This is a genomic window from Sphingopyxis sp. (assembly GCF_040216815.1).
GTDB lineage: Bacteria > Pseudomonadota > Alphaproteobacteria > Sphingomonadales > Sphingomonadaceae > Sphingopyxis.
Window position 1 is genome coordinate 627,704 of record NZ_JAVJOJ010000009.1, and the last position, 56,944, is coordinate 684,647.

General features: G+C 65.9%; 54 protein-coding genes (2 of these 54 cut by a window edge). 15 read left to right on the plus strand and 39 right to left on the minus strand.

Going from position 1 to position 56,944, the window contains the following annotated elements; all coding sequences use genetic code 11:
* On the plus strand, nt 1-404 hold the end of the coding sequence (locus RIA72_RS13515) for a S9 family peptidase (RefSeq protein ID WP_350032579.1). It extends 1,759 nt beyond the left edge of the window; 404 of the gene's 2,163 nt are visible here — the last part of the coding sequence; its start codon lies beyond the left edge, outside the window; its stop codon occupies nt 402-404.
* Nucleotides 405-424: 20 nt separating this feature from the next.
* Here the strand turns inward: RIA72_RS13515 and RIA72_RS13520 are convergent, their stop codons facing one another.
* From RIA72_RS13520 to secB, 6 genes are all read right to left on the minus strand, one after another.
* Nucleotides 425-1,465: a rod shape-determining protein gene (locus RIA72_RS13520; protein ID WP_350032580.1), complete on the minus strand. Its 1,041-nt coding sequence runs from the start codon at nt 1,463-1,465 to the stop codon at nt 425-427.
* Nucleotides 1,466-1,635: 170 nt separating this feature from the next.
* Nucleotides 1,636-2,124, minus strand: a complete 489-nt coding sequence (locus RIA72_RS13525; RefSeq protein WP_350032581.1) for a hypothetical protein — start codon at nt 2,122-2,124, stop codon at nt 1,636-1,638.
* A gap of 129 nt (nt 2,125-2,253) precedes the next feature.
* Nucleotides 2,254-2,940, minus strand: a complete 687-nt coding sequence (locus RIA72_RS13530; RefSeq protein ID WP_350032582.1) for a DUF4136 domain-containing protein — start codon at nt 2,938-2,940, stop codon at nt 2,254-2,256.
* 155 nt (nt 2,941-3,095) lie between these two features.
* Nucleotides 3,096-4,103 (minus strand): tryptophan--tRNA ligase, encoded by a 1,008-nt coding sequence (trpS, locus tag RIA72_RS13535; protein WP_350032583.1) that lies wholly within the window; start codon nt 4,101-4,103, stop codon nt 3,096-3,098.
* A gap of 14 nt (nt 4,104-4,117) precedes the next feature.
* The gene (murJ, locus tag RIA72_RS13540) at nt 4,118-5,695 is read right to left on the minus strand and encodes a murein biosynthesis integral membrane protein MurJ (protein WP_350032584.1); all 1,578 of its coding nucleotides are present in this window, start codon (nt 5,693-5,695) and stop codon (nt 4,118-4,120) included.
* A gap of 27 nt (nt 5,696-5,722) precedes the next feature.
* Nucleotides 5,723-6,241, minus strand: a complete 519-nt coding sequence (gene secB, locus RIA72_RS13545; RefSeq protein ID WP_350032585.1) for a protein-export chaperone SecB — start codon at nt 6,239-6,241, stop codon at nt 5,723-5,725.
* A 249-nt stretch (nt 6,242-6,490) separates the two neighbouring features.
* Between secB and RIA72_RS13550 the strand changes: the two genes are divergently transcribed.
* Genes RIA72_RS13550 through RIA72_RS13560 form a run of 3 tightly spaced genes read left to right on the plus strand, consistent with a single transcriptional unit; the run spans nt 6,491 to nt 9,065 of the window.
* Entirely contained in the window at nt 6,491-7,156 is a 666-nt protein-coding gene (locus RIA72_RS13550; RefSeq protein WP_350032586.1) for a Tim44/TimA family putative adaptor protein, read from the plus strand.
* A 4-nt stretch (nt 7,157-7,160) separates the two neighbouring features.
* Entirely contained in the window at nt 7,161-8,483 is a 1,323-nt protein-coding gene (mltA, locus tag RIA72_RS13555) for a murein transglycosylase A (protein ID WP_350032587.1), read from the plus strand.
* Between the two features lie 6 nt (nt 8,484-8,489).
* Nucleotides 8,490-9,065, plus strand: a complete 576-nt coding sequence (locus RIA72_RS13560; protein ID WP_350032588.1) for a Smr/MutS family protein — start codon at nt 8,490-8,492, stop codon at nt 9,063-9,065.
* Here the strand turns inward: RIA72_RS13560 and dapE are convergent.
* Nucleotides 9,062-10,195: a succinyl-diaminopimelate desuccinylase gene (dapE, locus tag RIA72_RS13565; protein WP_350032589.1), complete on the minus strand. Its 1,134-nt coding sequence runs from the start codon at nt 10,193-10,195 to the stop codon at nt 9,062-9,064. The genes RIA72_RS13560 and dapE overlap by 4 nt on opposite strands.
* A gap of 97 nt (nt 10,196-10,292) precedes the next feature.
* On the opposite strand from dapE, the gene RIA72_RS13570 reads away from it, so the two are divergent.
* A complete protein-coding gene (locus RIA72_RS13570; RefSeq protein ID WP_350032590.1) occupies nt 10,293-10,760 on the plus strand; it encodes a cupin domain-containing protein in 468 nt (155 codons plus the stop codon).
* 21 nt (nt 10,761-10,781) lie between these two features.
* Here RIA72_RS13570 and RIA72_RS13575 read toward each other — a convergent pair whose 3' ends face one another.
* The 7 genes from RIA72_RS13575 to hisG all read right to left on the minus strand — a co-directional run bounded on the left by RIA72_RS13575 (nt 10,782) and on the right by hisG (nt 19,752).
* Nucleotides 10,782-12,068 (minus strand): cytochrome P450, encoded by a 1,287-nt coding sequence (locus RIA72_RS13575; protein ID WP_350032591.1) that lies wholly within the window; start codon nt 12,066-12,068, stop codon nt 10,782-10,784.
* 73 nt (nt 12,069-12,141) lie between these two features.
* Nucleotides 12,142-13,737: a helicase HerA-like domain-containing protein gene (locus RIA72_RS13580; RefSeq protein ID WP_502957957.1), complete on the minus strand. Its 1,596-nt coding sequence runs from the start codon at nt 13,735-13,737 to the stop codon at nt 12,142-12,144.
* A 142-nt stretch (nt 13,738-13,879) separates the two neighbouring features.
* Nucleotides 13,880-16,009 carry a sodium-translocating pyrophosphatase gene (locus RIA72_RS13585; protein WP_350032592.1) on the minus strand — a complete coding sequence of 710 codons (2,130 nt, stop codon included), beginning with the start codon at nt 16,007-16,009 and terminating at the stop codon, nt 13,880-13,882.
* 180 nt (nt 16,010-16,189) lie between these two features.
* Complete coding sequence (thiL, locus tag RIA72_RS13590; protein WP_350032593.1) at nt 16,190-17,119, minus strand: thiamine-phosphate kinase; 930 nt, start codon at nt 17,117-17,119, stop codon at nt 16,190-16,192.
* A 119-nt stretch (nt 17,120-17,238) separates the two neighbouring features.
* Nucleotides 17,239-17,694 carry a transcription antitermination factor NusB gene (gene nusB / locus RIA72_RS13595; protein WP_350032594.1) on the minus strand — a complete coding sequence of 152 codons (456 nt, stop codon included), beginning with the start codon at nt 17,692-17,694 and terminating at the stop codon, nt 17,239-17,241.
* A gap of 110 nt (nt 17,695-17,804) precedes the next feature.
* Complete coding sequence (gene hisD, locus RIA72_RS13600; protein WP_350032595.1) at nt 17,805-19,109, minus strand: histidinol dehydrogenase; 1,305 nt, start codon at nt 19,107-19,109, stop codon at nt 17,805-17,807.
* Nucleotides 19,096-19,752 carry an ATP phosphoribosyltransferase gene (hisG, locus tag RIA72_RS13605; RefSeq protein WP_350032596.1) on the minus strand — a complete coding sequence of 219 codons (657 nt, stop codon included), beginning with the start codon at nt 19,750-19,752 and terminating at the stop codon, nt 19,096-19,098. Before hisG ends, hisD begins: the two co-directional genes overlap by 14 nt.
* A 39-nt stretch (nt 19,753-19,791) precedes the next feature.
* Between hisG and RIA72_RS13610 the strand changes: the two genes are divergently transcribed.
* On the plus strand, nt 19,792-20,871 hold the full coding sequence (locus RIA72_RS13610) for a DUF2332 domain-containing protein (RefSeq protein ID WP_350032597.1): 1,080 nt from the start codon (nt 19,792-19,794) through the stop codon (nt 20,869-20,871).
* Between the two features lie 21 nt (nt 20,872-20,892).
* Here RIA72_RS13610 and RIA72_RS13615 read toward each other — a convergent pair whose 3' ends face one another.
* A complete protein-coding gene (locus RIA72_RS13615; protein WP_350032598.1) occupies nt 20,893-21,315 on the minus strand; it encodes a hypothetical protein in 423 nt (140 codons plus the stop codon).
* Between the two features lie 54 nt (nt 21,316-21,369).
* Complete coding sequence (gene mnmA, locus RIA72_RS13620) at nt 21,370-22,521, minus strand: tRNA 2-thiouridine(34) synthase MnmA (protein WP_350032599.1); 1,152 nt, start codon at nt 22,519-22,521, stop codon at nt 21,370-21,372.
* 144 nt (nt 22,522-22,665) lie between these two features.
* On the opposite strand from mnmA, the gene RIA72_RS13625 reads away from it, so the two are divergent.
* The 3 genes from RIA72_RS13625 (at nt 22,666) to RIA72_RS13635 (ending at nt 23,808) form a co-directional block, all read left to right on the plus strand.
* Nucleotides 22,666-23,046 (plus strand): hypothetical protein, encoded by a 381-nt coding sequence (locus RIA72_RS13625; protein ID WP_350032600.1) that lies wholly within the window; start codon nt 22,666-22,668, stop codon nt 23,044-23,046.
* 2 nt (nt 23,047-23,048) lie between these two features.
* On the plus strand, nt 23,049-23,348 hold the full coding sequence (gene sciP / locus RIA72_RS13630; RefSeq protein ID WP_350032601.1) for a CtrA inhibitor SciP: 300 nt from the start codon (nt 23,049-23,051) through the stop codon (nt 23,346-23,348).
* 184 nt (nt 23,349-23,532) lie between these two features.
* Nucleotides 23,533-23,808, plus strand: coding sequence for a hypothetical protein (locus RIA72_RS13635; RefSeq protein ID WP_350032602.1), 276 nt, complete (start codon nt 23,533-23,535; stop codon nt 23,806-23,808).
* Nucleotides 23,809-24,015: 207 nt separating this feature from the next.
* Here the strand turns inward: RIA72_RS13635 and RIA72_RS13640 are convergent, their stop codons facing one another.
* Nucleotides 24,016-24,735 (minus strand): GNAT family N-acetyltransferase, encoded by a 720-nt coding sequence (locus RIA72_RS13640; RefSeq protein WP_350032603.1) that lies wholly within the window; start codon nt 24,733-24,735, stop codon nt 24,016-24,018.
* Between the two features lie 91 nt (nt 24,736-24,826).
* On the opposite strand from RIA72_RS13640, the gene RIA72_RS13645 reads away from it, so the two are divergent.
* Nucleotides 24,827-25,168 (plus strand): helix-turn-helix domain-containing protein, encoded by a 342-nt coding sequence (locus tag RIA72_RS13645; RefSeq protein ID WP_350032604.1) that lies wholly within the window; start codon nt 24,827-24,829, stop codon nt 25,166-25,168.
* Between the two features lie 13 nt (nt 25,169-25,181).
* Here RIA72_RS13645 and lepA read toward each other — a convergent pair whose 3' ends face one another.
* The 5 genes from lepA to RIA72_RS13675 form a co-directional block, all read right to left on the minus strand.
* Nucleotides 25,182-27,005 (minus strand): translation elongation factor 4, encoded by a 1,824-nt coding sequence (gene lepA / locus RIA72_RS13650; protein WP_350032605.1) that lies wholly within the window; start codon nt 27,003-27,005, stop codon nt 25,182-25,184.
* A gap of 294 nt (nt 27,006-27,299) precedes the next feature.
* Entirely contained in the window at nt 27,300-30,095 is a 2,796-nt protein-coding gene (locus RIA72_RS13655) for a DNA methyltransferase (RefSeq protein ID WP_502957958.1), read from the minus strand.
* A gap of 127 nt (nt 30,096-30,222) precedes the next feature.
* The gene (locus tag RIA72_RS13665) at nt 30,223-31,107 is read right to left on the minus strand and encodes a transposase (RefSeq protein ID WP_350032606.1); all 885 of its coding nucleotides are present in this window, start codon (nt 31,105-31,107) and stop codon (nt 30,223-30,225) included.
* A 10-nt stretch (nt 31,108-31,117) separates the two neighbouring features.
* On the minus strand, nt 31,118-32,113 hold the full coding sequence (locus tag RIA72_RS13670) for a hypothetical protein (protein ID WP_350032607.1): 996 nt from the start codon (nt 32,111-32,113) through the stop codon (nt 31,118-31,120).
* Nucleotides 32,110-32,256, minus strand: coding sequence for a hypothetical protein (locus RIA72_RS13675; protein ID WP_350032608.1), 147 nt, complete (start codon nt 32,254-32,256; stop codon nt 32,110-32,112). Before RIA72_RS13675 ends, RIA72_RS13670 begins: the two co-directional genes overlap by 4 nt.
* 175 nt (nt 32,257-32,431) lie before the next feature.
* Here RIA72_RS13675 and RIA72_RS13680 point away from each other — a divergent pair, with 175 nt between their 5' ends.
* Nucleotides 32,432-32,575 (plus strand): YncE family protein, encoded by a 144-nt coding sequence (locus RIA72_RS13680; protein WP_350032609.1) that lies wholly within the window; start codon nt 32,432-32,434, stop codon nt 32,573-32,575.
* Between the two features lie 38 nt (nt 32,576-32,613).
* Here the strand turns inward: RIA72_RS13680 and RIA72_RS13685 are convergent, their stop codons facing one another.
* From RIA72_RS13685 to argH, 4 genes are all read right to left on the minus strand, one after another.
* A complete protein-coding gene (locus RIA72_RS13685; protein ID WP_350032610.1) occupies nt 32,614-33,393 on the minus strand; it encodes a precorrin-2 dehydrogenase/sirohydrochlorin ferrochelatase family protein in 780 nt (259 codons plus the stop codon).
* Nucleotides 33,394-33,549: 156 nt separating this feature from the next.
* The gene (gene lysA, locus RIA72_RS13690; protein WP_350032611.1) at nt 33,550-34,809 is read right to left on the minus strand and encodes a diaminopimelate decarboxylase; all 1,260 of its coding nucleotides are present in this window, start codon (nt 34,807-34,809) and stop codon (nt 33,550-33,552) included.
* A gap of 128 nt (nt 34,810-34,937) precedes the next feature.
* Nucleotides 34,938-35,189: a hypothetical protein gene (locus RIA72_RS13695; RefSeq protein ID WP_350032612.1), complete on the minus strand. Its 252-nt coding sequence runs from the start codon at nt 35,187-35,189 to the stop codon at nt 34,938-34,940.
* Nucleotides 35,189-36,592 carry an argininosuccinate lyase gene (gene argH / locus RIA72_RS13700; protein WP_350032613.1) on the minus strand — a complete coding sequence of 468 codons (1,404 nt, stop codon included), beginning with the start codon at nt 36,590-36,592 and terminating at the stop codon, nt 35,189-35,191. The genes RIA72_RS13695 and argH overlap by 1 nt, the downstream gene beginning before the upstream one ends.
* Between argH and RIA72_RS13705 the strand changes: the two genes are divergently transcribed.
* The gene (locus tag RIA72_RS13705) at nt 36,564-37,187 is read left to right on the plus strand and encodes a TlpA family protein disulfide reductase (RefSeq protein ID WP_350032614.1); all 624 of its coding nucleotides are present in this window, start codon (nt 36,564-36,566) and stop codon (nt 37,185-37,187) included. The genes argH and RIA72_RS13705 overlap by 29 nt on opposite strands.
* 171 nt (nt 37,188-37,358) lie before the next feature.
* Here the strand turns inward: RIA72_RS13705 and RIA72_RS13710 are convergent, their stop codons facing one another.
* The 11 genes from RIA72_RS13710 to zwf form a co-directional block, all read right to left on the minus strand.
* Entirely contained in the window at nt 37,359-37,697 is a 339-nt protein-coding gene (locus RIA72_RS13710) for a hypothetical protein (protein WP_350032615.1), read from the minus strand.
* Between the two features lie 116 nt (nt 37,698-37,813).
* The gene (locus RIA72_RS13715) at nt 37,814-38,815 is read right to left on the minus strand and encodes an NAD(P)H-dependent glycerol-3-phosphate dehydrogenase (RefSeq protein ID WP_350032616.1); all 1,002 of its coding nucleotides are present in this window, start codon (nt 38,813-38,815) and stop codon (nt 37,814-37,816) included.
* A 101-nt stretch (nt 38,816-38,916) separates the two neighbouring features.
* Entirely contained in the window at nt 38,917-39,852 is a 936-nt protein-coding gene (locus RIA72_RS13720) for an alpha/beta fold hydrolase (protein ID WP_350032617.1), read from the minus strand.
* Between the two features lie 148 nt (nt 39,853-40,000).
* Nucleotides 40,001-40,855 carry an alpha/beta hydrolase gene (locus RIA72_RS13725; RefSeq protein ID WP_350032618.1) on the minus strand — a complete coding sequence of 285 codons (855 nt, stop codon included), beginning with the start codon at nt 40,853-40,855 and terminating at the stop codon, nt 40,001-40,003.
* 2 nt (nt 40,856-40,857) lie between these two features.
* Entirely contained in the window at nt 40,858-42,306 is a 1,449-nt protein-coding gene (locus RIA72_RS13730) for a DUF3336 domain-containing protein (RefSeq protein ID WP_350032619.1), read from the minus strand.
* A gap of 23 nt (nt 42,307-42,329) precedes the next feature.
* Nucleotides 42,330-44,012 carry a wax ester/triacylglycerol synthase family O-acyltransferase gene (locus RIA72_RS13735; RefSeq protein WP_350032620.1) on the minus strand — a complete coding sequence of 561 codons (1,683 nt, stop codon included), beginning with the start codon at nt 44,010-44,012 and terminating at the stop codon, nt 42,330-42,332.
* A 123-nt stretch (nt 44,013-44,135) separates the two neighbouring features.
* Entirely contained in the window at nt 44,136-46,475 is a 2,340-nt protein-coding gene (locus RIA72_RS13740; RefSeq protein WP_350032621.1) for a glycerol-3-phosphate 1-O-acyltransferase, read from the minus strand.
* Nucleotides 46,476-46,583: 108 nt separating this feature from the next.
* A complete protein-coding gene (locus tag RIA72_RS13745) occupies nt 46,584-48,149 on the minus strand; it encodes an HAD-IB family hydrolase (protein WP_350032622.1) in 1,566 nt (521 codons plus the stop codon).
* A 134-nt stretch (nt 48,150-48,283) separates the two neighbouring features.
* Entirely contained in the window at nt 48,284-48,910 is a 627-nt protein-coding gene (eda, locus tag RIA72_RS13750; RefSeq protein ID WP_350032623.1) for a bifunctional 4-hydroxy-2-oxoglutarate aldolase/2-dehydro-3-deoxy-phosphogluconate aldolase, read from the minus strand.
* A 90-nt stretch (nt 48,911-49,000) separates the two neighbouring features.
* A complete protein-coding gene (gene edd, locus RIA72_RS13755) occupies nt 49,001-50,842 on the minus strand; it encodes a phosphogluconate dehydratase (protein ID WP_350032624.1) in 1,842 nt (613 codons plus the stop codon).
* Between the two features lie 111 nt (nt 50,843-50,953).
* Nucleotides 50,954-52,417, minus strand: coding sequence for a glucose-6-phosphate dehydrogenase (gene zwf / locus RIA72_RS13760; protein ID WP_350032625.1), 1,464 nt, complete (start codon nt 52,415-52,417; stop codon nt 50,954-50,956).
* Nucleotides 52,418-52,630: 213 nt separating this feature from the next.
* On the opposite strand from zwf, the gene glpD reads away from it, so the two are divergent.
* Nucleotides 52,631-54,130, plus strand: coding sequence for a glycerol-3-phosphate dehydrogenase (gene glpD / locus RIA72_RS13765; protein WP_350032626.1), 1,500 nt, complete (start codon nt 52,631-52,633; stop codon nt 54,128-54,130).
* Here the strand turns inward: glpD and RIA72_RS13770 are convergent.
* On the minus strand, nt 54,127-54,786 hold the full coding sequence (locus RIA72_RS13770) for an MOSC domain-containing protein (RefSeq protein ID WP_350032627.1): 660 nt from the start codon (nt 54,784-54,786) through the stop codon (nt 54,127-54,129). The genes glpD and RIA72_RS13770 overlap by 4 nt on opposite strands.
* Before the next feature lie 83 nt (nt 54,787-54,869).
* Between RIA72_RS13770 and fdhD the strand changes: the two genes are divergently transcribed.
* Nucleotides 54,870-55,673, plus strand: a complete 804-nt coding sequence (gene fdhD / locus RIA72_RS13775; RefSeq protein WP_350032628.1) for a formate dehydrogenase accessory sulfurtransferase FdhD — start codon at nt 54,870-54,872, stop codon at nt 55,671-55,673.
* Nucleotides 55,670-56,182 carry a molybdenum cofactor guanylyltransferase gene (mobA, locus tag RIA72_RS13780; RefSeq protein ID WP_350032629.1) on the plus strand — a complete coding sequence of 171 codons (513 nt, stop codon included), beginning with the start codon at nt 55,670-55,672 and terminating at the stop codon, nt 56,180-56,182. Before fdhD ends, mobA begins: the two co-directional genes overlap by 4 nt.
* A 128-nt stretch (nt 56,183-56,310) precedes the next feature.
* Here the strand turns inward: mobA and RIA72_RS13785 are convergent, their stop codons facing one another.
* Nucleotides 56,311-56,944, minus strand: partial view of an FdhF/YdeP family oxidoreductase gene (locus RIA72_RS13785; RefSeq protein ID WP_350032630.1) — the final stretch only. Its footprint extends 1,637 nt past the window's final position; only the last 634 of its 2,271 coding nucleotides appear in the window; its start codon lies off the right edge, out of view — the gene reads right to left on this strand; the stop codon is at nt 56,311-56,313.

Below are 56,944 nucleotides of genomic sequence, written 5' to 3' on the forward strand. Positions count from 1 at the left end.
AGGCCGCGGCGACGCAGAAACCCGTGATCAACTGGCAGACGCAGGCGCTCACTGCCGACGGCCCCGCCTTTTTCGGCCCCTATTGGCTGGGCGCGCAGCCCTGGGAAAAACCCGAACTCTACTGGTCGCTCTCACCCCTGTCGCTCGTCGGCAATGTCGAAACCCCGACGCTCGTGGTTGTGGGGGGCGAGGATTACCGCACCCCGGTCAGCGAATCCGAACAATATTACACCGCGCTCCGCCTCCGCGGCGTGCCCACCATGCTCGTCAAGGTGCCCGGCGCCAGCCACGGCAGCATCGCCGCGCGCCCGTCGCAATCGGCCGCAAAGGCCGCCGCGATCCTCGCCTGGTTCGACAAATATAGGAAAGGCTGGACGCGCCCCGCGGCGGCCGACGCCGACTAGGGCTGCGACCGCATCGCGCGTCACGCGGCGATCAGCACCCCATGATAGGTGCGGTCCTCGAACGCGCGCCCGGCCCCCATCGCGACGCAGATCAGCGCGTCGTCGGCGACCGCCACCGGCAGTCCCGTCGCGCGCGCGATCGCATCGTCCATCCGGCGCAGCAATGCTCCGCCGCCCGTCAGGGTGATCCCTTCGTCGATGATGTCGGCCGACAGTTCGGGTGGTGTCTGCTCCAGTGCGGCGCGCACCGCGCCCACAATCTGTCCGACGGGCTCCGCGAGCGCCTCGGCGATTTCGGCTTCGGTGACTTGCACTTCCGAAGGGCGGCCCGTCACCAGGTCGCGGCCCTTCACGCCCATCACCATGCCGTCGCCCTCCGGCGCCGTCGCACAACCGATCGTCAGCTTGACGCGCTCGGCCGTCATTTCACCCACCATCAGATTATGCTTGCGACGGATGAAGGACGAAATCATCTCGTCCATCTTGTCGCCGCCGACGCGCACCGAATTGCTGTACGCGATGCCGCTCAGCGACAGCACCGCCACTTCGGTCGTGCCGCCGCCGATGTCGACAACCATCGCGCCACGCGGTTCGGCGACCTGCAAACCCGCGCCGATGGCCGCGGCCAGCGATTCCTCGATCAGTTGCACCGACGCGGCGCCGGCGTTGCTCGCCGCGTCGCGGATCGCGCGCCGTTCGACCATCGTGGACCCCGATGGAACGCAGATGACGACATGGCTGCGCTGCGCGAAACGACTCGCGCCGCCCTGTGCCTTGTCCATAAAATGCTTCAGCATCTGTTCGGCGACGTCGATGTCGGCGATGACGCCGTCGCGCAACGGGCGAATCGCCTCGATGTTGCTGGGGGTCTTGCCCATCATCAGCTTCGCTTCGTCGCCGACGACCTTGACCCGGCGCACCCCGTCTCGCGTTTCCAGCGCAACGACCGACGGCTCGTTCAGCACGATGCCGCGGTCCCGCGCATAGACCACGGTATTCACGGTCCCCAGATCGATGGCCATATTGTGCGCGGCCGACGCAAAGCGATTGAGAAAATTCATATAGGGGGCAAAAGCCTTCGGAACCAAGCGGAAGATCAGGCGCAGCCGGGCCTTCGGCGCCCGCAACGTCTGTCGCAAATTCGACTGCGTAAAAGGTGCGCGCGCGTCAACGAAACGCCTCGCCAATACTGCCAGAACGGTGGTTTCTCAGGTTCGACCGTGGATGCCGTTCAAATTTCGCGATCGGCCGCGCCGGGGACGAGGAATTTCAGCCCCTGCAACCGCACCACCCGATCGTCCTCGCAAACGGGCGCGGCGATCAGCCGCATCCAGCGGCGCGGTGCCTGCGCGGGGCAGATTTCGACGTCGATGGTAAAGCCGCGCCGGTGACGGATCGCATGGCGGCGCAGGGCTTCCATCGCCGCACGCGACCTTTCGACATACAGCGCGACCGCTTCATCGCGGCGCACCTCTGCCCCGCGCGGAATGCCGAAAATGTCGTGGACCTCGTCCGACCAGCGCAGCCGGTTGTTATCGGTGAGATCGCATTCCCATTCGCCGACGCGAACGCGCACATCGGCAAGGTGCGCCGCCACATCGGCAGCGTCCGGAATCGGATCGATCGCCCCGATCCCGTGCAATTGCCCAAGCTCGAAAAAGCGGTCGCGCTCATAAAGCGGCCAGCTATGATGAACGGGTAAGGGGTAGGTCGGCTTCAACTGGCATCTTCCGCTGTTCGCGACGATAGCCGTTGGCGCTTAACGATGGATGATCCAGCTTTCCAGCCAATTAAAAATGGGCCCGCCTTCCCCTGGAAAGGCAGGCCCCTGTTCCGTCAGCGGGTGCGATCAGCCCTTTTCGGGCGGAGCGACCGTGATCCGCACCCGCTCGCCCGAATTTCCTGGAAAGCCCGTGAACATCGCCTCGACCAGATTCGGCACGAGCGTCTGAAGGTTGCTGTCGCGCGACTGCGCCTCGGCGCGGCCCTCGAACAGCCGCGAACCATCGGACGCGCGATTGATCTGCAGGGTCAGCCCGCTCGTATAGACGGTATAGCTGCTGACATCATTATAGCCCCAGCCAGGTCCGAAACCGCCCCACAGAAAGGGGTCGCGGTATCCATAGACATAGCGGCGACCGCCCGGCCCGCGCACGATGACGGGACGATAATAGCCCGGTCCCCAGCCGCGATACCAGGGATCGCCGAACCCGGGGCTCGACACAACCTTTTCGCGGCCCTTGTCGACGCCATAGTCCATCCGCACCAGCAAATCTGGGCTCTCGCCCGGCGAAACCGGGCGATAACCGAAACGGGTCAGCTCGCCGGCGACGAGATTGGCATATTGGCCAAATTCGATTCCGCCCTCAAGCGCGGGGTTGCTCGCCTCGACCGCAAAGGTCTGGCCCTGCGGCGCGGGAAGCTGCGACTGGAAGCGCGCGACGTCGGCCTTGAACGGGGTTGCACAGCCGGCAAGCGCCAGCGCCGCGCCCGTCATCGCGGCCAAGCTTAAACGCCGGATATTGATCTTGCTCATCGTCTTGGCTCCGTAATTCGGATGCGCGATCAACTCGCGCACTCATAGCATAGACTATGCCGATGCGACTTAACCTTGGTTGAACCCGGTTCGTCGCATCTTTGTTCCCCGACGATATGGCGCGCAGGCTCCGATCCGCAAGCCCGCCCGGCCGGTCAGCGGCAGAGCCCCAGCGCGGCATAGGCCGCATCGAGCGTTGGCTTCGCAAGCGCCCGCGCCTTTTCGGCGCCCTTGTCGAGAATCGCATCGAGCGCGGCTTCATCGTCCTTCAGCGCGATGTAACGCGCGTTGATCGGCCCCAGCTTTTCGATCAGCAATTCGCCGAGCGCGGGTTTGAACGCCCCGAAACCCTGCCCCGCATGGTCGCGGAGCACCGCCTCGACGCTCGTGTCGGCGAGAGCGGCATAGATGCCCACAAGGTTGCGCGCCTCGGGGCGGTTCTCCAGCCCCTCCACGTCGGACGGCAGCACCTCGGGATCGGTCTTTGCCTTGCGCACCTTCTGCATCATTGTGTCGGCATCGTCGGTCAGGTTGATGCGGCTCATGTCCGACGGGTCGGATTTCGACATTTTGGCGCTGCCGTCGCGCAGACTCATGATCCGCGCCAGTCCGGCCGGAATGATCGGCTCGGGCAAGGTGAAGACCGGCGCCTCCTCGCTCGCATAATCATTGTTGAATTTCTGCGCCACGTCGCGCGCAAGCTCCAGATGCTGCTTCTGATCCTCGCCCACGGGAACGTGCGTGGTCTGGTACAAAAGCACGTCAGCGGCCTGCAGCACCGGATATGTGTAGAGCGCAGCCGACGCGCTTTCGCGGTTCTTGCCCGACTTGTCCTTGAATTGCGTCATGCGGTTGAGCCAGCCGAGCCGCGCGGTGCCGTTCAACAGCCATTGCAGCTCGGCGTGCGCGGGAACGCGGGCCTGGTTGAACAGAATCGAACGATCGGTGTCGATCCCGCACGCGACCAGCGCCGCGGTCATCGCGCGCGTATTGGCGGTCAGTTCGGCGGGAACATGCGGCATCGAGATCGCATGGAGGTCGGCAAGGAAATAGAGCTTCTCACCCGCCATTTCGTCCTGCATCCGCACCCAGTTGCGGATCGCGCCCAGATAATTGCCAAGGTGCAAATTTCCGGTGGGCTGAATGCCCGAAAGCGTCCGCATGTTCGTCGTCCTGTTCAGAGTGTGCGCCGGCGCAACTGGCCGAGCGTGTCGCGATTGACCACGCCGAGGAGGAAGGCGCAACCAAAGAATGTCACTGCGCCCGCAGCGACGAGCGCGGCAAGCGCGGCGATGCGCTCGAACACCCCCGCAGTAAAGGCTCCGCCCGCGAGCGGCAGCGTGAAATGGAGGACCATCGCCATGGCCGCGGCGGCCAGAAGGATCCGCACGATCCGTCCCGCGACGCGGCCGGTCAGGCGGAACAGCCCCTTGTTGTGCAGGATCGTATAGAGCAGCGCGACGTTGCACCACGCCGCGATCGACCCCGCAACCGCGAGCCCGACGATGCCGAAGCGCGGGATCAGCAGCAGGTTGAGCGCGACGTTGATCAGCAACGACCCCGCGGCCGTCCACACCGGGGTGCGCGTATCCTTGCGCGCAAAGAAATTGGGAACGAGCACCTTGACGAGCACATAGGCGGGCAGCCCGACGACGAGGCCGGCGACGACCGCCCCGGTCGCCAGCCCATCGGCGACGCTATACTGTCCCCCGACATAAAAGGCGCTCGTGATCGCCGGACCGGCGACGAACAGCGCGACCGCCGCGGGGACGGTCAGCAGCATCGCAAGCTCGATCGCATTGCTCTGGAGCCGGGCGGCGCCATCGCGGTCTTCCTGCGCGACGAAGCGCGACAGCGCGGGCAGGATCGCGGTGCCGAGCGCAATGCCGATGATGCCGAGCGGCAGCTGGTTCAGCCGGTCGGCCATCGCCAGATAGGTGATGCTCTTGTCGGGCAGGGTCGCGATAAAGAACAGGTCGATGAAGCGACTGATCTGATAGACGCCGGCCCCGAACACTGCGGGCAGGATCAGCACCCCCATCTCGCGCACATCGGCCGAAAGGCGCGGGCGGCGCAGCGTCGGCCGGAACCCCGAACGCCGCACCCAGAAAAACAGCCAGCCCAGCTGGAACAGCCCCGAAAGCGACACCGCGATGGCAAGATAGAGCCCCGTCGCGGCCTTCGCTGCCTCGCCGCCGTCGCCGGTGAACAGGCCGAGCAGCAGCGCGCCGATCAGACAGAGGTTGAGGAGGATCGGCGCCGCCGCCGCCGCCGCGAAACGCGACAGGCTGTTGAGGATCGCCGCAAACAGCGTCGCGACGCTCATGAACGCCAGATAGGGAAAGGCGATGCGCGCCATCGTCACTGCCAGATCGAAACGCGCGCGGTCGGCTTGCAGCGCATCGCTTGCGAACAGCCCCATCACCCACGGCATCACGACCAGCATCAGGCCCGAAAAGACGATAAGGATTGGGATCAGCACCGACAGGACCGCGTCGGCAAAGGCGCGCGCTTCGCTTGTCCCGCCGTCCTTGGCCATCCGCTGGTTGAACAGCGGCACAAAGGCGGCGGCGAAGGCGCCCTCGGCGAACAGGCGGCGAAAGATGTTGGGAAGCTGAAAGGCGAGCTGCCACGCATCGGCGACGCCGCCCGCGCCGAGGATACGGCTGAGCAGCATATCGCGCGCGAAGCCGAAGATGCGGCTCACCATCGTCAGCCCGCCGATCGTCCCGACGCTTTTGACGAGGCTGCTCAAGCCCTCAGCTCGCCCCCGTTATGGCTCTCAGGCCTGGCCGACGGGCGCGGCCTGCCCGGCCGCTTCGGCCTGCGCCGCCTGGGCCTGCTGCATGAACAGGCCGTGAAAATCGATCGGTTCGAGCAGCAGCGGCGGAAAACCGCCATCCTGGACGGCATCGGCAACGACGCGGCGCGCGAAGGGAAACAGGATGCGCGGCGCTTCGGCGAGGAAAAAGGGCTGAAGCTGGTCGTCGGGGACGTTGCGCACGCCGAACAGTCCCGCATATTTCAGCTCGATCACAAAGCTGGTACCGCTGTCGCTTTTCGACGTGATGTCGATCTTCAGCGTCACTTCGTACAGATTCTCGCCGACACTATCGGCGGCAATGTTGAACTGGACATCGACGTTCGGGGCTTCCTGCCACTGATAGACGGCGGGGGCGTTCGGATTTTCGAACGACATGTCCTTCACATATTGCGAAATCAGGCCGATCGCCGGGCTTGTGTCTTCGCCATTGGGTTGCAGGGCGGGGTTGTTGATATCGGCGCTCGTCTCGTCGGCCATGATAGGATGCTTTCGCTTAAAAAATGAACGATATGTCGGGGCCGCGGGTCGTGTCGGAACCGCGGCGGACGGTTGCCGCGGCGCTTAGCAGCGGCAGGCCGCCAGCACAATGGGGCGCCATGTCGATGTGTCCGCGCCGCCGAATCGTTGACGCGCCGCGCGCCAGCGACCATGGCGATTTGAAACCTGGCCGCGTATCGCCTATATATTCCGGGATATGTTGCCTTTGCTCGCATTGGACCCTTGACCGTGACTGCTTTTTCGATCGTCCTGCTCGCCATGATCGCCGCCTTCCTTGGGATGCGGCTCTATTCGGTGCTCGGCAAGCGCACGGGTCACGAACAGGAACCCGTCCTGCCACGCCGCGACGACCGCGCCGCACCGACGCCGATCCGCGTCGACGATGGCGACACGCCTGCGCTCGCCGCGCCGGCATCGGATACGACGGGCCTCGTCTATGAACCCGCTGCCGAGGCGGGTCTGCGCCAGCTGCTCGCGACCGACCGCAATTTCGACGCGGGCCGCTTCATGGAGGGGGCCGAGGCGGCGTATCGAATGATCCTCGAAGCCTATTGGAAAGGCGATCGGGACACGCTCCGCGACCTGTGCGACGACGACAGCTACGAAGCCTTTGCGGAGGCGATCGCAGCACGCGAGGCGCGCGGCGAAACGCTCGACAACCGTTTGATCGGGATCGATTCGGCCAAGATTACCGCGGTCGAACTCAATCGCGGCGAAGCGCGCATCAGCGTGCGTTACCACGCCGATATCAGCGCGGTGACGCGCGATGCCGATGGCAAGTTGATCGCCGGTTCGATGAGCGACGCGGCGCAGACCGACGATCTTTGGACCTTCCGCCGTCAGATCGGCAGCAATGACCCCAATTGGGTGCTCGACGAAGCCGAATCGGCCTGATCCCATGCGTCGGACGGCCGGGGCGCCGCGCGCGTGTCTTTTCGGATTCGCGCTGCTGGCTGTCCTGCCGCTGATTTCAGGCTGCGCATCGGTTGTTCCTGTCGCAGACAGCCGCCCCGCCACGGCGACCACGCCCGCTCGCCCGATGGGCGTTCCCCGCCCCTATGTGCCGCGCCCGTCGGAGCGGCCCGGTGCCGCCGCGCAGCCGATTCCCGCGACACCGCGCGCGCCGATACCAGCCGCTGCCTCCGCTGACGCGACGACGGCCGCCGCCAGCGGCGTGGTCGCCGGTCCCGACTTTGCAACGCTCGCCATCCCCGCCGAGCAGGCGGCGCGCGCGCTCGCGGCCTTCCGCATCAGCTGCCCCTCGGTGCAGCGGCGCGCCGATACAAGCGGCCTGACGCAAGGCGCCGACTGGAACGAAAGTTGCAATGCCGCAAAAAGCTGGGCGGACAGCGACGCGCTGACCTTCTTCGCCCGCCATTTCGCGACGGTACAGATCGGGACGGGCTCGGCTTTTGTCACCGGCTATTACGAACCCGAAATCGCCGCATCGCGGACAAAACAGCCGGGCTATGACGTTCCCATTTACCGCCGCCCCGACGACCTGGTTGACGTCGACCTCGGCCAGTTCGCCGACGACCTCAAGGGCCGCAAGATCCGCGGGCGCGTCGAGAACGGCAATTTTGTTCGCTATTATGACCGCTTGGCAATCGAAAGCGGCGCGCTGGAGGGGCGCGGTCTCGAAATCGCCTGGGCCGCCGACGCCGCCGAATTTTTCTTCCTCCAGGTGCAGGGGTCGGGACGCCTACGCCTGCCCGACGGCGGCGTGATGCGCATCGGTTACGACGCGCAGAATGGCCGCGGCTATGTCGGCATCGGCAAATTGCTGCTCGATCGCGGCGAACTCCAACGCGGACAGGCATCGATGCAGGGCATCCTCGACTATCTGCGCGCCGACCCCGTGCGCGGCGCGGCGGTGATGAACGAAAATCCCAGCTGGGTTTTTTTCCGCGAACTCACGGGCCCCGGCCCGCTCGGCGCGCTGGGCGTCCCCGTTACCGGCCGCGCGAGCGTTGCCGCCGATCCCAAATATGTGCCGCTTGGCGCCCCCGTCTTCCTTTCTCTCGACCGCGCCGAGCCCAATGGCCTGTGGGTGGCCCAGGACACCGGCGGCGCGATCAAGGGCGCCAACCGCTTCGACAGCTTCTGGGGGGCGGGCGACGACGCGCGCGCGATCGCCGGCGGCATGGCGGCGCGCGGATCCGCCCTGCTATTGCTTCCGCGTGCCAGCGTTGCGCGGTTGCTTCCTCCGTCCGCCGGTTGAACCTGTATGCCGCGGCGCCTCGATCCCGACGAAAGCGCGCTCTGGAAAAAGGTTGCGGCGACCGTAACCCCGCTCCCCAGAGGGTCGGCGCCGCTCGCGCCCACGGCGGCGCCGACGGTCAAGCCGCCGCAGCCCGGTCCGCGCAGCCTTGCCGCGTCGGCAGCTCCGCCGCGAACACCCACCAAATTACCCCCTCCGCGCCGTACGCACCAGACGGCGACGCTCGACGGCCATTGGGACCGCCGCCTGCGCAAGGGGCTGGTGCGGCCGGACATGAGCATTGACCTGCACGGCCATACGCTCGCGTCGGCGCAAGCGCTGCTCGATGACGCGATCGGCCGCGCGCTCCTCCGCGGCGCGCGCGTGCTGCTCGTCGTCGCGGGACGCCTTCGCCCCGGCGCCGACCGTCTGCCGCAGATGCAGGGATTACCGCGCCCGCGCGGCGCGATCCGCGCGGCCCTTCCCGACTGGCTCGCCTACTCGCCTAATGCAGATCAAATTGTGGCGCTTCGCCCCGCCCATATCAGCCATGGCGGCGCGGGCGCCGTCTATGTGATTCTACGGCGCAGCCGCGACGACTAAAGAAAAGCGCGCATCAAGATGCCGCGATAGATGGCGGCCAGCCGGTGCAAATCCTCGACCGCCACCGCTTCGTCCAGCTTGTGCATCGTCGCGTTGATCAGCCCGAATTCGACTACGGGGCATAGGGCATGGAGGAAGCGCGCGTCCGATGTCCCCCCGGTCGTCGACATTTCGGGGCAAAGATCGGTTTCGGCATGGATCGCCTCGGCGACCAGCTCGGACAATTCGCCGGGGGGGGTCAGAAAGGCCTCGCCCGAAATCTTGCCCAGCACCTTGGCGCCGGGCTCGACATCGTGCGCGATGCGCTCGATCATCGCGACCAGGTCGGCGCCCTTGTGCTGATCGTTGAAACGGATCGACAGCCGCGCGCGCGCTGAGGCCGGAATCACATTCGTCGCACCGTTGCCGACCTCGATGTCGGTGAACTCGATGTTCGACGGCTGGAACCAGTCGGTCCCCGCGTCGAGGCTCACCGATTCGATGGCCGCCAATATCTTCACCAGCTTGGGGATCGGATTGTCGGCAAGATGCGGGTAGGCGACATGCCCCTGCGTTCCCGGCACGTCGATCCAGATGTTGACCGATCCGCGCCGCCCGATCTTCACCATGTCGCCGAGCCTGTTCACCGATGTCGGTTCGCCGACGACGATCATGTCCGGCTTCACCCCCCGCGCGGCCATATGCTCCATCAGCGCGCGTGTGCCAAAGATCGCGGGGCCTTCCTCGTCGCCCGTGATGATCAGGCTGATCGTGCCGGCCTCTGGCGGAGTCGCCGCCGCCGCCGCGACGAACGCCGCGATCGCCCCCTTCATGTCGACCGCACCGCGCCCATAGAGCAGGTCGCCGCGGATTTCGGGCGCAAAGGCGTCGCCCGTCCACCCCACCCCCGGCGGCACGACGTCGAGGTGCCCGGCAAATCCGAAATGCACCGGCCCCCTGCCCGCGCGCACCGCGAGCAGATTTTCAACCGGGCCGTCGGGTTCAATGCCGTCGATGAAGCGTTCGACGGTGAAGCCCAGCGGTACGAGTGCCGCCTCGAGCGCGTCGAATACGGCGCCCGTGGCAGGGGTGACGCTCGGCGCGGCGATCAGTGCCTTGGCCAGTTCGACGGGATCGACATGCTGGGTCATGCCCGCCCTTTACGCTTTCGTACCCTGCGAAGTCGAGGCTTTGCATCGCGGCCCCTCTATGCGAAACAAAGGTGGAACAAAGTGCACGAGGACTGCCATGCCCAAGCTCGATCTCGATTCGATTCCCCAGACCAACGCCACCGGCTACCCCGCGCCCTTCGACGCGCCTGTGCAGGGCCGCTGGTACCGCCGCCTCGCGCCCCCGACGGGGCTCAGCGACTTTTCCGCGAGCCATGTCGTGCTCAAGCCCGGCGCCTGGTCCTCCCAGCGCCACTGGCACGACGGCGAGGACGAGATGCTGGTGATGATTGCCGGCGAGGCGGTGCTGATCGAGGATGACGGGCGCCAGCCGATGCGGCCGGGCGACATCGCGGTGTGGCCGAAGGGCAATACCAACGGCCACCACCTGATCAACGAATCGGATGCCGACTGCGTCTTCGTCGCGCTCGGCGGCGGCAAGGCCCGCGACACCGGCGGCGGCTATTCGGACATCGACATGATTTTCACGCCCGACGGCTATTTCCACAAGGACGGCACGCCCTATCCGACGAAACGGATTCCCTGAACGGAGCCGTCAGACCGGCCGCTATGCCGCCGCAAACCGGATCGGCAACCGCTTCAGCCCGCCGACGAACACCGATTCGACACGCGCGGGTTCGCCCGCCAGCTCGATACGGCTCAGCCGCGGCAGCAGTTCTTCCAGCAATATGCGCATCTCCAGCCGCGCCAGATGCTGTCCCAGGCACACATGCGCGCCAAAACCGAATGCGATCTGTTCATTCTTCGCGCGGTCGGGATCAAAGACAAAGGCATCGGCGAACACCGCCTCGTCGCGGTTCGCCGACACATAATTGAGCATCAGCCAGTCGCCCGCGCGGATCACCTGCCCGCCGATCTCGACATCCTCCCTGGCGCTGCGCATGAAATGCTGCACGGGCGTGGTCCAGCGGATTGCTTCCTCGATCACTCCCGCCTTGTCGGCATCCCAATCGCGAAAGCGCGCGAACAGCGCCGGGTTCTTCGCAAGCTCCATCACCGCGCCCGCAGTCGATGCGCTCGTCGTGTCGTGCCCTGCGGTCGCGATGATCATATAATATCCCGCCATCTCGCGGTCGGGGATAGGCTCGCCGCCGATGGTGGCATTGGCGATCACCGTCGCAATATCCTGCCGCGGATTGGCGCGGCGGTCGGCGGTTAGCGCGCCGAAATAATTTTCGAAATCGGCGATGACATAATTGATCATCGCGATCGCCTGTTCGCTGGAGGTGATCGCTTCCTTGCTGCGGTTGAGCTCGGGGTCGGTCGGCCCGAACAATTGCTGCGTCAGCATCAGCATCCGGGGCTCGTCCTCGGGCGGCACCCCCAATATGTCCATGATGACGCGCAGCGGATAATGCGCCGCGACGTCGCGCGCAAAATCGCATTCATTCCCCAAATCCAGCATCCGGTCGACGGTGTCGCGCGCGATCTGGCGAATGCGATCCTCGATCGTCTTCAGGTTCCTGGGCATGAACCAGCTCTGCGTCAGCAACCGGTATTTCATATGATCGGGCGCATCCATCTGGACCAGCGAGCGGATCAAATGCCCATCGTTCCCCGGCGTTGCCGCGCGCGCCAGCGCCTCACCCGCACGGTCGGTCAGCACCGTGGGGCGAATGCCGTTGGCAAAGCGCTGGGGGTCGCGGCTGATCGCCATCACATCGGCGTGGCGCGTGACGAGCCAGAAGGGATCGTGGTTCGGATTCTCCGCAACGCCAAGCGGCATGTTCGCGCGCGCCCAGCCAAGCTGTTCGTGCAGCGGCTCCCACGCGCCATAGGCGACCGGATTGACGATCGCAGCGGCTACCTCTCCGGGCAATTTAGGTTTTGTCATGCAACCAAAGCTGCCGCGTTTCGCCCGCGGAGTCGACTGCAAAAGACAACAGGTGGCGCGTCGTCCCCCCCGCCTATTTGAACAGGCCGCCCAAAATTCCGCGCATCAGCTGGCTGCCGAACTTGCCCGCAACCTGACGGCCGATGCTCGTCGCCGCCGACCGTGCTGCCGATTGCATCATCTTTTCGGCCATGCTCGGCTTCGCGGCCTCGCGCGCCGCCGCTTTTTCCATCCGGATGCGCTCGCGTTCCTCGGCCGCCTTGCGCTTTGCTTCTTCCTTCGCGGCAAGCGCGGCGGCCTTGTCGGCTTCGGCCTGCGCCTTGGCCTCGATCGCGGCGGCCTGTGCCTGTTCGGCCTTGGCGGCGAGCAGCTCCTCGGCGCTTTCGCGGTCGACCGGCGTGTCATATTTGCCCTCGACGGGCGAGATCGACTGGATGATCGCGCGCTCCTTGGCATCCAGCGGCCCCGCGCGCGAACAGGGCGGCTTGATCAGCGTCCGCTCGACCGGCGACGGCGCGCCGTCGGGCATCAGCAACGACACCAGCGCCTCGCCGACCTTGAGTTCGGTGATCTCGCGCGCAACATCGATTTTCGGATTGGGACGAAAGGTCTCGGCGGCCGCCTTCACCGCTTTCTGGTCGCGCGGGGTGAAGGCACGCAGCGCGTGCTGGACGCGGTTGCCAAGCTGGCCCGCCACATCCTCGGGAATGTCGATCGGGTTCTGCGTTACGAAATAGACGCCGACCCCCTTCGATCGGATCAGCCGCACGACCTGTTCGATCTTTTCGGTCAGCGCGGGGGGCGCATCGTCGAACAGCAGGTGCGCCTCGTCGAAGAAAAAGACCAGCTTCGGCTTGTCGGCATCGCCGACTTCGGGAAGCGTCTCGAACATCTCCGAGAGCAGCCACAGCAGGAAGGTCGCATAAAGCTTGGGGCTCGCCATCAACTTGTCGGCGGCGAGGATGTTCACATAGCCGCGCCCCTTCTCGTCGGTGCGGATCATGTCCTGAATGTCGAGCGCGGGTTCGCCAAAGAAATGGTCGCCGCCCTGGCTTTCCAGCGACAGCAATTGCCGCTGGATCGCGCCGACGCTCGCCTTGGTGACATTGCCATATCTGGCGGTGAGTTCGTCGGCATTTTCGGCGCACCAGGCGAGCATCGCCTGGAGATCGCCCAGGTCGAGCAGCAGCATATTCTGTTCGTCGGCGACCCGGAACGCGATCGCGAGTACGCCTTCCTGCGTCTCGTTGAGCCCCATCAGCCGCGCGAGCAACAACGGCCCCATTTCGGAGATGGTCGTGCGCACCGGATGCCCCTGCTCGCCGAACAGGTCCCAGAAGATCACGGGATTGTCGCGATAGGCCCATTGCGTATCGCCGATCTCGGCGGCGCGTTTTGAAAAGGGTTCGTGCACCTTCGCGGTTGGGCTTCCGGCCATCGCCATGCCGGCCAGGTCGCCCTTCACATCGGCGACAAAGACCGGAACGCCCACCGCCGAAAAGCCCTCGGCAAGCCCCTGCAGGGTGACGGTCTTGCCCGTGCCGGTCGCCCCGGCGATCAGCCCGTGGCGGTTGGCACGTTTCAACACCAGCGACTGCCGCGGCCCGTCGGGCGCCCCGCCACCGCCAAGGCCGATATAGATTTCGCTCGCCGCGCTACCCTCGCTCACTCGCCATCCTCCGCTTGATAACCCACTGCAAAGGTTAGAGCGGCCTCGACACACAAGCAATCAGCAAACCCCGATGAAACAGCAAAAGACCCCGCCGGATCGCTCCGGCGGGGTCGTTAATGGCCCATCGGGGCGACGCGGCCTAGACTGCGCCGTGTGCCAGCGCCGCGAGGAGCAGGATCGCCACGATATTGGTGATCTTGATCATCGGGTTGACCGCCGGACCCGCGGTATCCTTGTACGGATCGCCGACGGTGTCGCCGGTGACAGCAGCCTTATGCGCTTCGCTGCCCTTGCCGCCGTGGTTGCCGTCCTCGATATACTTCTTCGCATTGTCCCAGGCGCCGCCGCCCGAGGTCATCGAGATGGCGACGAACAGCCCCCCGACGATCACGCCGAGCAGCAGCGCGCCGAGCGCCTCCAGCGCCGCGGCCGGGCCCGCGACGCTGCGGATCACGAAATAGACGACGATCGGAGCGAGGACGGGAAGCAGCGACGGGATCACCATTTCCTTGATCGCCGCCTTGGTGACGAGGTCGACGGTGCGGGCGTAGTCGGGACGGCTGGTGCCGTCCATGATACCCTTGTTGTTCGCAAACTGGTCGCGGACATCCTTCACCACGTCGCCCGCCGCCTTGCCTACCGCGGTCATGCCGAGCGCGCCGAACAGATACGGAAGCAGCGCGCCGAGCAGCAACCCGACAATGACATAGGGCGACGAGAGCGAGAAGGTCAGCGGTGCATCGATACCGAGCGCGGCCGAATATTCGGCAATGTCGGCGGTGTAGGTGCCAAAGAGCACCAGCGCCGCCAGGCCCGCCGATCCGATCGCATAGCCTTTCGTCACCGCCTTGGTCGTGTTGCCCACGGCGTCGAGCAGGTCGGTCTTTTCGCGCACGCTGTCATCGAGGCCCGCCATTTCGGCGATGCCGCCGGCATTGTCGGTGACAGGGCCATAGGCGTCGAGCGCGACGACCATGCCCGCGAGCGCGAGCATCGCGGTGGCGCCGAAGGCGATACCGATGATGCCCGCGACCTGATAGGCGACGATGATACCGACGCAGATCACGAGCGTCGGCAGTGCGGTCGATTCAAGGCTGATGGCGAGGCCCTGGATCACATTGGTGCCGTGGCCCGTTTCCGACGCCTTGGCGATGCTGCGCACCGGACGATAGTTGGTGCCGGTATAATATTCGGTGATCCAGATGATGATTCCCGTGATCGCAAGGCCGAGCAGCGAGCAATAGAAAAGGTCGCTGCCGTTGAACTCGGTCCCCGCAATGTTGGTTGCCATGTCGCCCAGCGCATATTGCGTCGAGAACCAGATCGCCGGGATCGACAGGATCGCGGTGACAAGGAAGCCTTTGTACATCGCGCCCATGACATTGTTCGACGAACCGAGGCGCACGAAATAGGTGCCGATGATCGAGGTGATGATGCACACGCCGCCGATCAGGAGCGGCAGGCTCATCAGCGGCACGAGCGCCTCGCCCGCACCCTTCAGAAGCAGCGCGATCAGCACCATCGTGGCGCCGACGGTGACGACATAGGTTTCGAAAAGATCCGCCGCCATACCGGCGCAGTCGCCGACATTGTCGCCGACGTTATCGGCGATCACCGCCGGGTTGCGCGGATCGTCCTCCGGAATGCCCGCCTCGACCTTGCCGACCAGGTCGGCGCCGACGTCGGCAGCCTTGGTGAAGATACCGCCGCCGAGACGCGCGAAAATCGAGATGAGCGAGGCGCCGAAGGCCAGTGCGACGAGCGCATCGACCACCGTGCGGTCCTCGCCGCCAACAGTGTAACCCCCGGGCCCGGTAAGATACCAGAAAAAGACCGCGATCGCGAGCAGCGCAAGGCCCGCTACCAGCATCCCGGTGATCGCGCCGGCGCGGAACGCCATCGTCAGGCCCGCCTGAAGACCCGTCTGCGCCGCGGCCGCGGTGCGGACATTGGCCTTTACCGAGATGTTCATGCCGACAAAGCCCGCAACGCCCGACAGGACAGCGCCGAGGACAAAACCGGTCGCCGAGATCGGGCCGAGAAAATAGCCGACCACAATGGCGACGGCGACACCGACAATGGCGATGGTACGATATTGACGGCCGAGATAGGCCTTGGCGCCTTCCTGAATGGCGCCAGCGATTTCCTGCATCTTCTCATTACCCGCCGGTGCGCTGAGCACCTGCCGCGAGGTAATGAATCCATAGAGCACAGCCAAAAGGCCGCACGCTATCGCGATCAGAGTCGGATAACTATTGGCAGGATCCATGCGTATTGCTTCCTTCCCATGAGAAGGGCGACGCAGAAGATAGCAGTCGAGCACGTCCGACTATTGTTGCCGGTTCGCCCTCTCCCCTGATGCGACCGCCCCAAATTTGAACGCCGGGGTTATGGGAAGAAAGAATGCAGAGGGCAAGCCCGCAATCGCCACCGCATCAAGGCTTTGCGGTCAGTGCATGAATCCCGTCCGTTCGGGGACCGCAATTCGCTGCGCATGATGCGTCAGCACGATCCCCTCGCCCACCCCCGCATGGCCGATCGCCGTTACGCCGAGATCGAGTGCGCCGGCGATTTCGCGGATCGCATCCGCGGCCGCCGGGTCGGCGGCGAACAGCAGTTGGTAATCGTCCCCCGCCGTCGCCGCGGCGAGCCGCGTGTCGAGCACATCGGGCCGCACAGCGAGCAGCGCGGCGGACAGCGGGATCGCCTCGACCATGATTCCGAGCTGGCATCCGCTGGCCGCCGCCATGCGTTCCGCGTCGATCAGCAGTCCGTCGGACACGTCCATCATCGCATGGACATGCGGCGCCACCGCCTGCCCGAAGATTATCTGCGGTTGCGGCCGGCAGTATGCGGCGAGGCAGGTTTCGTTGGCATCGACCTGCCCCAATCGCATCGCAAGCCCCAATCCGGCATTCCCGATCGTTCCTGTAACCCAGATCCGGTCGCCGGGTCGCATCCCACTGCGGGACGGCGCGCCGCTCGCAGGCGCGCGGCCGATGGCGGTCAGGCCGAGGCTGCGGGGTGTTCCCGTGGGCGCGCGCACCGTATCGCCGCCGAGCAGAATGATGCCGAAGCGGCGCAGCGCCACGTCGAGCCCTTCGGCAAAGGCCGCGTCCCACGCCGCATCGCCGAGGCTGTAGCCGGCGAGCACTCCGACGGGCGCCGCGCCCTTTGCGGCGAGGTCCGACAGGTTCACCGCCACCAGCTTCCACGCGACATCCTGCGGCCGGTCGTCGGGCAGGAAATGCACGCCCTCGACGATCATGTCGTGCGTGAGGACAAGGCCTTCCCACACCGCCGCATCGTCGGCGAGGCCGCGCGCAGCGGGATCGGTCGCGATGGCGCGCAGGCGGGCGATGAAATCGGCTTCGGACATATCACCCTCTCGTTCAACGAGGGATGTCCTTATCCGTTCGTGTCGAGCGAAGTCGAGACACCCATCGGCGTTAAGCCAAGCCGAGGGCATCTCGACTTCGCTCGATGCAAACGGATGTATTACGTGCCGGTTCCCCGTACATCCTTGCCGATCGCATCGAGCAGGCCGTTGGCGAAACCCGACTCGCGGCCAACGAAAAAGGCCTTTGCGACGTCGACATATTCGCTGACCACCGCGCCGACCGGCACATCGCCGCGCGCGAGGAGTTCATAAGTGCCCGCGCGCAGGATCGCCTTCATCGTGCGGTCGAGCCGCTCCATCGTCCAGCCGCTCGCCAGCCGCGCCGTGATAGCGGCGTCGATCTCCTCGCGGCGCGCCAGCGTGCCCTTGACGATGTCGTCGAAAAAGGGAACGTCGGCCTCTGCATATGCGGCGTCCTCGATGACGGCGCCGATGCGGTGCTGGTGAAATTCGTGAATGAGCTGCGCGACCGGCGTTCCCTCCATCTCGTGCTGATAGAGCGCCTGCACGGCGGCAAGGCGGGCGGCGGAGCGGGATTGGGCGCGTTTGTTCATAACATTCGTTTCTAACTCAAATCGTCATCCCGGCGAAGGCCGGGATCTCGTCATTGCGGAATGACGCACCGGCGAGATCCCGGCCTTCGCCGGGATGACGAGGATGGGATTCAAAGACTGGTCTTGTTCAATCTGTTGGCGACGCTCAACGCATGGGCCGGCAATCCCTCCGCTCCCGCCAGCACGACCGCGGCCGGACCGATCGCCGCGAGGCTTGCTTCGTCGAGCGCAAGGAAACTCGTGCGCTTCATAAAATCGGTGACCGACAGTCCGCTCGAAAAGCGCGCGCGGCGTCCGGTGGGGAGCACATGGTTGGGGCCGGCGACATAATCGCCGATCGCCTCGGGCGTCTGCCGCCCGAGAAAGACCGAGCCCGCGTGGCGGACGCGCGCAAACAGCGCCTCCGCCTCGGCTGGATCGACCGCGAGTTCGAGATGTTCGGGCGCGAGCCGGTCGCAAAGCGGGATCGCATCGGCCAGCGCCGGAACGACGACCACCGCGCCATTGTCGCCCCAGCTCGCCCGCATCGTCGCCGCGGTCGACAGCGTCGGGATGAGGTTCGCTACCGCTGCCACCACCGCATCGGCGAAATCCGCGTCATCGGTGAACAGGATCGACTGGCTCGTCGGATCATGCTCCGACTGGCTCATCAGGTCGGCGGCGATGACATGCGGGTCGTTTGCGTTGTCGGCGACGACGACGATCTCGCTCGGCCCCGCCACCATGTCGATGCCAACGACGCCATAAAGCTGGCGCTTCGCCTCCGCGACCCAGGCATTGCCGGGGCCGGTGACGACGTCGACCGGCGCAATCTTCTGCGTTCCATAGGCGAGCGCCGCGATCGCGTGCGCGCCGCCGATCCTCCAGATTTCGTCCACCCCGCCGAGATGCGCCGCGGCCATCACCACCGGATTAACCTCGCCGCCGGGCGTCGGGGTCATCATCACGATACGCTCGACCCCCGCGACCTTCGCAGGGATGATGTTCATCAGCACCGACGAGGGATAGGCGGCGCGCCCGCCGGGGACATAGACGCCCGCGGCATCGACGCCGCGCCATCGTGCGCCAAGCCGCGCACCCGTTTCGTCGCGATAGTCGCGGTCCTCGGGCAATTGCGCGGTGTGATAGGCACGGATGCGCTCTACGGCGAGATTGAGCGCATCGCGCAGTTCGGGCGCCAGCGCCGCATAGGCCGCGGCGCATTCCTCTTTGGATATGCTCCAGCCGCTCGCATCGAGATCGAAGCGGTCGAACTTCGCGGTATAGTCGGCGAGCGCCTTGTCGCCGTCCGCCTTCACGCGCGCGATAATCGCGGCGACGTCGGCCGACACGTCGGACGCGCTTTCGCGCCGGTCGTTTACCAGCGCGTCGAACGCAGCGACGAAGCCGGGCGCGGAGGCATCAAGCTGGCGCATTACCAACCACTGTACGGAATTTTTCGACCAGCGCGGGCACCTCGGCCGAATTGAGCTTGAACGCCGCGCGGTTGACGATCAGCCGCGCCGACACCTCGCTGATGATCTTCTGTTCGGCAAGCGCATTTTCGACGAGCGTACGCCCGGTCGAAACCAGGTCGACGATGTGCGAGGCCAGCCCCAGCTTCGGCGCAATCTCCATCGCGCCATTCAATTTGATGCACTCGGCCTGGATACCCTGCGCCTCGAACCAGCGGCGCGTCGTCGCGGGATATTTGGTCGCGACGCGGATATGGCTTTCGCCCAGCCCCGGCGGCGCGCTGCCCTCCGGCCCCGCGAGCGACAGGCGGCAATGACCGATGCCAAGGTCGACCGGCGCGTAAAGCTCGCTGTAATCGAACTCGTCGACGACGTCAGACCCGACGATGCCAAGCTGCGCCGCGCCGTGGGCCACAAAGGTCGCGACATCGAACGCGCGCACGCGGATCAGCGAGATATGCGGCTGATTTGTCCCGAACACCAGCGCGCGGCTTTTCTTGTCGAAGAAATCCGCCGCAGGCTCGATACCGACGCGCGCGAGCAGCGGCAGCGCCTCGTCGAGAATGCGCCCCTTGGGGATGGCAAAGATGATCGGTTCGGGCATAAGCGCGCCAGCCCATAAGCGGAGCCGGGAGAAAGGGCAATGAGCGAGCGTTACCAGCCGATCGACATGGCGGAAACCGGACCCCGGGCGGTGCGCACCGCCTTTGCCAATCAGGTCGCCTATTGCCGCGCGAACGACGCCCGCGTCACCGCGCGGATCGTCGCGGCGCTGGCGACGCTGCTCGACGCACCCGCCAGCGACTTTGCGCGCCGCATTGCGGACTGGAAAGGCGCGCCGCTCGCCGATGCCTTGCCGCTGCGCGCCGCAGGCGGCGTCCATGCGCTGCACCTGTCGGGCGCCGCGCACGAACTCGCGCCGATCTACGCCGATGCCGAGGACATCAACGACCCCGCGGTGCTTGCCGGCGTCGTGCGCCGCCACGACGCCGCGCTCCTGCCCTGGCTCGACGGTCCGCCGCAGACGAACGAAGCGGGGCGCTCGTCGAATTTCATCGCCGCGATGCTGTGGCTCGCCGACCGCGGCCTGCCGCCACGTTTCGAGTGCCTCGAAATCGGATCGAGCGCGGGGATCAACCTGATGATCGACCGCTATCACTACGACCTTGGCGGCGTGCATGTCGGGCCAAATCCGGGCGCGATCGCCTTCGCGCCCGACTGGCGCGGAAATCACCCGCCGATGCACCGGGTCGACATTGCGAGCCTCAAAGGCTGCGACGTCGCGCCGGTCGACCTCAACGACCCGGCGCAGGCCTTGCGTCTCAAAGCCTATATCTGGCCCGAACACGCCGTCCGCTTCGCGCGCATCGAGGCCGCGATTGCCGAGGCGGGCAAGCGAAAGCCCGACCTGATCCGCGCCAACGCCGCCGATTTTGTGGAAACCGAACTCGCACGGCCGCAGGCGGCGGGAACAACGCGGGTGCTGATGCACTCGATCGTATGGCAATATGTGCCCGCCGACCAGCAGGTGCGCGTTACCGCCGCGATGGAAGCCGCCGCCGCGCGCGCGACGGCCGATCGCCCGATCGCATGGATCGCGCTCGAGGCGAACCGGACGGTGCACCATCACGAACTGGTCGTGCGTTACTGGCCGGGCGGCGGCGATCCCCGCACGCTGGCCCACGCCCATGCGCATGGCGCGTGGATCGAGTGGCTGGGTTAGGGCAGCCCCCGGCGCGCGCCTTCAATGCACCGTGTCGGCGGCGTCCTCTTGGGCCACCGCTGCGGGACGCGAAAGCGTCCACCAGCTGCCGAGCATCAGCAGGACCGACAAGGCCTCGACGATCATGCCCTGAACGATGCCCGCATTGGTGGGGTCCCCCATCGCGACGCCGAACAGCCGTCCGGCCAGCGCGGTGCCGTAAAGCGCCGCAGGTACGAGCAAGGCGCGCACCCACGCCGGGACCAGCGCGCCGAGCGCCGCCGCGCCTGCCGATACCAGGAAAAAGGACGACAGATCGGCGCGCAACGTGTTGATCGCGACGCCGCTGATCGTGAAGCCGAAGGTTTCGCTATAGCTCGCGGGATCCAACAACCCGCGTGCGCCGACGATGGCAAAGAAGGCCGCCCACAGCAGAACGGCGCCGCGCAAGACCATGTTGACCATCATATTTCTCCCCGATTTTTGGGCAAGCTGCGGCATCGGGAAGAAAAACTCAATCTATTCCGCGTACAGATGATGAGAAGGGAAGGTCTCTTCGATCCACCCGCCGCCGAACACCCGGCTGTTATCAGCGGCGTCATAGAGCACCGCCGCCTGCCCCGGCGCGACGCCATATTCGGCTTCGGCGAAGATCAGGCGGTCGCCGCTGACGCGCGCCGGAACGGGCTTTGCCATGCTGCGCACCTTGGCCAGCACATCGCGCCCCTCGACATCCGCAAGCCAGTTCGCTTCACCCAGCCGCGCGCCCGCCACGGCAAGCGCGCGCCGCGGACCGACGATCACTTCCTTCGTCGCCGCATCGAGCCGGACGACATAAAGCGGTTCGGCCTGCCCGCCGATCTCGATCCCGCGCCGCTGGCCGACCGTATAGTGGATCAGCCCCTTGTGCGCGCCGAGCACCGTCCCGTCGACATGGACGATCGCCCCCTGATCGTCGGCCTCGGGGCGCAGCTTCCGCACCAGCGTGGCATAGTCGCCGTCGGGCACGAAGCAGATGTCCTGGCTGTCGGGCTTGCCCGCAACGCCAAGGCCAAGGTCGCGCGCAATCTCGCGCACCACGCTCTTTTCGAGTCCGCCGAGCGGAAAGCGCAGGAAGTCGAGCTGCTCCTGCGTCGTCGCGAAGAGGAAATAGCTCTGGTCGCGCGCGGGATCGACCGCGCGGTGCAGCTCGGCCCCGGCGGGCCCCATCACGCGGCGGACATAATGGCCCGTCGCAAGGCAATCGGCGCCGAGGTCCTTCGCCAGCTGGAACAGGTCGGTGAACTTCACCCCCATGTTGCAACGCACGCACGGAATCGGCGTCCGGCCGGCGAGATATTCGTCGGCGAACTGGTCGATCACCGTGTCGCGGAACCGGCTTTCATGGTCATGGACATGATGCGCAAAGCCCAGCCGGTCGGCGACCGCGCGCGCGTCGCGAATATCCTGTCCCGCGCAGCACGCGCCGACGCGCTTCGCCTTGGCGCCATGGTCATAGAGCTGGAGCGTCACGCCGATGACCTCGGCACCCGACCGCGCGGCGAGCGCGGCGACGACGCTCGAGTCGACGCCACCCGACATCGCGACGACGATTCGCCGGTCCTGCATCGGCCCGGCGAGCTGAAAGTCGGCCCGGGCGAGCCCGGCGGGGGAGGAAATCGTTTCGATCATGGTCGGCGCCATCTAGGGACACCGCCCGAAAAAATCCAGCTTTTCCGCGGCCGGCGTCAAGATATTGACAGGGGTTAAGCTTCGCTAACAGGGACTGAAACGGGCATTTACGGGACCTTAGCTCCTCTGGGCTAGACGAGTCGCATGAACCTCGACCCGTCCGATTTCCCGCGCACCGCCGGTGCGGCCCGATTGTCGAAGCCCGCCTTCGACATCATTCTGGCGGTGTCGAGCGCGCGGCAAGCCGCGCTACCCACGGTGCGGACATTGCGCGGACAGGCGCAGCGCAACCGCCATGCCGAGCGGCTTAACGCGCTTAAGGAAATTTTCTGCGGGAGCCGGACACAAGGGAAACAAAAGGAGGCCCGCGTCGTTCGCTTCTTCGATTTGTCGGACGATCGAAACGTCCTGCCCGAAACTATGAACAGCCTGTTTACCAGAGGATTTCAGCCGATGTTGAATCCCTCCGATCTAGATCAGAAGGCGTCGGACACACCCCCATCCGATGTTGAGAATATGGAATGAGCATGATCGAGAATCAGAAAATCCGGCCCGCACAGGTCATCGGCCCCTTGGGCGAACCGCTGACGCTGGACTCGCTGCCCCCGACGACGACGACCCGCTGGGTTGTGCGCCGCAAGGCGGAAGTCGTCGCGGCGGTCAACGGCGGCCTGCTGACGGTCGACGAGGCGTGCGAACGCTATGGGCTCACGCTGGAGGAATTTGCCAGCTGGCAGCGGTCGATCGATCGCAGCGGGATGCCGGGGCTGCGCGTCACGCGCATCCAGCACTACCGCGACCTGTACGAACGCCAGCAGCGCTTCTGAGCCTGCGGAACCGGACCAGATGACAGGAGGGCGCCTTCGGGCGCCCTCTTTTTTGTTTCTTCGCATCGCCGGGGCGCACATCAGAAAAAGAAAATCGTTCGATTTCAGCCGCATGACGATTTTCTTGCAACTCTCCCGTTCACCCGGCGTTAAGCCCCCGAGTCAACTTTGGGAGTCACTCATTATGCGCAAGATGTTCATCACCCTCGCCGCGACGTCGGCCCTCGCGCTCGGCGCCTGCCAGAGCCCGGAAGCCGACAGGGTCGAGGATCAGGCCGAAGCCCAGGCCGAAGCGATCGACGAACAGGCCGACGCCATGCCCGAAGGCCCCGCCAAGGAAGCCATGGAAAACAAGGCCGATGTCGTCGAGGAAATGGGCGAGGAAAAGGCCAACGCCATCGACGACAATGGCGAGATCGCACCGTCCGAATCGGGCGTCGGCGACACGCAGACCAAATAAGGGCTGCCTCCCCTAAAGGGCAGAGGAAGGGCGCCGGTGACACCGGCGCCCTTTTTCGTATGCGATAGCGGGGGCGGTGTGATCGCGATCACCGCGGCGCAGGATCATCACGGTTAATGCGCCGTTCGGGACGGGAACACGCTTTCAGCGATAAGCTTCGCGGCCCACTCTCCCGCCGTCCTTTGCGACCCAGGGCGGCGGGAGGGGCTATTGCAGCGTATCGAGCGCCGCCAGGACATCGCACACGCCCGGCGCATCGCTATCCGCCCGCAGCGCGGCGAGCCCCTCCGCCACGTCGAGCCGATATTCGGCGACGCCCGCGCTTTCGCCGGCCCATACCGCGCCCAATGTCTTGACGAGCCGCCGCGCCGCGTCATTTTCCGACAGCATATGGACGTCGAGTTCGACGAGGCCCTCGTCAAGACAATCGACGAGCAGCGCCGCGGTCATCATCCGCGCCAGCCCCTGCCCATGATAGTCGTCGAGCACCGCGATCGAAAATTCGCCCACCGGCCCGTCGGGGCGGTGACGCACGGCGTGCACCGCTCCGATCGCGGGACGGTCGGGGCACGAACTGCAGATCGCGCCCCACGCGATATGGTCGTGCCCGTCGACATCGACCAGCCGTTCGATCACCGCGTCGGGCAAGGATGTCGCCGGCGAGAAAAAGCGCAGATAGCGCGATTCGGCCGACAGCCGCGCGATCCCCTCGCGGATCAGCTCGGCGTCGTCGGGGGTAATGGTGCGCAGACATACCGCGGTGCCGTCGTTCAGCCGGCAGTGAATCGCGGCATCCTCGATCCGGCGCTTCGGCGCGGCGCCTTCCCGCCGCGCGTCCTGTTCCTCCATCGCGGCCTCCCGCCGGTCGCGGCAAGCCCCGCGGCGCGCCGCCGCCGGGTCCGCCGCCCTGCCACTGGTCCTCAGCATTCGCCGCCCAGCGGGCGGTGAAATGTTGAAAGCCGAACCGAGCTTAACTTGCTATTTGTTGCACGTCCAAGGCAGAAAGGTTGCAACCCCCGTGTCCCCCCCGCATGTTGACGGCCCAGCGCAGTACGAAACGCTGGGCGCCCGGCTCGAGCGCCTGCGCAAGGTGCGCGGGCTCAGCAAGACCGCCCTCGCCCACCGGCTCGGCGTTACGCCGACCTCGATCTGCTATTGGGAACAGGGACGCTCGCGCCCGCGGCCCGCGCTGCTGAGCGCGGTAGCGGAAATCCTGGGCCTTTCCCCCGCCGACCTGCTGGGCGAGGCGCCGGGCGCGGACGGCGAGCGGCTCTTCAACATGGTCGCGCGGATGCGCGCCGAAATTGCCGATGCGGCGGGGGTCAGCCCGGCCAAGGTCCGCATCTCGATCGAGATGTAGACCCCTAAGCCAGTCAGGCGTCGTCACCCATGCGCAGCGCGGCGATGAACGCCTCCTGCGGGATGTTCACATTGCCATATTCGCGCATTCGTTTCTTGCCCTCTTTCTGCTTTTCGAGGAGCTTCTTCTTGCGCGTCGCGTCGCCGCCATAGCATTTGGCGGTGACGTCCTTGCGCAGCGCGGCGATGGTTTCGCGCGCGATGACCGTGCCGCCGATCGCCGCCTGGATCGGGATTTTGAACATGTGGCGCGGGATGAGGTCCTTCAGCCGCTCGCACATGCCGCGCCCGCGCGATTCGGCGCTGCCGCGGTGGACGATCATCGACAGCGCATCGACCGGCTCGTTGTTCACAAGGATGCTCATCTTCACAAGGTCGCCCGCGCGGTGGCCGATCTGGTGATAGTCGAACGACGCGTAACCGCGCGAAATGCTCTTGAGCCGATCGTAGAAGTCGAACACCACCTCGTTGAGCGGCAGTTCGTAGGTGATCTGCGCGCGGCCACCCACATAGGTCAAATTCTTCTGCACCCCGCGGCGGTCCTGGCAGAGCTTCAAGATCGGCCCCAGATAATCGTCGGGCACGTAAATCACCGCCTCGATCCACGGCTCCTCGATCTCGTCGATGCGGTTGGGGTCGGGCATGTCGGCGGGATTGTGAAGCTCGATCTCCTTCGCCGCCTCATTCTTGGTGTGGCTGAGCTTGAGCTTGTACACCACCGAGGGCGCGGTGGTGATGAGGTCGAGGTCATATTCGCGCGTCAGCCGCTCCTGAATGATCTCGAGGTGCAGCAGCCCCAGGAAACCGCAGCGGAAGCCGAAGCCGAGCGCGGCCGAGCTTTCCATTTCGAAGCTAAAGCTCGCGTCATTGAGCCGCAGCTTCTGGATGCTCTCGCGCAGCTTTTCAAAGTCGTTCGCGTCGGTCGGGAAGAGGCCGCAGAAGACGACTGGCTGAACCTCCTTGAACCCCGGCAGCGGCGCGGCGGCGGGCTTCTTCGCGTCGGTGACGGTGTCGCCGACGCGCGCCTGCGCGACGTCCTTGATCTGCGCGGTGATGAAGCCGATCTCGCCCGGCCCGATTTCGACCAAATCGGTGCGCTTGGGCGTGAAACAGCCGACGCGGTCGATCAGGTGGGTGGTGCCTGCCTGCATGAACTTGATCTGCTGGCCCTTTTTCAAGGTGCCGTCGATCACGCGGATCAGGATGACGACCCCCAGATAAGGATCGTACCAGCTGTCGACGAGCATCGCGACGAGCGGCGCGGCGGCGTCGCCCTTCGGCGGCGGGATGCGCGCGACGATCGCTTCCAGCGCCTCCTCGATCCCGATCCCCGACTTGGCGCTCGCGAGCACGGCGTCGTCGGCGGGCAGGCCGATGATATCCTCGATCTCTGCCTTCACCTTGTCGACGTCGGCGGCGGGCAGGTCGATCTTGTTGATCACGGGCACGATTTCATGGTCATGCTCGATCGACTGATAGACGTTGGCGAGCGTCTGCGCCTCCACCCCCTGCGCCGCGTCGACGACAAGCAGCGCGCCCTCGCACGCCGCAAGGCTGCGCGACACTTCATAGGCGAAGTCGACGTGCCCCGGCGTGTCCATCAGGTTGAGCTGATAGGTTTCGCCATCCTTCGCGGTGTAGGAAAGGCGCACCGTCTGCGCCTTGATCGTGATGCCGCGTTCCTTCTCGATGTCCATATTGTCGAGCACCTGCGCCGACATTTCGCGCTCGGTCAGCCCGCCGGTGAACTGGATCAGCCGGTCGGCAAGCGTCGACTTGCCATGGTCGATGTGCGCGATGATCGAAAAATTGCGGATATGCGAAAGGGGAGTCGTCATCGGGCGCCGTTAGCAGGGGTTTGCGGCGCTGTCAGCAGGGAGTGAGGGTGCGGCGCGGGCGGCGACGCTTTTCTCCAAAGGTCAGTAAAAGTCAGCCCTGTGCGCATCGCAGTGCCGCGCCTGTTCTGCACGGCGGCGCGCAGGCGATACGGCGGAAGGGCGGGAGCGGACGAGTCAAAGAGCGAAGGCCGCGACGCTGGCACGGCGCGATAATGTAGGAAAGCAATATTTTGCACGGGGGCGCGGAGGGGAAGAAAAAGGGTTTCACGCAAAGGCGCGAAGGCGCGAAGCGGGTCAGCCCTGCTTCGCCGCCTTGCGCGCGACGCGCCGATTCTGCTTCGCCGCTTCGCGTTCGAGCGGATTTACCAGCGCTTCGTAGCGACCGAACAGATGTTCGACGCGGTCGCGGTCCGAGGCGAAGGGTGCGGCCCGATAGAGTTTGTCGACCGCCAGATCGAGCGCGGCATGCGCCTTGCGCAAATTGCCCGGCATGGTGTCGGGATCGTAAAGGTCGGCGAGGCTGGAAGTCGGATGCGCAGCGCGGGCGTCGAGCACCGCCTGCGCAAGCGTTTCGATCTTGGCGCGCTGGGCGGGGGTGGCGTCGGGCCAGGGGAAGGTGTTGTAAACGAGAGTGTTCGAATAACGATAATCGCTTTTAATCCTACCACCGACATAGCTCAGCCAAGCGGTATGTATCTTTGACGATATGATACCGAAATGGAAAATCTCGCCGTCCGGGATGCAGGTGCAACTGTCATGCACGATAACTTTGCTATCGAAAAACCCAAATGGAATGTATTCTCTATTTTCTGAAGAATGCCTTGGAACCAATATGTAAATGCTCGTCGGCTGGCGTATTTCAGCGAATAAACTGGCCCACGCGGCAGCTTTCTGGGTAGGAATTTTCTTACTGGACAGCCGAAAGGCTCTAACTGCTTTTATGCGTTCCGTCACCACCGGCAGTTGACGTATCACACTAGGTTCTACGTCGTTTAGCCAGAGACACCACCGCTCGCCGCCATTCAAATATTCATGGGAACTAACAAGAAATCGAATAAATTTCGCTATGTCGGGATTCTCCCGAACGAGATCTTCTTTAGTGGCAGTATCGAAAATGAGATTGCCATTATCTACCGGCTTGTTTCCGTAAATGATTGGCGGAATATCTGCGAGCGGCTTTGCACGCTCCCGCACGACCAAGTGTCGGTTTGCTAGCCCTTTTGCGTCGAACAAATACGCCGTCAGCGCCCCATGTCGGCTCTCAACCGGATCGCCGTTGATGTCAGGATAGCTGAACAGCCTCTTTTCCGCGGGTTCATGGTCGCGGTGCGCAAGGCCAATGATGACCACGTGGACATGCGCCTTGCCGCGCGCTTCGCTGCCCCAATTGAAGGTGCGATGTGCGAAAGCGATTTCGAAACCGTAGCGGTCGAAAAGGAGCGGCCAGAGCTGCGCGACCTGTTCGCCTTGGGTGATCGAATTGGTCGAGACGAAAGCGACACGGATGCGCTTGTTCGGTTGGAGGTATTGGCCTGCCTTTATGAACCATGCCGTTACATAGTCGAGTGAGCCTGCGCGTCCTGATGGCGCATTGATTACGCGAGCCATCTGTTGCCGCTGAAACGGGGACTGATGGCTTTGCCCGATAAACGGCGGATTGCCCATGATGTAGCTGCATTTTTCGGGCGGCAATAATTCAGCCCAGTCGGTTTCCAGCGCGTCGCCGTGCAGGATCGTCGCGCCGCCTTTCAGCGGGATGCGCGCGATGTTGGTGTTGAACGCTTCGTTGATCCAGTTGTTGGCGATATGATCGGCCATCCACATCGCGACTTCGGCGATGCGCGCCGGAAATTCCTCAAATTCGATGCCATAGAATTGATCGACCGTCACTTGGCTCATCAGCGCGGCGTTCATGCCACCGTCGGGATAGCGCAGGCGCAGCGCGCGGAGTTCGAGCGCGCGGATTTCGCGATAGGCGATGACGAGGAAATTGCCGCAACCACACGCCGGATCGAAAAAGGTCAGCCGCCTCAGCTTCGCCAGATATTCGGTCAGCGCGGCGTCGCGGCCCGTCCGGCGCGCCGCGATCCTGTCGAGTTCGTCCTTCAGATCGTCGAGAAAGAGCGGTCCAATGACCTTCATTATGTTTGCTTCGGTGGTGTAGTGCGCGCCCTTTGCCCGGCGTTCTTTCGCGTCCATCACCGATTGAAAGAGCGAACCGAAAATGGCGGGCGACACCCCCGACCAGTCATGGCGCGCCGCATCGAGCAGATGATCGCGCATCTTTTGGTCGAATTGCGGAATCCGGAGGCGACCGGCAAAGAGCTGACCGTTCACATAGGGAAAGGCGTCGAGTTCGCCCGACAGCCCTTTCTGCCGCTGACCCTCGGGTGTGTCGAGCACGTCGAAAAGCTGGCTGAGCACCAGCCCGGTGTCGCTGCCGTCGGGGCGCGTGTCATTGTCGATCAGTTGAAGGAAAATATCCTTCGGCTGAAAGATGCCGGTGTCGTCGGCAAAGAGGCAGAAGAGGATGCGGACGAGAAATTGTTCGAGATCGTGGCCGGTATAGCCCGCATCCTCCAGCGCGTCGTGGAGCTTGCCCATCAGCTCCGCCGCCTTGATCGTCACCCCCGCCTGATTTTCGAAACTGACGCGCCGCCCCAGCATGAAGTCGAAGGCGGTGATGTGCTTGTGCAGATCCCGAAGGTGGAATTTCAGCTCGGCGCCGGTTTCGAGGTCGAGCAGGTTCCAGTTCTGAAAATCGCAGGTCAGCACCCAGCGCGGCTGGTCGGTCGGGTGAAGCCCCTCGACATAGGAAAGCGCCTGTCCCTGTGCCTTGCCAAGATCGAGGCGGCTCGATTTCTGTTCGATCAGCAGCGTGCGCGGCCAGAACAGGTCCATGAAACCATGTTTGTTGTCGAGCAGCTTGACGCGCTGTTCATAGACGGCGACCGTGCGACGCTTGATTCCGAAAATGTCGAAGAAGTCGTTGTAGAAGCTTTGCGTTTCGCCCTTTTCATAATGGGCGTCGCGCCATTCCTCGCTGAACGCCTTGGCGCGGCGTTTGATTTCGTCCCAACTCAGTCGCATTCCGCCCCCTTATGATGACGCGACGCTAGACGAACCGCATTCGGGCGCCAAGGGGCAAGCGTTTCAACAATTGAACGAATCCGGGTGCGATCCATAAAGTCTCCCCATGGCTTCGTCGCAGGAAGGATCACCCTGCCAGCCACCTCGCGCAATCGTCGCGCACCCGCGCGTCCGCATCCCCCATCCCGCGTTCCAGCACCGCCGCCCGGCCCGCGCCATCTTCCACCGCCGCCAGCGCGGCGAGGGCGTTCGCGCGCACTCTGGGTACCGGATGCGCTCTGGCGAAATGGTCGGCGACGTCGCGGGCGTTTTCGTGAAGGTGCACCGCGGCGCGGAGCAGCATTTCGGTGCTGGTCATCGTCGGGCGGCGCGCGATCGTTCGCGATTTTAGGTCGACGATATATTGGTCGCGCCACGGCACGCCTTCCCCCTCGTCCATGATGTTGAGGCTGACCGAGAGGCGGCCCGGCGGGTGCTGGCTGTGGACGTCGCGGTGCGCGCGGTAGAGCATCATCCTGCCTTCGCTAAGCTGGCTCTGCCCTAGGGCGCTGAGGGAGAGCGGCTCGCCGAGGCGGCCGTCGACGGTTTCGGCGTCATAGACATAATCGTCGCTCACATAACCGGGACCCCAATAGCCGACGGTCAGAAAATGGAAATTATGGTCGTGCGCGACGCCGTAGGAAAAGGCCGCGGCGCCGCTGGCGGCGGTGACGGCATCGCGCGCGGCGGGCCAGAGGTTCGCGCGCAGATAATGGCCGCGCGCGCCGCGGTGGAGCAGGAAGACCTGCGCCGAATGGCGGTTGAGCGCGAGCTGGTCGGCATAGCTGCTCTTGAGCGCGGCGATCATCCGGTCGGCCAGAAAGCCGCGGTTGCGCGCGAGGCCGGCGAGGAGGGCGGAGCATTGGGAGAGGCTGGCCTGGTCCGCGAGGTCGACGCCGCTTTCATCGAGCCGCGCGGCGACTTCGGCGAGGTCGAGTTCGGGGGTGTGCGGCGGGTCGATGACGCGGGGCATGACTGGCTTTCTAAAGCCCCTCCCCCGAAGGAGAGGGGCTCTTCAGGAGCGCCAGCGTCGCCGCCGCGGCGGCGCGCACTTCGGCGTGCGGGTCGGCGGCGGCCATGGCGGCCAGATGCGGGTGCGCGGCGGCGGGATCGAGCGCGACAAGCTCGCGCATCGCGTGCCAGCGCGCGGCGAAATCGCCCTTCTGCGTTTCCGCCACGAACAGCGGCGCGGCGTCGGCGCGGCCGAGGTGGCGGAGCAGCGTCAGCGTCATCGCGCGAAGGCTGGCGCCCTGCTGCGCCGCGCCGACCCCGGCGAGGCGGCGGCTCGCAAGGTCGTAGCTGCGCACCGGGAGGCGCGCGGCCGGCTGGACCGCGAGTTCGAGCAGCAACACATCGCCGCGCGCGCCGTCGAGGTGATAGCTTTGCCGCGCGGTATCGAGGTGCAGCATCTCGCCATCGCAAAGCGGCCGCGGCACGAGGCTGCGACAGGCGGACGCGCGCGCGGCGGTGAAGCCGCCCGCTTCCTCCGCCGCGCCGACCGTGACTTCGTGGAGGCAGAGCGACGCCCCGCCGGCAGCGAGCACGCGGATCGCGCTGCGGCCGGGGACGAAGAGCGCGTGCGTCGGCGGCGGCGCGCTCGCGGGACGGATATGAAGCGTCAGCCGAACCGCGCCGCGCTCGGCAAGGATGACCCCTCCCGCGCTGCCATCACCGCCGCCGACCGCGCGGAGCGGCGGCCGCGCGAACGGATCGGCGGCGAGGAGCGCCAGCGCGTCGCCCAGGCGGCGATGCAGCCAGCGAAGGTCGGCAAGCCACGGCAGAAACCGCGCGACGGCCTGCTCCGGCGCGTCATCGGCGGCCGCGTCGATCGCGGCGCCGAGCCCGCCGGTCGCGGCATCGGCGCGGCGCCAGCGCGCGTCGAGATCCGCTACCGCGGCACGGATGCGCGCGCGGCGGGGGGCATCGCCCGCCGGATAATGATCGTGGCGCGCCGCGCACGCCGCCGCGCTCCCGCTCAATCGTGGACGATCAGCGCGATGATGACGGCGATCTCGAACACCGACTGTCCCGACGCCAGCGTTTCGCCGGCCAGCGACCCGAACAATCCGACCGCGGTGTCGAGCATGGGCAGCGCGTCGATGTCGATAGGCAAAATGTCCATAATCCCCTCCGTCCTGCAACCGGCGGCGCAACCGCCGCCGCGGGCAGAATTAGGGCCGCCCGGACGCGAGGGAGAGTTAACTTATCGTAATGCGCGTGCCCCTGGCGCAGAACGGCGATCAGCCGAGCGCGCGCGTTTCGGCGAGCCGGGCGAACAGGCGGCAGGGCAAGTCACCTTGCTGTTCAGCGCCGATTCGAAGCGGCTCTACGCCGCCGAGACGGGGCGCGACCAGGTTGCCGAAATCGACGTCGCAAGCGGGAAAGTGCTGCGGCGGATCGCCGCGGGCAAGAATGGCGACGGGCTGGCGATCGCGCCTTAGGCGGGTGGGTTCGGGAGGGAAATCGGGCCGTCCCCTTGTCAGCTCGCCTCCCGCAAATCGAGCCACAGCGACAGGCCCGGTGGCGGATCGGCGGGCGGGGCGCCGGTCACATGGCGAACCGCGTCGGCGCGCGCGCGGTCGAGGATCGCGGGCGCCAGCGTCGCGGGGTGGTAGATATGGTCCGCTTCGCCCAGCAGGCGCGCCGCGCGCAGCGTGAGGTCGTCGGGATCGGCGCTCGTCAGAGTAATCGTTTCGAGGCGCGAGGGCGACGCCGTGGCGGGCGCGGCGAGCCATTGGTCGACGCGGTTCGCCGCACCATCGGCGAGCGGGTCGAGCACCCCGCCCGGCGCCAGCGCGGCGTCGATCGCGCGGCGGCGGTCGGCGGCGGCGGGCCAGCGCGCCTTCATCGCGGCGCGCGCGGCGTAAAGCGCGCGGGCAAGGTCGCCGAGCCGCGAAGGCAGCAGCGCCTCGATCCGCTGGCGAACGGCTTTCGCGAGCCCCGCCGATGCGCCGCCGGTCCCGATGGCGATGGTAACGGGCGCGCGGTCGACGATCGCGGGGGTGGTGAAATCGCAAAGATCGGGTCGGTCGACGACATTGACGAGCAGGCCGCGCGCGCGAAGCGCGGAGGCGGCGGCGCGCGCCTCTCGCTCATCGTCGAGCGCCACAAAGGCGAGCATGGCGTCCGCCGCATCCTCGGCAACGATGCGCCCGCCCGCGCGCTCGACCAGCCGCGCCTTGGCGTCGGCGGCCTCCCCCTCCCCCACCAATACGACGGCGCGCCCGGACAGGTTCAGGAAGATGGGGAGCTGGTGCATGATGCCCCTATAGCAAGCCCCTCCCCTTCAGGGGAGGGGTTGGGGTGGGGCTGTCGGCGTTGCGCAATGCCGATATCGCCCACCCCACTGCGACTAGCCAGCAAGCTGGCAAGTCTCACTGCCCCTCCCATGAAGGGGAGGGGTCAAATTTGCACCTCAATCAATCCAGTCGGGCACCCGCTCCGCCGCCATGATCGTGCCCGCCGCGATGCGGTCGGCGACGGTGACATAGCGGTCGCCGTCGACGAGCACCTCGGGCACCAGGCTGCGGCTGTTGTAGGTCGATGCCATCGTCGCGCCATAGGCGCCCGCGGTGCGGAAGGCGGCGAGGTCGCCTGCCTCTACCGCGTCGATTTCGCGGTCGCGCGCAAAGGTGTCGCCCGTTTCGCATACCGGGCCGACGATCGACGCGGTCATTTTTTCGCCGCTGGGCCTCACCGCGACGAAATCGTGATAGGCATCGTAGAGAGCGGGGCGCGCGAGGTCGTTCATCGCGGCGTCGACGATCACAAAGGGGTTCACCGCGCCGGGCTTGACCCACAGCACTTCGGTCAGAAGCACGCCGGTGTTGCCCGCGATGACGCGGCCGGGCTCGAACATCAAGGTGACGTCCCAATCCTTTGTCACGCGCGCGACCATCGCGCCATATTCGGCGGGGCTCGGCGGATTGTCTTCGGGGCGATAGGGTACGCCCAGCCCGCCGCCGAGGTCGACGTGGGTGATGCTGTGCCCCGCGGCGCGAAGGTCGGCTACAAGGCGGCCGACGCGCTCGAACGCGGCCTCCAACGGGTCGAGGCTGGTGAGCTGGCTGCCGATATGCAGCGCGACACCGCGCATCTTGAGCCCCGGGAGCGCCGACAAACGGTCGAAGATCTGCGGCGCGGCGTCGATGCCGACGCCGAACTTGTTTTCGGCCTTGCCGGTCGAAATCTTTGCGTGCGTGCCCGCGTCGACATCGGGATTGACGCGGAGCACCGCGCGCGCGGTCATCTCCTTCTTGACCGCAATCTCCGACAAAGCGACGCCTTCGGGTTCATGCTCGATATTGAACTGGCCGATACCGCGGTCGAGCCCCTGCGCCAGCTCGGCGCGCGTCTTGCCGACGCCCGAAAAGACGATGTCCTCGGCCGCCATGCCCGCGGCGAGCGCGCGTTCGAGCTCGCCCCCCGACACGACGTCGGCGCCATAGCCCTGCCGCGCGAGGACGCGCAGCACGCCGAGATTGGGGTTGCACTTGATCGCAAAGGCGATGTGCTTTTTGGGAATATCCTTCAGCGCGTCGGCGAACACCTGGGCATGGCGTTCGAGCGTCGCGCGCGAATAGACATAGACGGGGGTGCCGATTTCTTCGGCAATTTGCGGCAGCGGGATGTCTTCGGCGTGGAGGACGCCGTCACGATATTCAAAATGATCCATCGAAGGAAATCCTAATCCTATATTCCCGTTCGCATCGAGCGAAGTCGAGATGCCCCTGACTGAGGGGCTGCACCGATGGGTGTCTCGACTTCGCTCGACACAAACGGACCAGATAAGTTCGGTTCGACTCAGCCCGGAGGCGGCAGGTCGAAATCGTCGGGTTCGCGTTGTTCGGACCGTTTGAGAAGTTCGTCGCTGCGCGCGGGCCGGGCCTGCGCGTCAGGCGTCGTGAGCTCCTCGGTAGTCGGGGCGCGGTCGGCGCCGACGGGAACGACGGGCGCCGGCTGGTTCGCCGGCGGCTTCAGATCTTCCTTTGCCCCGCACGCGCCGAGCAGCGCGGCGGCGGTCAGCGCGCAAAGGATGTGGTGGCGGTGCGGCATCAATCCTGTCCCTGCATCGCGGCGCGCGCCGCGGCGATGGCCTGCCTTACCCGTTCGGGCGCGGTCCCGCCATAGCTCATGCGGCTGGCGACCGACGCCTCGACGGTCAGCGCCGCGAGCACGCCCGGCGTCACCGCAGCGTGGATCGCAGCGGCGTCGGCGGCGGGCAGCGCGGGCAGTTCGACCCCCAGCTCCTCGGCGCGCTTGACGCAGGCGCCGACGACATGATGCGCCTCGCGGAACGGCAGCCCCGCCTCGCGCACCAGCCAGTCGGCCAGGTCGGTCGCGGTCGAATAACCCGATGCCGCGAGCGCGCGCATCCGGTCGGTGCGGAAGGTCAGGGTCTCGACCATGCCGGTCATTGCGGCAAGCGACAGCGCGAGCGCGTCGAACGCGCCGAACAGCGTTTCCTTGTCGTCCTGAAGATCCTTGGAATAGGTGAGCGGCAGGCCCTTTACGATCACCGCAAGGCGCTGGAACGCGCCGAGCAGCATCCCCGCGCGCCCGCGCACCAGTTCGGCGGCGTCGGGGTTACGCTTTTGCGGCATGATCGAGCTGCCCGTCGACCAGGCGTCGGGCAAGGCGACGAAGCCGAAGGGCTGGCTGGCCCAGATGACGATTTCTTCGGCAAGGCGCGACAGGTGGATCGCGGCGATCGACGCGGCCGCGCAGAATTCGAGCGCGAAGTCGCGGTCCGACACCGCGTCGATGCTGTTCGCCATCGGACGGTCGAAACCGAGCGCCGATGCCGTTGCGTCGCGGTCGAGCGGGAAGCTGGTCCCCGCAAGCGCCGCGGCGCCCAGCGGCGATTCATTGAGACGGCGGCGCGCGTCGGCGAAGCGCGAGCGGTCGCGGCCCAGCATTTCGACATAGGCAAGCAGGTGGTGGCCGAGCGTCACCGGCTGAGCGACCTGAAGATGCGTGAAGCCCGGCATGATGCTGCCCGCATGTTCCTCGGCGCGCGCGAGCAGCGCCGTCTGCATCGCAGCGAGCCCGGCGTCGATCCGGTCGCACGCGGTCCGCGTCCACAGGCGGAAATCGGTCGCGACCTGGTCGTTGCGCGAGCGCGCGGTGTGCAGCCGCCCGGCGGCGTCGCCGATCAGCGCCTTCAGCCGCGCCTCGACGGTCATGTGGATGTCCTCGAGCGCAAGGTCGACCGGCACCCCATCGCGAGCGAACTCTTCGGCGATCCGGGCAAGGCCGCGGTCGATCGCCGCCGCATCGTCCGCCGCGATAATTCCGCACGCACCGAGCATCGCGGCGTGCGCGCGGCTGGCGGTGATATCTTCTTCCCACAATCGCTTGTCGATCGGGATCGACGCGTTAATCTCTTGCATGATCGCCGCTGGACCGCCACCGAAGCGGCCGCCCCACATGCTATTGCTGTCCGGAGTATTCGCCATCCGCCGCATTCCAAATCCGTCGCTGTTGATCCTTGCCGTGCTGCTGGCCGGATCGGTCGCGGGCTGCGATAGGGAAAAGGCGGGCGGCGGGCAAGCGCAGCAAGGCCAAGCAAATGTTTCGGCGGGCCAAGCGAAGGGTATCGGCGAATTCGAATATATCGTCGAGCGCAGCCACAAGGGCGCGGCGGCGCCGACGGCGGCCTTTACCGGCCCCGACGACACGCCTGTGACGCTCGCGGCCTTTCGTGGGAAGCCGTTGCTCGTCAATTTGTGGGCGACCTGGTGCGCACCGTGCATCGCCGAAATGCCGACGCTCGATGCCTTGGCAGCTGCGCGCGGCGAGGCGATACATGTGATCGCGGTCGCGCAGGACCTGCAGGGTGCCGAGGTCGTCGACCCATGGTTCCAGAAGGCCGGACTGAAAGCGCTTCAACCCTATCTCGATCCCGAAAACGGCCTGCTCGACGCCGCGAACAGCGCGCTGCCGACGAGCATCTATTACGACGCCGAGGGGCGCGAAATGTGGCGTGTGATCGGTGCGATCGACTGGCAGGGGGATGAAGCGAAAGCGTTGCTGGCGGAGGGCGGGGTTTAGTTTATCCGTCGCCCCCGCGAAGGCGGGGGCCGCCAGCAGCCTTCCCCGGCGTCGCTGCGTAAACCGACAGCGGCCCCCGCCTTCGCGGGGGCGACGAAACACGAAAGGACGGACGCCCCATGACGTCCGCCCTTCCCTGCGACCCGGGAAGCGCCCAGGATTGGGTGCGGCTTATCCCCCGACCGTCACGCGGCCGGCGCGATAGCCCTTCTTGCGCATTTCCTTCACATAATCCTTGTCGGCATCGACCACCTCTGTCGACCATTCGTCCCATGCGTCCCAGCGATCCTCGCGGTCGGTCGCGCGGCGAAGGTCGCTCACCAGTTCCTTTTCAGCCTCCAAGATGTCGGCCTGATAGTTGAACCAATATTGATTCTCGATCCCCGCGATCGGCGCCGTGCGGATCTGCGGGGCGTCAAAGCCCGGCGGCATCCGGTCATAGGGAACCGCTGCCACCGCGACGGTGGCGGGGAGAGCCGCGAGCGCGGTAAAGATCATCCATTTTTTCATTATCCGTCTCCTTCTGGACCTGTCCGACAGAAGCACAACGAAACAGGACCGGCTTTTCTTCCCTGCCGGTCGGCAAAAAAGAACGGGTGGCGGCGGACTTGCGAATATGCGCCGCGTCAGCCGGGATGCGCCTCGTCGCCGACGCTCGATTTGAGCAGCCCGCGAAAAACGTCGAGCGCGGTGCGTTTGCCCTGCGTCACGTCGAACACGTCGCGCGCGATCGGCATCGCGATGCCGTACTGCTCGGCGAGTGCAATCACCGTCGGCGCGCTTTTGACGCCCTCGGCCACCATGTTCATGCCCGCGATGATCTCGTCGATCGGGCGACCCTTGCCGAGTTCGACCCCGACGTGGCGGTTGCGCGACAGCGGGCTGGTGCAGGTGGCGATAAGGTCGCCCATCCCGGTGAGCCCGGCAAAGGTTTCGGGGCGTCCCCCCATCGCCACCCCCAGCCGTGTGATCTCGGCCAGCCCGCGCGTCATCAGGCCCGCGCGCGTGTTGTCGCCCGCGCCGAGGCCGTCGCCCATGCCGACCGCGATCGCGATGATATTCTTGAGCACCCCGCCAAGCTCGCAGCCCAAAAGATCGGTGTTGGTATAGACGCGGAACAGCCCCGAATGAAACAGCGGCTGGAGCGCGCGGACGACGATCTCGTCCGCCATCGAAAGCACACTCGCCGCCGCCTGCCCCGACATGATTTCGCGCGCGAGGTTCGGCCCGGTGAGCACGCCGACCGGGTGGCCGGGCAGCACATCCTCGATGAGTTCGGTCATGCGCTTGCCCGACGCAAGTTCGAGCCCTTTCGTCAGGCTGATGACGGGCACCCAGGGGCGAAGATGGTGCCGCGCCTCCTCGAGTACGCTGCGAAAGCTGTGCGAGGGGACGGCCATGACGAGCACGTCGGCGCCCGCGACCGCCTCGCCCAGATCGCCCGTTGCACGAAGCGCCAACGGAAGGCGGATGCCGGACAGATATTTGCGGTTCTCATGATCGCGGTTGATGCTGCCCACCGTTTCGGCGTCGCGCGCCCACAGCGTGATCGGCGCATTGCGCGACACCACTGCGGCAACCGTCGTCCCCCAACTGCCCCCGCCGAGCAGGCCCACTTTGAGGCGCATATGTCTCTCCCGCTGTTTTGAAAGGAGAGTGGCGCGCGATCGGGGGGTTGGCAAGGTGGGGAAACCATCTGTGACCCCAGCGAAGGCCGGGATGACGACGTTCAGGGATGCTCCGCCAGAAAGGCGCGCTGGATTTGGGCTGTCGCCTTTGGATCTTCGATCATCGGGACGTGGGCGACATGTTCGAAGATATGCGCGCGGCTGTTCGCGATGCCGCTTTCGAGCACCGCGACGCAGCTGACGTCGATCAGCTTGTCGTGACGGCCCCAGAGGATCAGCGTCGGCACCGTCACCTTGCCAAGTTCGTCATTGAGCGGCGCCTGCTCCATCTCGTCGGCGATGACCCAGAAAATCTTGTCGAGCAAGTCGCGGTGGCGCAGCGCGTCGGCGTAGATCACCGGCTTCAGCCGCGCGGGCACATAGGCCGGCTTGCGCACGACGAAAGCGATCAGCCGGTCGGCGTCGTCGAGGTTCGCGAGCACGAGCGGGTTATAGTCGCGGTCGGCCGCCAGCTTTTGCAACTCGCTCTGGTCCGCGCCGAGCACGCCCGCATTGTTCATCAGGGTCAGCGTGCGCAGCCGGTCCGGATAATCGATCGCAAAGCGCAGCGCGATCCAGCCGCCCATGCTGTTGCCGCCCAGATGCGGGCGCTCGATCCCCAGCGCACCCAGAAAGGCCTTCAGCCGCGCCGCCTGGCTCGCAACGTCGAAGGGCAGTTCGCCGTCGCGGTCATTCTCCCCGAACCCCGGCAGGTCGGGAGCGATCAGCCGGTAATCCTTCGTCAGCCACGGCGCGTAGAAGGTCCAGTGATCCTTGTCGGCGCCGAAGCCGTGGACCATCACGAGCGCGGGTTTCGACGGATCGCCGCCCTCGAGATAGGGCCAGCTGCAGCCGTCGACCACGACCGTCCTGCGCACGACCCGCGCACGGCGCCGCATGGCCCAGCGCATCATCTGCACCAGCTGTTCGGGGAAGAAAAAATAGAGAAGCGCAAGCGCGATGAGCGGTGCAAAGAGGAGGATGAGAAGGATTTTCATGGCGTCTCCTTAGCCCCTCCCCTTTAGGGGAGGGGTTGGGGTGGGGGCTGTCGAGGTTGCGCGAGGCCGTTTGCCCCCCACCCCGCTCGACTAAAGGCCCGGCCATGCCGGACCAAGTCTCTCTGCCTCTCCCCTGAAGGGGAGGGCGTTATAATTGTGGCGCCACATGCGTGTCGAACCAGCCGATCAGATCATCAAGCACGGCATCCCGTTCGGGCTCGTTATAGATTTCGTGGAAAAGCCCCGGATAAATTTCGAGCCTTTTGTCCGTCGATGCGACATGGTCGAACAGGTAGCGCGACCCTGCGGGGGCGGTCAGCCGGTCGGCCTCGCCATGCTGGATCAGGATGGGCAGGCGAATTTTCGGCGCGCCCGCCTGCGCCGCGGCCATTGCGTCCATGAACTCCTGCCCCAATCGCGCCCCGATCTTGCCGCCATAGACGAGCGGGTCGGCGCGGTAGGCGGCAACCACCGCCGGATCGCGGCTGACGCCGTTCGCATCGAGCGACAGCACGCCGAGGCGCGGGAAGAAGCGCGACAGAAAGCGGCTGATCCAGATCGTGACGCGCGATGGCGGCTCGGCGGGCACGATCGCCGGACCCGAAAGCGCCGCGGCGACGAACGCCTGCTGCCGCTCGATCAGGAACAAGGTCGCGATAAGCCCGCCCATGCTGTGCCCGAGCAGCAGGCGCGGGGTGTCGCCATGGTTGATTTCGACGAGCGCGAGCAGTTCCGCCATGCCGTCGAGATAGGCCGAGAAACGGGGGACATAGCCACCCTCTCCGTCCGACGCGCCATGGCCCCAATGGTCGACGGCGTAGACCGCATAACCCGCGTCGGTCAGCCTTTGCGCGGCATGGGCGTAGCGCCCGGCATGTTCGGCATAGCCGTGCGCGAGCAGCACCACCGCCTTGGGCAAGCCTTCGGGCAACCAATGGGTGACGTGGAGCCTTGCCCCGGCACCCGCGGACGCGGCGGGCAGGATCACCGCGCCGGCCGCCATGCCTAGCGCACCGCTTTCTTGAGCGCGGCGCTGCGGCGGCCGGGGCCGTCGTCGCCCGCCTTGTCGATCTTTGCCAATATCGCTTCGAGCGCGCGGCTGATCGCGGTCTGTGTGCGCACCATCTCGATCTTGGGCCAGGCGGTGCGCATCCCGGTGTCGATGAGCTCGTCGATGTCCTCCTGCCCGAGATCGGACAGAATCTTGGTCGGCGACCAGAATTTGGGCGGACGGATGATGTTGATGTCGCCCGTATATTCCTGATTGATCACCGATCGCGCCATATTCGCGATGCTGTTCAGCGGCGGGATCATTTCGAGCGGCTTCTGGAAAATCACCATATTGGCGTTGAGCCATGCCTTGAAGGTCGTCATCGACGCGTGGTGGATCGCCTCGATCGGCGCCATCTGCTTGCGCGTGTCGGTCGCAAAGGGCAGCGCGATCGGGTTCGCCTGGCTGACGATATGATGGTTGACGCCGTAAAGCCGTTCCAGCCGCTTGGTCGGAATGTCGTGCGTCACCGATCCGTCGACCCAGCGCCGGTCGGGCTGATAGGGGATCCGGTTTCCGTCATCGTCGCGCGCCATCAGCATCACCGGCGGAAAGACGCCGGGGACGGCGCACGACGCAAGCACCGCCTCGCGGATCAGAACATTGGGCGCGGTGATCGCGTTCAGGAGGCGGCCGTTCTGATGTTTTTCGGCCGGCGCAACCGAGACGTTGAGGTGGCGTCCGCTGACCTCATAGGCTTGCTGAAAGGTGAGATCGGGGATCAGGTCGGCGAGCCGGTCGCGCACCTCGTCCGACACCAGGCGGCGCCCGTCGGGATCGCGGTGCGGATTGGCAAGGCGATCGCTTTCGAGAAAGGCGCCGATGTCGCCGTCCTTGCGCGTGCACACAACCGCCGCGACGATCGACCCGCCGCTGGCGCCCGACATGATCGACGGCAGCACCCCTTCCGACCACAGCGCTTTGACGACGCCGATATGGAAAAAGAGGAAGCTGCCCGATCCCGACAAAAGCAGCGCCGACCGGCCATAGCAATGTTGCGCGCGGCGGAAGAAGTCGCGCTTTTCCTCGCGGCCGATGCTGCGCGCGGCGGCGATCTTGTCGAGCGAGGCGACGACCTCCGCGACATAGGCCTCGACCAGCCTTTTTGTGCCGAACCGCGCCTTTTGATACAGCCGTTCGTGCCCCATGCCGTCGATATTGCCGTGAATCCCCTCGTTCAGAACGAAGAGCAGCCCCTTGACGTCGCCCGCCGCCGACAGCTTGCGCAGCTTTTCGAGGCGCGCGCGGATTGCCCGGTAATCGAAATGCTTGCTCTCGTCGGCGTCGCGCCACGCCTGCATTCCCGATTTCCGGTCATGCTGCTGCGCTGCCCTGGTCCAGGCGGCATAATCGGGCGCGATCGCAAGATCGCGGTCGGCGCTGAGCGTCGGGGTGAAAAGCATTCGGTAATCCTGCGAGAGCATGGTTATTTTTGCGGATTCTTGCCGGTTGCGTTGCCTTTGGCAACTGTTTTGACAGGCTCGTCGCCCCCGCGAAGGCGGGGGCCGTTGTCGCCCTTGCTCTTCGGCGCCGCGTAAACTTCCTGCGGCCCCCGCCTTCGCGGGGGCGACGATGAGGGCTTCTTCCTTCCTTTTGTCGCCGCTTTCGGTTTCGCCTTGGGCTTGCTTGCAGCTTTGGGCGCCGGCTTGGGTTTCGCCGCCGCTTTCGGCTTTGCCGTAACGGTTTCGGCCTTCTCCACCCTCGGCACCGCCGCCATCAGATCGGCGAAACTTTCGTCGATGCACGTCCGGAAAAAGGCGATGTCGGGCATGATGGCGCGTTCGGAAATCAGCGAGAAGGCGATGCGGCCATTATAGCTGGGCGTCGCCACGAACAGCCCCATATTGTTCGCGAGCGGCGCCATGCCGTGCTGTTGCACGAGCTGCGCGCCCGCCAGATAGAGCGGCACCTGCGCGCCGGGCACGTTCGAGATGAAGAGGTTCGTGCCCCGGACAGCGAAGCGTTCGCTGGTCAGGATGCGCGCGACCGCGGCCATCGTCGCGCCGGGAATATGCTGCGACAGGTCGGTCATGATCCGCGCGCTGACGCCGGCCTTTGCTTCCTTGGCCTCGAGAGTATAGTCGCGCACCGCCGCGAGCCGTTCGAGCGGGTCGGCGATGTCGGTGCGGATCGGCACGCTCATCGCCGATACCTGATTGCCGGGCGTCGCGGCCTTGCCACCCTTGCCGCGCAGGTTGATCGGCGCGACCGCGACCAGGCTCTCCTTCGGCAACTCCTTATGCTTCTGAAGATATTGGCGCAGCGCGCCGCCCACGGTCGTCAGCACGACGTCGTTGACCGTCGCGCCGGGCACTTTTTTCCGGATTTCGGACACGTCGGCGAGCGCCACCGTCGTCGCGTCGAACATCTTGTGCGGACCAACGGGAACGTTGAAGCGCGTTTCGGGAACCCCTGCGGTCATGCCGCCTTCGGCGATCGACTTGCGCGCGGACGAGATGATCGCGGGCGACATTTTCATCAGCGCGTTCATGAACTTGACCGGCGACTGCAGCGACGCCGACCAGGCGCGCGCAGCCGCATCGGCGGCGGAGGGCGGCTTGCCCAGCTCCTCGACCGGCGGCGGATCGGCGATTGCGGGCGTGCCCTTTGCGTCGATGTCGCTCATCGCGATAAAGGCGTGGGCGCCGGACGCGCCGTCAACCGCGGCATGATGGACGCGGTGGAGCATCGCAAAGCTGCCCTTCGGAATGCCGGGGATGCGGTCGAGCCCCTCGATGACATAGATGTCCCAGAGCGGGCGGTTCATATCCATCGGCTTGGAAAACCAGCGCGCGACCGCAATGCAGAATTGCCGCCAGTCGCCGGGTTCGGGCAGGCGCGCGTGGCTCATATGCGCCTCGATATCGAAATGCTCGTCCTCGACCCAATAGGGATGGTCGATGTCGAACGGCAGGCGGTGGAGGCGGCGCTTGAACAGCGGCGAGGTGTCGACGCGGCTTTCGACGTGGGCGATGATGTCCTTGAACCGCACGAAGCCGCCCGGCGCGGTCGAGGGGTCATAGATATAGACCCCCATGATGTGCGTCAGATTGTTCGCGGTCTGCGTATAGAGGAACTGGGCATCCTGCGCGCTGAGCTGTTTGAGCATGTTAGGTTCCTTTGAAAGCAAACCTGCCGTCATCCCGGCGAAGGCCGGGATCTCGCCGGTGCGTTATACATCGCGGTCGAGATCCCGGCCTTCGCCGGGATGACGAAGAAGATAGGCACGAGTTCAATCCCCGACCCCCACCAACCGATCCGCCAGCGCCACCGCCGACAGCCGCATCGTCTCCATGACGTTGGCGAGGCCGCGCAATTCCATCAGCAGCGCGCGGCGCGCCGCGAGATTGTCCGGCGTCGCCGCCTGCGCCAGCCCCATATGCCGCATCAAGGCAAGCCCATTGGCAAAAAGCAGCTTGCCGATCGCCGCCTCGCTGCTGATCCGGCGGAGCAGCCAGGCCTGCCGTCCCTCCACAAGCGCCGCGTCGAGCAGCGCCTTTTCGTCGACGGCGTCGCCGGGTTTTGCGCGCGCGAGCTGCTCGGCGACGACCGAATAGGCCTCGATGAAAGGAAGCAGGATCGCGTGGCCGACGACCGGCTGGCAACGGCGCAGCAGCTGGGCGATACCCCGGTCGCCGCTCGCCAGGCGGCGGTCCCAGAGGGGATCGATTCGCGCCAGTTCGGCCTCGACCGCGGCGCGATGCTCGTCGCGCGGCGGATAGAAAAATTCGAACTTGAAGAGGTCGCGAAGGCGGTCGATCCGTCCCCAGAAGGCCGCGGTGGCATCGCCGCTGTCGGTATCGCGCAGCTCGAACAGCGCAAGCTCGATCATCGCCCGATCGAGGAAATGATGCGCAATGATGTTGCGGTAATAGCTTGCGATCGGATGCTTGGCGGGATCGATCGAATAGATCGTATCACTGCCCGCCGTATAGCGCGCGAGCAGCCCGCTGGCGACGAGCGTGTCGACGGTCGCCGACAGCGCGGCCTCGTCGCCGCTTGCGAGCTCCTTGCTCAGCCTGATGCCGCGCGCGCGCGCCCAGTCGGCGACCACGGCGATCGCGCCGAGCAATTCGGCCGCCGTCGCACCGCGCGGCGCCATGCCGAGCAGGATCAGGCACGTCACCGAGGTGACGGTGAGCGGCGTGACGCGGTTCGCCTCGACCGCGACAGCAAAAGCGACCTTTTCCAGCGCGCGCCGGTCGTCGGGACCGGGCGCCGCGTCGATGACGACCGGATCGCCGATGTCGAGGCGGATACGCCCCGACGGTTCCTTCAGGCTTTTCATATAGCCGATGAACCACGACAGACTTTCGGGCTTCTTCGTCCGCCCGGTCTGTTCGGCGGCATATTCCTCGACATCGCGGATGAGGTCGAAGCTGGTGACAAAGGGCACGAAATGCACGCCCTGCGTCCCCGTCGCGTGCGCCGCGTCGAGGACATATTTCATCAGGCCATATTTCGGCGGCATCAGCTTGCCGAGGCGCGAGCGCGTCCCCTCGAACGCCCAGCTCAAGGGAAAACGCTTTGCCAGCAGCCAGGCGATATAGTGGCGCAGCACCAGCTTGTAGACCGGCTGGTCCTGAAAGCTGCGCCGGATGAAAATCATCCCCGACCGGCGGAAAAATTCGCCCATCACCGCAAAGTCCAGGTTCGCCCCGCCGAAACTGTGCAGCATCGGCAGGTCGTTTTCATAGGCAAGACGGCTGGGCGTCGCGCCATCGATATAGGTTTTGTGCGTGAACAGGATGCAGGTGGGATGTTCGCGCAAAATGCTCCGCAGCTTTGCGAGTTCGGCGGCGTCGAACTCCATTTCGGGCGCGTAGCCGCCGAACATCATGCGGTCGAGCCGCGCACGAAGATCGAGGAACAACGCCGAGGGCCGCGCGATCACCTCCTTCATCAACGGGCGCGCTTCGCGGAACAGGTCGGCGACGGGCCGGCCGGCCTGCTCGGCCAGTTCGGCGAGCGCGGCGCGGAACTTGGGGCTGGTGCGCAGCCCGTCGGCGACGAAGCGCGGCACCTTGTACCGCGTTCCCCGAACGCCGCGTTCGGCAACATCGAGCGCAAGCGCCGCCTGCCGCGCGACGAAACGCGCAAATTCGGCGCTGCCCTCTCCCTCGCCGTCGCCCCCGCCCGTCTGCGTACAAAAGCGGGTGCGCAGCGTATCGAGCGTCGCCGCCTCCCCCATCAATATCTGCGCGCGGCGTCGGTCGCGCAGGAGAATCGCCCGCGCGCGGAGCGAACCGGGATGGCGCGGATCGCCGAACAGAAGATGCCGGAATTTGAGCGCGCGCCCCCGCTCGAAGCCGGGAATACGCCACGCGACGCGCAGCGGCACGACAAGACGCGACGGCGTCGCCCCGAGGCGCGCTTGCAGCGCCTCGACGTGCAGCGCATGGTCGCCATCCTCGATATCGAGACTTGCCCAGGCGGGTTTCCCGTCGCCGCTCGTTGCATGAATCCAGTCGAGGAGGATGCGGCGTTCGACACCATTGCGCGCGTCGATGATGTAAAGCCGGTCGGCCGCGTCTTCCGCCACGAGTGTGGTGCGGGGCGTACCGTCGGCCACCAACTAAACCGCCGTCATTGCGAGGAGCGAAGCGACGCGGCAATCCAGCGTCGCGCAAAAGGTCCTGAATTGCGTCGCTTCGCTCGCAATGAGGAGGTGAAACATGGGCTAGGCCTTCTTTTCCTTTCGGGACGATGGCTTCTTCTTCGGCGCGGGCTTGTTCGCGGCCGCCTTCTTCGGCGCCTTTTCGGGCGCCGCCGCGGGTGAAGGCTCGGTGGCAACCGATTCCGCCACCGTCTCCTCCGGCTGTCCCAATGTGCGCAGGAACATGTTGCGCACGTCGCGGACATGCGCGTTCAGCGTCTTGACGCTCCATTTCGCCGTGTCGACCGGCGGCAGCACGGTGACGCGCACCGTCGCGGGGCGCATCACAAATTCGTTCTTGGGCGCGACATCGGTGGCGTTGTGGATGACGATGGGCACGATCGGCACGCCCGCCTGCATCGCGAGGTGAAAGGCGCCCTTCTTGAAGGGTTCGAGCTTCGGCGTCAGGCTGCGCGTTCCTTCGGGGGCGATGCAGATCGACTTGCCCTCTTCGCGGATCGCATCGACGAGCGGCTCCATCGCCTTGATCGCGCTCTTGCCGTCGGCGCGGTCGACGAAGACGGTGCCGCCCCATTCCATCAACTTGCCGAGGATGGGGATGTCCCGGATCTCCTTCTTCCCCACCCCGCCCATGTCGCGGCGGATGAGCTTGGCGAGGATCATCACATCGGCCTTGCTCTGGTGGTTGAAGATGAAGACGCACGGGCGCGACGACCAGAGGTGGCGCTCATCCTCGACCTCCAGCTCGACGCCGGTGATCGCGGTGGCGAAATCGCCGAACAGCCCCATCGAAAAATTGACCGCCTCGCGCTGCGACCTTGTGAGCGCCCAGATCGGCAGCCCGGCGGCAAAGGCGCCGAACAGCGAGCCGGTCGCATAGAGGGTGCGCGTATAATCGACCCAGCTCGGCGTGCCGCGGCTCGCGAAGCGCTGCACCGGCCAGCCGCGCTCGTCGGCGATGCCCTTCAGCTTCAGATTGGGGTTGAGCGGGCGCGGCTTGCCGACCCGTTCGAGCAGTTCGATGTCGTCGTCGCTGTCCGAATAGAAAAAGCTCTGGTCGAGATCGAGGCCGTACTCGGCCGCCAGTTCCTCGGCCGCGAGCACCTTGCCCTCGCCGAAGCACAGCGGACGGATGATTTCGCCGGTAAAGACGCCATCCTCAATCTCGTAGGACGAGCATTTGATGTCGGTGATGCCAAGGTCGCGTGCGGTCGGTTCGATCTGGTAGATCGTCGCCGACGAGATGATCGCCACGCGGTGGCCCTTCGCCTGATGCGCCTCGATAATCGCGCGCGTTTCCGGGTAAATCTTGCGCGCGATATGCTTTTTGTAGAGTTCCTCGCCAAAGTCGATAAAGCTTTGCTCGTCGACCCCCTTCATAAATTTGGCGGCGGCGGTCATCAGCCCCGAAAAGCCGATCTGGCCCAGGCTGTGCTGCGCGATCACCTGCGCGGTTTCGGCGATCTCCTCGACCGACATTTCGCGACGCTGGAATTTTTCGCGCAGCATCGCCGTGGCCGAATAGCCGGCGATGATCGTTCCATCGAAATCGAAGAGCGCGGCAATATGCGATCCGGGCTCGGACGCGAGCACTTCATCCAGATGCGGCTGCGGTCTTGGCACGCACATCTCCCCACCAGCGGCTTGACTGCCGCCTTTCCTGCACGATGGCAGGTAAGATGGGGTTAATCAATGGCGCGGAAGTGACTCTGCCATCACTAAAATTGTCCGTGTGTCCCCGCCTTCGCGGGGCACAGGGTATTTTACGCGCGCGTGGCGAGCCCCGCCGCTTCGCGTGCCAGCGCCTCGATCTTCACCGGATCGAGCGGGCCGGAGGGAACCACCCAGCTGCCGCCAACGCAAAGCACCGCATCGAGCGCGAGCCATTCGGGGGCGGTGGCGGGCGTGATGCCGCCGGTGGGGCAGAAGCGCGCCTGGCCAAAAGGGCCGGCGAGCGCTTTGAGCGCCGGGATACCGCCACTCGTCGCTGCCGGAAAGAATTTGAAGCGATCGAGCCCCAGGTCCATCCCGCGCATGATGTCGCCCGCATTGGCGGTGCCGGGAAGGAAGGGAATGCCGCTATCGACCGCGGCCTTGCCGAGATTGCCCGTAAGACCGGGCGAGACGATAAATTCGGCACCCGCATGGATCGCGCTGTTCAGCATCGCGGGGTTCAGCACCGTCCCCGCGCCCACGACCGCGCCCTTCACCGCCTTCATCGCCGTCAGCGCATCGAGCGCCGCGGGGGTGCGCAGCGTGACTTCGAGCACGGGCAGGCCGCCCGCGACGAGCGCCTCGGCCATCGGCACCGCATCCTCGACGCGGTCGATGACGATCACCGGGATGACGGGCGCGAGACGCATGATCTGGTCGATGGACTGGTCGGTCATTCTGTTTCCTTCGTCGCCCCCGCGAAGGCGGGGGCCGTTTAAGGGGTGGCGCACGGCCGATGGCGCCCCCCGCCTTCGCGGGGGCGACGGTTAAACGACTTGCTCCATCGCCGCCAGAATCGCCGACCCGCCCTTTTCGGCCTCATCCGCGTGGTGGCGAAAGAGCGCGAAGAGTTCGCGTCCGACGCCGAGTGCGGGCGGCGGGGCGGTCGCGGGGGTGCGCGCGGCCCATTCGGCCGCGTCGACCAGCGCGACAACCTCGCCCTTCACCGCGCAGACGCGCACCATGTCTCCGTCGCGAAGACAGGCAATCGGGCCTCTCACCCCGTCGGGGCCGGGCAGCGCTTCGGGCGACAGGTGGATAACCGCGGGCACCTTGCCGCTCGCCCCCGACATGCGCCCATCGGTGAGCAACGCGACGCGAAAGCCCTTGTCCTGCAACACGCCGAGCGCCGGGGTCAGCTTGTGCAATTCGGGCATACCGTTGGCGCGCGGCCCCTGAAAGCGGACGACGACGACAACGTCGCGCTCCAGTTCGCCCGCCTTGAACGCCGTGAGCACCTGATTCTGGTCGTCGAAGATCCGGCACGGCGCCTCGATCGTCCAGCGATCCTCCTCGACCGCGCTCGTCTTGATGATCGCGCGGCCGAGATTGCCCGCGAGCAGGCGCATCCCGCCGTCGGGCAGGAAGGGCGTGGCGACGGGGCGCAGCATCGCGTCGTCGCGCGTTTCGGCGGGTGCCGCCTGCCAGTGCAGTTCATCATCCACCAGCACGGGCTCGGAAGCATAGTCGGCCATCGTCCCGCCCACGGTCAGCACGTCGCCGTGGAGCAGCCCGGCATCCAGCAGTTCGCGCACGACAAAGCCGATACCCCCTGCGGCGTGGAAATGGTTCACGTCGCCCGCGCCGTTGGGATAGACGCGCGCGAGCAAAGGCACCGCGCGGCTCAGTTCATCGAAATCCTGCCAGTCGATGACGATCCCCGCCGCGCGCGCGATGGCGGGCAGGTGGATCGCATGATTGGTCGATCCGCCCGTCGCGAGCAGGCCGATCGCGGCGTTGACGATCGCCTTTTCGTCGATGCAGCGTGCCAGCGGACGATAATCGTCGCCGTCCCAGCCGATCGCGGCGATCCGGTGCGTCGCGGCGCGCGTCAGTTCCTGCCGCAGCTTGGTACCGGGATTGGTGAAGGCAGCGCCGGGGATGTGCAGCCCCATCAGCTCCATCATCATCTGGTTGCTGTTCGCGGTGCCGTAAAAGGTGCAGGTGCCCGCGCCGTGATAGCTTGCCGCCTCGGCTTCGAGCAGTTCGTCGCGCGTCGCCTTCCCCTCCGCGTAAAGCTGGCGCACGCGCTGCTTTTCCTTGTTCGCAAGACCCGAGGGCATCGGTCCCGCCGGGATCAGTATCTGCGGCAGATGGCCGAAGCGCAGCGCGCCGATCAGCAGCCCCGGCACGATCTTGTCGCAGATGCCGAGCAGCAGCGCCCCCTCGAACATCGCGTGGCTGAGCGCGATCACCGTCCCCTGCGCGATATTGTCGCGGCTGAACAGCGACAGGTCCATGCCGGCCTGCCCCTGCGTCACGCCGTCGCACATCGCGGGAACGCCGCCCGCGACCTGTGCGGTGACGCCGGCTTCGCGCGCGAACAGCTTGATCTGTTCGGGATAGCGGCCATAGGGCTGATGCGCCGAAAGCATGTCGTTATAGGCGGTGACGATGCCGATGTTCATCGCCGCGCCGGTGCGGATGACGGGCTTGTCGTCGCCCGCCGCGGCAAAGCCGTGCGCGAGATTGCCGCACGACAGATTGCCGCGATTGGTGCCGGCGTCGCGCTGGCGGTCCATCAGGTCGAGATAGGCGGCGCGGCGCTGCGCGCTGCGCGCGATGATGCGGTCGGTGACGGCGGCGATCGTGGGGTGGAGAGCGGTCATGGATATTTCCCGTCGCCCCCGCGAAGGCGGGGGCCGCTGGAGGGTCTATGCAGCGACGAAGGGTAAGGCCGACGGCGGCCCCCGCCTTCGCGGGGGCGACGTGTTATTTCTTCAATCATGCCAGCTTGCCCCGTCGCGTTCGATCAGCGCGATCGCGCTCGACGGGCCCCAGCTTCCGGCGGTGTAGCTTTGCGGTGCCATGTCGACGGTCGCCCATGCGTCGCGGATCGAATCGATCCATTCCCACTGCGCCTCGACCTCGTCGCGGCGCACGAAGAGCGTCTGGTCGCCCTCGATGAAATCGAGCAGCAGGCGTTCATAGGCGATGCGACGCCGCTCGCCCGCGAAGCTGTGCGAGAGCGAGACGTCGAGCGTCACTTCCTTCAGCTTCACCCCGTCGCGGTCGAGCCCCGGCTGCTTTGCCATCACCTTGACCCGGATATTTTCCTCGGGCTGCAGATTGATGATCATCATATTGGCATCGAGCTTGCCCGCGCCGACCCGCGCGAAGATATTGTGCGGCACCGGCCGGAACTGAATGAGCACCTCCGACTTGCGCTGCGGCATCCGTTTGCCGGTGCGCAGGTAAAAGGGCACGCCCTTCCACCGCCAATTGTCGATAAAGGCCTTCAGCGCGACGAAGGTTTCGGTGTTCGAGGGATTGCCGAGTTCGTCGGCATAGCCCGCGACCGCGGCGCCGTTCACCGCGCCGCTTGCATATTGGCCCTTGACGCTGTGCGCCTTGACATCCTCGGCGCTCATCTTGCGCAAAGACCGCAGCAGCTTGACCTTTTCGTCGCGCACCGCGGTCGACGACACGCTCGACGGCGGCTCCATCGCGATGATCGCAAGCAGCTGGAGCATATGGTTCTGCACCATGTCCTTCAATGCCCCGACACCGTCATAATAGGAAACGCGGCCCTCGAGCCCCACCGTCTCCGCGACGGTGATCTGGACATGGTCGATCGCCTGCGCGTTCCACAAAGGCTCGAACAGCATATTGGCAAAGCGCAGCGCGAGCAGGTTCTGCACCGTTTCCTTGCCCAGATAATGGTCGATGCGGAACACGCGGTCCTCGGCAAAGGCATCGCCAACCTCGGCATTCACCTCGCGCGACGAGGCAAGGTCGTGGCCGATCGGCTTTTCCATCGCGATGCGGCATTCGGTGCAGGCGATGTTCGCGGCCTTGAGGCCCTGCGCGATCGGGCCGAACATCGACGGCGGGGTCGAAAGATAGACGCCGATCGGACGCGCCATGCGGTCGCCGAGCAGCGCCGCGAGTTCGTCGTATCCGGTGCCCGCACCCGCATCGATCGCACAATAATCGATGCGCGCGAGAAAGCTGTCGACGACCCCGTCCTCGATCCGGTCGTCAGGCAAATGCTCGGTCAGTGCGTCCCTGACCTGCGCGCGAAACGCGTCGCGATCGATCGCCGACCGCCCCGATCCGACGATCGTGAGCGTATCGGCGAGCAGCGCGTCCATGTGGAGGTTGTAGAGCGAGGGGAAGAGCATACGATGGGCGAGATCGCCCGTCGCTCCGAACAACACCAATGTTTCGACCTTGACGCTCACATTCGTCCCCTTGGATAGCAGGCAGAGAATTGGAGGATGCGCCCCGCGAATGCAACGCGCATACGTAAGCCGCACCGCATCACGTCATCCCGGCGAAGGCCGGGATCTCACCGTTGCCATCTGACGCACTGGCGAGATCCCGGCCTTCGCCGGGATGACGATTTAACGGGGATGGATTCCTTTTCGCCGCAAACGATTCTAAGACCCGGTCCCATGGCCGAACCGCCCCAACCCTATGATGTCATTGTCGTCGGCGGCGGCGTCAACGGCGCAGGCGTCGCGCGCGACGCCGCCGGGCGCGGCGCGCGGGTGCTGCTGATCGAGGCCGGCGACCTTGCGCAAGGTACCTCGTCGAAATCGACCAAGCTGATCCACGGCGGGCTGCGTTACCTCGAACATTATGAGTTCGGCCTGGTGCGTGAGGCGCTGAAGGAACGCGAGACCCTGTGGGGCATCGCGCCGCATATCATCCGTCCGATGCGCTTCGTCCTGCCCTATCGCGACGGATTGCGGCCGCGATGGCTGCTGCGATTGGGCCTCTTCCTTTACGACCATATCGGCGGGCGCAAAAAGCTGCCCGCGACGCGATCGATCGATCTGACCCGCCATGCCGCGGGCGCGCCGCTGCAACCCCATTATGTCCATGGCTTTGAATATTCGGACGGCTGGGTCGACGATGCGCGGCTGGTGCTGCTCAACGCCCGCGACGCCGCCGATCGCGGTGCGCGCATCCGGACGCGCACGCGCGCCGAAATGCTGCGCTGCGAAGCGGGGCTGTGGACCGTCGATGCGGCAGACGATCAGGGGCATCGATACCGCTTCACCGGGCGCAGCGTCGTCAACGCCGCGGGACCGGCGGTGCTCGAGCTTCTGAAGCGCGCCGATGCCGAACCCGACCACCAGATGCGGCTGGTGCGCGGATCGCACATCGTCGTGCCCCGCTTGTTCGAGCATGATTACGCCTATTTTTTCCAGCTGCCCGACGGGCGCATCTTTTTCGCCATTCCCTATGAGCGGGATTTCACGCTGATCGGCACCACCGACGTGGACCATGACGGTCCCGCCGAAACGGCGACGGCGAGCGACGAGGAAATCGCCTATCTGTGCGAGGGAGCCAGCCTCTATTTCCGGACCCCCGTGACCCCCGCCGACGTAGTGTGGAGCTTTTCGGGCGTCCGCCCGCTGGTCGAGGATGGATCGGGGCGCCCCGAAGCCGCGACACGCGGATACCGGATCGACGTCGACATGGACGAGGGCGCGCCGCTGCTCACCATCTATGGCGGCAAGATCACCAGTTATCGCCATGTCGCCGAAGAGGCGGTCGACGCGCTCGCGGATCATGTCCCGGCGCTGACGGGCAAGCATTGGACCGCAAAGGCGGCACTGCCCGGCGGCGATTTTCCGGTGACGGGCGCCGCTGCATTGGCCGCCGAATATCGCCGCGCCCACCCTTTCCTGGCCGCCGCCACCGCCGAACGTATCGCGCGCGCCTATGGCACCGACGCGCGGCGCTGGCTGGGCGATGCCCGCGACTGGGACGCGCTCGGCGGCGAGATCGCGCACGGCCTCAGCGTCGCCGAGGTCCGCTGGACGGTCGAACAGGAATGGGCGCGGACGGCCGACGATATTTTATGGCGGCGGAGCAAGCTGGGATTGCTGTTCAGCGACGCGGACAAGGCCGCGCTGGAGGCGGGGCTGCGCACGCTCCGCTAATCGACCCCGAATTGCGCGGCAAGCTTGGCGCGACGGACCTTCCAGGTTTCGGCGAGTACCGGAATGTCGCGCAGCGCGGTGAGATCGGCGAGGCGCGCCTTCGCTTCGCCGCCGATCAGCAAGCCAAAGAGCGAGGCGAGCGGCCAGCCGGGAAAAGGCCGCTCGACAAGGGCCAGCCTATCCCCCGCCCGCACCGTGCCGGGTTCGAGCACGCGGTAATACCAGCCCGTCCGGCGGCTCGCGACGACCTCTGCCATCACGCCCTTCGCGCCGAACCGGTGGTCGAGCTTCCAGCACGGCTGGCGCGCCTGCGTCACTTCGACGAGCGCGCTGCCTAGGCGGAAGCGATCGCCGAGGCAGACATTGTGCTCGTCGAGGCCGATGGTCGAGATATTCTCGCCGAACGCGCCCGCCGTATCGAGGAGCGGCGCGTCGCCCAGCCGCGAACGCCAGTGCGGATAATGGTCGGCGGGGTAATGATGGATCGCCTTGTCGATGCCGCCATGGACGCTGCGGTCGGCCTGTTCGTCACCCGCAAGCCCCAGCGGCTCCACCGCGACAGCGCCCGCGACCGGCCGCTTGCCGATGGCCGAGGCCTCGTCCCCGCGGAACGGGCGCGCCTTGCCGGTAAGGACGGTGTGAATCAGAGCTTCCATGGCGCGATGGCATAGGGCGCGCGGCGCAAATGGCAATCACCGAGAGCCGCGACAGCGCGTCGACGATGGGTTAGGGAGGGGCGATGAACGATGCGACGATCCACCTCCCCGTCGAACGGCTGGGGCTCGGCACGCCCGGGGACGCCGCGATCGAGCGCTGCGTCGCGGTCGAGGCGCCGGTGTCGGTCGAGGTCGGCGGCATCGCCTACGCCGTGATGATGGCGACGCCCGCCGATCTTGAGGATTATGCCGTCGGCTTTGCCTTGAGCGAAGGGCTGATCGGTACGCCCGCCGACATGCGGCGGGTCGACGTGCAGCCGATCGAGGGGGGCTGGGCGCTGCGGCTGTGGCTGACGGCCGAACGCAACGCCGCGGCGCTCGAACGCGTGCGGACGCGGGTGAGCGAAAGCAGCTGCGGCCTGTGCGGGATCGCGAATATCGAGGAGATGCTGCGCCCGTTGCCGCCCGTGACCGCGTGCATCAGCGCCGGCCGCGCTGCCATCGCCGCCGCGCTCGCGGCGCTCGAGGCGCATCAGCCGATCGGCCGTGCGACGGGCGCGGTCCACGCCGCGGCCTTCTGCGCCCCCGACGGCGCGATCCGCCTCGTCCGCGAGGATGTCGGGCGGCACAATGCGCTCGACAAGCTGATCGGCGCGATGGCGCGGGCAGGAATCGGCGCGGGCGACGGTTTCATCCTGCTGTCGGCGCGGTGCAGCTATGAGCTGGTCGAAAAGACGGTGCGTGCGGGCTGCCCGATGCTCGTCACCATCTCGGCGCCGACGAGCCTTGCGGCGGAGCGCGCGGCGGCGGCGGGGCTGACGCTGGTGGCGCTGGCGCGGCCTGACGCGGCGCTCGTCGTCGCCGATCCGCAAGGGATGATCGCATGAGGACATTGGGCGCGATCCTCGCCGGCGGCCAGTCGCGGCGCTTCGGATCGGACAAGGCGCTGGCGCTGCTCGACGGGCGCAGCCTGCTCGACCATGCGCGCGAAGCGATCGCGCCGCATTGCGACGCGGTCGTCGTCGTCGGGCGGGCAGGAGGCATCGCCGACTGGCCGCGCCCCGGCATGGGGCCGCTCGGCGCGATCGCAGGCGCGCTGGATCACGCCGCCGCGCAAGGCTTCGACCGCGTGCTGAGCGCGCCGGTCGATTGCGTGCGTCTGCCCGCCGAACTTGTCGCGCTGCTGTCCCCTGCTCCCGCCTTTCTCGACAGCCAGCCGGTGATCGGGCTGTGGCCGACCACAACGCTCGACGTGCTGCGCGCCATGCTGGAGGATGCCAGCGACCTCGCCGTCCGCGCCTATACCCGCCGCATTGGCGCGCGCGCGGTGCAGTGCGATTTCGATCCGCTCAACATCAACAGCGTGGCGGACCTCGAACGGCTGGCGAAAGGCTGACTGTGCCTCAATGATGACCGTGCTCCCGCGAAGGCGGGAGCCCATCTCCGGTCGGCGCGATGTGGAACGGACGGGAGATGGATCCCCGCCTGCGCGGGGATACACGAGTTGTAGCGGTGGCCGCGCCGCTAAACGCCCGCAATAACCCGCACCGGGATCGCCTTGGCGGCCGGGCATCCGCTCAGCGGGTCGTGGAAGGCGAGCGGGAGCAGCGGGTTGAGCTCGGGATAATAGCCCGCGACCGACCCGCGCGACATCGGATAGTCGATGATCGTGAGCCCCTCGACGCGGCGCACCGCGCCGTCGTCGGCGATCGTTTCGAGCGCGACCTTCGCGCCCGCCGCCAGCCCGCGATCAATCCTGTCGTCGGCATTCATAAACAGCACCATCCGGTCGCCGTAAACGCCGCGATAGCGGTCGTTGTAGCTGTAGATCGTCGTGTTGAACTGGTCGTGCGAGCGCACCGTCGCAAGGCGCAGCATGTCGGGATCATCCACCGCCGCGTTCACCGCGAGCCCCGGAAGGACAAAAAAATTCGCCTTGCCGTTCGGCGTCGCCCAGACGCGGCGGCGCGGCGGGATGTCGAGGTGAAAGCCCATCGGCGCCGCAATGCGCTCGGCAAAGCCCTTATAAAGCGCGGGGTAAACCTCGGCGATCATGTCGCGGATCGCGCCGTAATCGTCGATATAGCGGGCCCAGTCGATCTTGCTGTCCGGCAGCGCCGCCATCGCCATGCGGCAGACAATCTCGACCTCCGGCAGC

Coding starts and splice junctions, on each gene's coding strand:
- RIA72_RS13520 (WP_350032580.1), bottom strand. CDS start 1,465: ATGAATTTTCTCAATCGCTTTGCGTCGGCCGCGCACAATATGGCCATC.
- RIA72_RS13530 (WP_350032582.1), bottom strand. CDS start 2,940: ATGAGCAAGATCAATATCCGGCGTTTAAGCTTGGCCGCGATGACGGGC.
- trpS (WP_350032583.1), bottom strand. CDS start 4,103: ATGCGGACGCTTTCGGGCATTCAGCCCACCGGAAATTTGCACCTTGGC.
- secB (WP_350032585.1), bottom strand. CDS start 6,241: ATGGCCGACGAGACGAGCGCCGATATCAACAACCCCGCCCTGCAACCC.
- mltA (WP_350032587.1), top strand. CDS start 7,161: ATGCGTCGGACGGCCGGGGCGCCGCGCGCGTGTCTTTTCGGATTCGCG.
- RIA72_RS13560 (WP_350032588.1), top strand. CDS start 8,490: ATGCCGCGGCGCCTCGATCCCGACGAAAGCGCGCTCTGGAAAAAGGTT.
- dapE (WP_350032589.1), bottom strand. CDS start 10,195: ATGACCCAGCATGTCGATCCCGTCGAACTGGCCAAGGCACTGATCGCC.
- RIA72_RS13570 (WP_350032590.1), top strand. CDS start 10,293: ATGCCCAAGCTCGATCTCGATTCGATTCCCCAGACCAACGCCACCGGC.
- RIA72_RS13575 (WP_350032591.1), bottom strand. CDS start 12,068: ATGACAAAACCTAAATTGCCCGGAGAGGTAGCCGCTGCGATCGTCAAT.
- RIA72_RS13585 (WP_350032592.1), bottom strand. CDS start 16,009: ATGGATCCTGCCAATAGTTATCCGACTCTGATCGCGATAGCGTGCGGC.
- thiL (WP_350032593.1), bottom strand. CDS start 17,119: ATGTCCGAAGCCGATTTCATCGCCCGCCTGCGCGCCATCGCGACCGAT.
- nusB (WP_350032594.1), bottom strand. CDS start 17,694: ATGAACAAACGCGCCCAATCCCGCTCCGCCGCCCGCCTTGCCGCCGTG.
- hisD (WP_350032595.1), bottom strand. CDS start 19,109: ATGCGCCAGCTTGATGCCTCCGCGCCCGGCTTCGTCGCTGCGTTCGAC.
- hisG (WP_350032596.1), bottom strand. CDS start 19,752: ATGCCCGAACCGATCATCTTTGCCATCCCCAAGGGGCGCATTCTCGAC.
- RIA72_RS13610 (WP_350032597.1), top strand. CDS start 19,792: ATGAGCGAGCGTTACCAGCCGATCGACATGGCGGAAACCGGACCCCGG.
- RIA72_RS13615 (WP_350032598.1), bottom strand. CDS start 21,315: ATGGTCAACATGGTCTTGCGCGGCGCCGTTCTGCTGTGGGCGGCCTTC.
- mnmA (WP_350032599.1), bottom strand. CDS start 22,521: ATGATCGAAACGATTTCCTCCCCCGCCGGGCTCGCCCGGGCCGACTTT.
- RIA72_RS13625 (WP_350032600.1), top strand. CDS start 22,666: ATGAACCTCGACCCGTCCGATTTCCCGCGCACCGCCGGTGCGGCCCGA.
- sciP (WP_350032601.1), top strand. CDS start 23,049: ATGATCGAGAATCAGAAAATCCGGCCCGCACAGGTCATCGGCCCCTTG.
- RIA72_RS13635 (WP_350032602.1), top strand. CDS start 23,533: ATGCGCAAGATGTTCATCACCCTCGCCGCGACGTCGGCCCTCGCGCTC.
- RIA72_RS13640 (WP_350032603.1), bottom strand. CDS start 24,735: ATGCTGAGGACCAGTGGCAGGGCGGCGGACCCGGCGGCGGCGCGCCGC.
- lepA (WP_350032605.1), bottom strand. CDS start 27,005: ATGACGACTCCCCTTTCGCATATCCGCAATTTTTCGATCATCGCGCAC.
- RIA72_RS13655 (WP_502957958.1), bottom strand. CDS start 30,095: ATGCGACTGAGTTGGGACGAAATCAAACGCCGCGCCAAGGCGTTCAGC.
- RIA72_RS13665 (WP_350032606.1), bottom strand. CDS start 31,107: ATGCCCCGCGTCATCGACCCGCCGCACACCCCCGAACTCGACCTCGCC.
- RIA72_RS13675 (WP_350032608.1), bottom strand. CDS start 32,256: ATGGACATTTTGCCTATCGACATCGACGCGCTGCCCATGCTCGACACC.
- RIA72_RS13685 (WP_350032610.1), bottom strand. CDS start 33,393: ATGCACCAGCTCCCCATCTTCCTGAACCTGTCCGGGCGCGCCGTCGTA.
- lysA (WP_350032611.1), bottom strand. CDS start 34,809: ATGGATCATTTTGAATATCGTGACGGCGTCCTCCACGCCGAAGACATC.
- RIA72_RS13695 (WP_350032612.1), bottom strand. CDS start 35,189: ATGCCGCACCGCCACCACATCCTTTGCGCGCTGACCGCCGCCGCGCTG.
- RIA72_RS13705 (WP_350032614.1), top strand. CDS start 36,564: ATGCTATTGCTGTCCGGAGTATTCGCCATCCGCCGCATTCCAAATCCG.
- argH (WP_350032613.1), bottom strand. CDS start 36,592: ATGGCGAATACTCCGGACAGCAATAGCATGTGGGGCGGCCGCTTCGGT.
- RIA72_RS13710 (WP_350032615.1), bottom strand. CDS start 37,697: ATGAAAAAATGGATGATCTTTACCGCGCTCGCGGCTCTCCCCGCCACC.
- RIA72_RS13715 (WP_350032616.1), bottom strand. CDS start 38,815: ATGCGCCTCAAAGTGGGCCTGCTCGGCGGGGGCAGTTGGGGGACGACG.
- RIA72_RS13720 (WP_350032617.1), bottom strand. CDS start 39,852: ATGAAAATCCTTCTCATCCTCCTCTTTGCACCGCTCATCGCGCTTGCG.
- RIA72_RS13725 (WP_350032618.1), bottom strand. CDS start 40,855: ATGGCGGCCGGCGCGGTGATCCTGCCCGCCGCGTCCGCGGGTGCCGGG.
- RIA72_RS13730 (WP_350032619.1), bottom strand. CDS start 42,306: ATGCTTTTCACCCCGACGCTCAGCGCCGACCGCGATCTTGCGATCGCG.
- RIA72_RS13735 (WP_350032620.1), bottom strand. CDS start 44,012: ATGCTCAAACAGCTCAGCGCGCAGGATGCCCAGTTCCTCTATACGCAG.
- RIA72_RS13745 (WP_350032622.1), bottom strand. CDS start 48,149: ATGTGCGTGCCAAGACCGCAGCCGCATCTGGATGAAGTGCTCGCGTCC.
- eda (WP_350032623.1), bottom strand. CDS start 48,910: ATGACCGACCAGTCCATCGACCAGATCATGCGTCTCGCGCCCGTCATC.
- edd (WP_350032624.1), bottom strand. CDS start 50,842: ATGACCGCTCTCCACCCCACGATCGCCGCCGTCACCGACCGCATCATC.
- glpD (WP_350032626.1), top strand. CDS start 52,631: ATGGCCGAACCGCCCCAACCCTATGATGTCATTGTCGTCGGCGGCGGC.
- RIA72_RS13770 (WP_350032627.1), bottom strand. CDS start 54,786: ATGGAAGCTCTGATTCACACCGTCCTTACCGGCAAGGCGCGCCCGTTC.
- fdhD (WP_350032628.1), top strand. CDS start 54,870: ATGAACGATGCGACGATCCACCTCCCCGTCGAACGGCTGGGGCTCGGC.
- mobA (WP_350032629.1), top strand. CDS start 55,670: ATGAGGACATTGGGCGCGATCCTCGCCGGCGGCCAGTCGCGGCGCTTC.